We start from the raw sequence: 55,075 nt of genomic DNA on the forward strand, positions 1-55,075 counted from the left end.
TAAATCTCAGATACAAAAAAGCGCCTTAGGCGCTTTCTTATATTTCAACGGTGTTGCTTATCTCAATGTCGCTTGGGAGAGTTTTGCTCTCATTTCCATTTCACCAATATTGAACTGGCGAACATCAATGGTGGCCATATCATTGCACTCTTGACATGCATGATGACACTTACCATCTAGGTAGTCGTGCTTTTTAACTAGGCTTGGCTTTTTGCACCAATCACAAACGCCTTCTATTGTGAACATATTCTCTCCTCACCTGTTTAAGTCAGGTGTATTTTCGGCGCGAATTATGACACAAGTAAGACTCATTAGTTAATAGTTTGTTACCTGTTTTTGAGAGGGGGATCGATTGCAGTACTAATAAAATCGATATCTTTGCGACTTTGGAAATCGAGTTTACTTGGCTGTTTACGTTTTTGTAACACTCTTAAGGATGGTTTTTAGCGAATTGTTCAAACGTTTCATCTCTTCGTCACATCCGTAACCATCAGGGTGGTATATTTTGGATAGCTGTTTATATCGAATTTTAATGCTTTTTTGATTCGGAATTGAGCTAGGTGTATACCCAAATAGAGCGCAGGCTACTTGTAAATTGTTCAGGCTGTTGTCATTTTTCTGTTTTTTTAACTCATGGAACATCGTGTGCAGCTGACGTTTCTGCTGCTTAATAGTGAAGTCTTTCGAGCTAAGCTGTGCTTCAAGTGTCTGCTTTTGTTGCCCCAATTCACCCGATTTTAGAGCGTGTCTTCTTTTTGATATCACCAGAGTCATGATAATGCTGACAATTGAAATCAACACGGCTAAGGCTGTGCCAATTAGATAGTCTGAATACGTTAGGTTAGAACGTGTTACCAGCTCTCTAGAGGGCAGATAAGAAGGGGAGCTACTTGCTCGCTCTGGATTAGATAGCCTCTGATTCGTGCTGCTTTCAGCAATGACGTTGTCATTGAGCTTCTCAATCGAAGAGATCTGCTTGGCACGTTGCTGGTTGAATTGCGCTTCCAGAATACGGTTATAGCCATCTTCGGCTGTTGGATTGTTTTTTAAGGCCGCTTCATACCATAGCTGTGCTTCATCTAATGGTTTTAGGAGTTCTTCCTCAAGTGAGGATTCGTAGAGCTTTGCGACTTCGATAGGCGCGCGTTGGTTACCTTGTAAGGCTGATTTAATAAACCATTCTAAAGCTAGCTTGTTGCTTTGCTCTACACCTGAACCTGCCAAGTACCATTCACCTAGCCTAAATTGCGCATCTGCATTGCCGTTTTCTGCGGATTGCGAGTACCAATAAAATGCATCGTTGGTGCTCAAAGGGATATCATTACCTGATTCATAAGCTTGAGCTAGTTGGTATTGAGAAACTGGATCTTGAGGTTGAGATTCTATCGAGAATGCAACGTTGCTTTCTGCATGAACGATGTGTGCAGTAGAGAACTGTATTGTAGAAAAGATGAGGGTGAAAAATAGAGTTCTAAGAAGTGATGATGACAGAAAGTTGGATAGGATAAACAATAGATAAGTCTCGTAAAAAAGCCCAGAGTCGGTATATCAGTATGAATATGGCTAGTCGTGTGACTTTGAACAAGCAACACGACGATAAGCAACTATATAGAGGTTAATTCAATAGATAAAGACGAACTGGGCTTTAATCGTGCTACTTAAGCGGCAAGATTTGAATTTCTACGCGACGGTTACAAGCGCGACCTTGAGAGGTGTTGTTGTCACATAGAGGGTAACGCTCACCGTTACCTCGAGCAATGGCACGGCCTGCAGCAACGTCTTGAGAGATCAAGAATGCACGAACCGATTCAGCACGACGCTCAGAAAGAACTTGGTTAGAAGACTCGCTGCCTGTGCTGTCAGTGTGACCTTCGATCACTAGGCTAGTGTCTGGGTATTCAACTAAGATGCGCGCAACGCCGCGAAGTGTTTTGTGGATGCTTGATTCTAAAGCGTAAGAACCAGAATCGAAGCCAATGCCGTTCTCTAGGCGAAGTAGAAGTTGGTTCTCACCAACACGCTCTACTTGAACGCCTGAGTTCATGAGTTCTTCACGAAGTGCAGCTTCTTGCTGGTCAAAGTAGTAACCGATACCACCGCCGACAGCGGCGCCACCTGCCGCACCGATGAGTGCACGTTTGCGGCGGTCTTTAGAGTCGTCACCCGTAGCAGCACCAGCAACAGCACCTGCGATTGCACCAATTAAAGCACCTTGAGTTGCGGAATTAGTCTCAGATTCGCCAGTTGTAGCGTTTTGGCGTTGTGTCGCTTGACAGCCCGTTAGAGCAACAGTGAGTGCCAGGGCTAGTGTGATTTTTTTCAACGTATTTCTCCATCATGTACTTCTGTCAAACGCATGAATTACGAAAGACAACAATAAGTCCTATTGGTGGTTTTTATCAATACGCTGAAGCAATGTAAAGTGGCTTTATGATTTAGTTATTTTTTTAACGGCTTGAGTTCCGCCAACAGGTCGATTTACAGACAGTTTTCGACCTTTCTTCAAACCAACTTCATAGTCTGCGGTGAGGTTTTTCATCGCTTCTCTGAGTTGTTGTTTGAACGTTTCGCGGTCGATGTTTTGGAATTCTTTATCAATGTAGTTATTGATCTTGTTGTTTGACTCGTCGTCTGGGGTGATAACAGGCAGTTTTTCAAGCGCACCTTCTACCCAACCCGAAACGTAAGAGTTTACGCGACGTGTTACTTCTAGTGTCCCTGTTCCCGAGCCCGCAAAACTGTTTCTGAATTGGCCAGTGTGCTCATTCAGTTCGCGATAAATAATATCGAACGCAAAAGCCGCGAAGATAGCGCGATCGGCTTCACCAATGAATTCAACGCGTTTAAGGCCTTTGTGATTCAGTAACACGGCTTCTACGCCAAACTTGGTGTTAATACCACGAATAACACGCAGCAGTGTAGAGCTGATATTTGCAGGTAACAGGTGACTGGATTGAGTTTTTCCCATCTTGATAAATTCAATATCGTCCTTTTCGAGACCATATTTCAGCATCAAGTTATGCGCCATTTTTATCGCATTGGCAGCTTCATTGACGTTCGCAGAGTTTCCAAGCTCAAGACACTTGGCAATTTTCTTTAGGGCTTTTTTCTTATCCATCGACAACTTAATCATTACCGCAAATTTTTAAAAGTCCAACATTTTACATGTTTTGGCGAGTAACAGCAAAGTCAAAAGTCATTTGTAGGAATGTGGTGAACGATTATGGAAGATAAGGATATATGAAGGAAGTAGCGACTCCCGGACAAAACAAAACGCCATCAAGAGGATTGATGGCGTTAGTGACACGATTTTTAGGAAGTGCTAGAGCTTTCGCAAACTAGATTCCAAGTTCATCGAGTAAATCAGCTGCAGAATCGTTGCCTGAACTTTGCTCTGGCTGCTTTGGTTCTTGCATTTTTTTCTGAGTCGCTTCAAGAATACTGTCTGGGCATTCGTCTTCAGCGATTTCAAATTCCTCCAATTGGATGAATTCTGTTTTGTCCATTGCAAGCTCAAGGTAGAAAATGTTGTTGTCGGCAGTAGAGAAAGTAACACGACGAGCTTGCGGGCGATCTAAGTTAGTATCAACAGAAAGGTTCACTTGCTTGTTCAATGCCAGCATTTTCGGTTGGTTTTGTGTGATGTTAGTTTGCAGTTCTTTACGGATTTTGTTGGTAAAGTCGCCAACCAACTGGTTCATCAACTCACCTAATACATCACCTACTTCGTCTGAAGTATGAAGTACAGCGAGTTCGTCTTCAGGCATGCCCATATTACGCATGTAATTTGTGTAGATCTCTAGCGCTGCTTTCGACGTAAAATTGATAACAACAAGACCTGAAAACCCGCCGTCGAACAAGACGAAACAACCAAAATCTGGCTTAAGACTTGTCTTGTTGATCTTTTGAACCATGGCTGAGTAGGACACCTGTGAAGCCGTCGCTGAAGTAAGTACGTTTGAGACTGATTGGCATAGCTTAAGAAGAATATCTTCAGTTGTGACTGTTTTGCTTTTTTTCATTGTTATTTGCTCATGGAGATGTCGTAAAAAAGTTATCTACTATCTTACTACTGAATTAAGACGAAAGTGACTATTTCTCCATTCTTGCACCGAGATTCTTATTTGATCACCTTTTTATATGATCTTAATAGTAGTAAAGTGACGAAATTCAAAGAAAAATATTAAAAATCTCAGATAACCCAATGCTGATAGGATCAGCGAAGTAGGGGCAGGAAGCAAATGTTACCAAGACTTCAACTCAATGCTGATGTCGATCCAGTTGTCGTACGCTTTTTAGATGAACTAAAAACAGCGGGCTTTACTGGCGACATTGAATCTCAATATTCTAGCCGTTTGGCTGTGGCGACTGATAACAGTGTCTATCAGCAATTGCCGCAGGCAGTCATTCTCCCTAAAACAACTCAAGACGTTGTGTTGATCGGTAAAGTGGGTGCAAAATCTGCTTACGAACGCGTGACCTTTTCCCCTCGTGGCGGTGGCACCGGTACCAACGGACAGTCTTTAACAAAAGGCGTTGTGGTTGACCTGTCTCGTTATATGAACAAGGTTCTTGAGATTAACGAGCAAGAAGGCTGGGTAAGAGTTCAGTCAGGTATCGTTAAAGACCAATTGAACGATGCTGTGCGTCCGTATGGTTACTTTTTCTCTCCAGACCTTTCTACCAGTAACCGAGCAACCTTAGGTGGAATGATCAATACCGATGCTTCGGGCCAAGGGTCATTGAAGTACGGTAAAACGTCTGACCATGTGTTGTCGCTGCAAGCGGTCTTCGCAGATGGTTCATGTCTCGAATCCGATTTATCACACGGCTTACCTGCTGAAGGTGAATTTGCTCACCATGCCCTTGCAGTAACTGAAGCCGTTTGTCGAGATAAGCGCGCTCAAATTCTTAATAAATTCCCACCATTGAACCGCTTCTTAACTGGTTACGATTTAAAGAACGCAATCAACGAAGAAGACGATAGCTTTGACCTGACTCGTGTTCTATGTGGTGCAGAAGGTTCATTAGCATTCATCACTGAAGCAAAGCTGAACCTCACGCCGATTCCAAAAGCACGAACGTTGGTTAACGTGAAATACAACACGTTCGATTCTGCACTGCGTAATGCGCCGTTCATGGTAGAAGCGAAAGCGCTGTCTGTTGAAACCGTTGACTCAAGAGTATTGAACCTAGCGAAACAAGACATTGTTTGGCACACCGTGAGCGATTTGCTTATGGATGTTCCAAATAAAGAGATGCTTGGTATCAACATGGTTGAGTTTGCAGGCCAAGATGAAGCGGAAGTTGAACAACAAGTTCAAGCGCTGACCGCACAGCTTGAAAGCATGGTAGAAACTGAAGACGCGGGTGTGATTGGCTTCCAAGTGTGCAGTGATTTAGCGAGCATTGGCCGAATCTACAACATGCGTAAGAAAGCGGTAGGTCTATTAGGTGCGGCGAAAGGCCGAGCTAAGCCAGTCGCTTTTGCTGAAGATACCTGTGTACCACCAGAAAACTTGGCCGACTTCATCTCTGAATTTAGAGTATTACTCGATTCAAAAGAGTTGAACTACGGCATGTTTGGTCACGTGGATGCGGGCGTACTGCACGTTCGTCCTGCTTTAGATTTGTGTGATCCGATGCAAGAAGCATTGATGCATGAAGTCTCTGATGAAGTGGTTAAGCTGGTGGCTAAATACGGCGGCTTGATGTGGGGTGAACACGGTAAAGGCTTCCGTTCTGAGTATGGTCCTGACTTCTTTGGTGAAGAGCTGTTTACCGAATTAAGACGAGTTAAAGCGGCATTTGACCCGCATAACAAGATGAACCCAGGCAAGATCTGTACGCCGTTAGAAAGCGATGCTGAGTTGGTGAAAGTCACTGATACCAAGCGTGGTTTCTACGATCGTCAGATCGACGTACAAGTCCGTGATAGCTTCAAGCAAGCGATGGAATGTAATGGTAACGGCTTGTGTTTCAACTACGATACGAGTTCGCCAATGTGTCCTTCGATGAAAGTCACGGCTGACCGTCGTCATTCACCAAAGGGCCGTGCAGGCTTGGTTCGTGAATGGTTACGTCAGTTAACGGAACAAGGCGTCGATATTCTCGATTTAGAGCAAGAAGCGCTGAAGGACAATACTCCGATTAAAACCATGGTGGAACGTGTTCGTAACACGATGAACAAACGCCATGAGTACGATTTCTCGCATGAAGTTCATGAAGCGATGAACGGTTGTTTGGCGTGTAAAGCGTGTGCGAGCCAGTGTCCTATTAAAGTTGATGTTCCGAGCTTCCGTTCTCGATTCTTAAACATTTATTACTCACGCTACCAACGCCCTGCAAAAGACTATTTAGTCGCCAACATTGAAACCATGCTGCCGCTAATGGCGAAAGCGCCAAAGGTTGTTAACGCTGCCTTGGGTCAAAAATGGATACAAACCGCAACGGCGAAAACGGTCGGTTATGTTGATGCACCACTGATGTCGGTACCTACACTTAAAAATCGTCTGGCGAGCAAAGAGCTGCAACTGTTCGATCTACAGTATCTAGAAGGGCTCTCTTCTGATCAGAAGAAACAGCACGTGTTGATCGTTCAAGACCCGTTTACTAGCTTTTATGATGCCGAGGTGGTTGAAGACTTCGTTACCTTGGCTCAGAAGCTTGGCAAAACACCGGTGTTATTGCCGTTTAAACCAAATGGTAAAGCACTGCACATTAAAGGCTTCTTAAGCCGTTTTGCGCGTGAAGCGAAATCAACATCGGATTTCTTGTCAATGGTTGCTGATATCGGTATTCCTTTGGTGGGTGTTGATCCTGCTCTTGTGCTTTGTTACCGCGATGAATACGTTGAGATCTTGGCTGACAAACGTGGCGACTTTGATGTACTGACTGTGCATGAATGGTTAATGCCATCGTTGGGTGAGTTTGAAGCGCGCTCTGCAAATGAAGAGATGTGGTACTTGTTCGCTCACTGTACTGAGAAGACCAAAATGCCGAACGCTGAAAAAGAGTGGGGCGCTATCTTCAAACACTTTGGTGCTGCGTTAACCAGCGTTCCTGTCGGCTGTTGCGGCATGGCGGGCACCTTCGGGCATGAAGTCGATAAGCTACAAATGTCGAAAGATATATACGGTTTAAGCTGGAAGCCTCAAATGCAGGACTTACCAAAAGATCGTTGTTTGGTGACGGGTTATTCTTGCCGTAGCCAAGTGAAGCGTTTTGAAGGTGAGAAGCTTGCCCACCCATTACAAGCGCTAGCAAAAATTCTTTAATACATTTAGCCCAGCAATTGCTGGGCTTTTTTCTAAACTAACAAAGGAATGTTAATAAGGAAAAGTATGAAATTTCTAGAATTAAAAGTACCACCCGTTGCACTGTTCATTATTGTATTCGTAGCATCATACTTCTGCGCTCAGCAGTTGAGCCAAGGAACATTGGCACTGCCTTATCGAATGGTTGTGCTCGGTATCGGGATTGTCTTGAGTGGTGTTATTGGAATATCAGGCATATGGGAGTTTCGCAAACAGAAAACCACCGTTAATCCGATCAAAGTCGACACCGCTTCTGCAGTTGTGGACAGTGGAATCTTTGGCTACACGCGAAACCCAATGTATCTAGGGCTATTTATCCTACTGTTTTGTTTTGGCTACTTCTTCCAAAACCTGTTCAGTGTCTTACTCAGTTTTGTATTCGTAATCTACATGAATCAGTTCCAAATTAAGCCAGAAGAACGCGCTCTAGAGCAATTGTTCGGTGCGGAATATGTTGATTACAAACAAAAGGTTAGGCGCTGGATTTAGTTCTGACTTGAATACAGGCTTGAGTGACTTGATGTCATTAGTCATCGAAATGAAAAAGCCCAGCTTGTGATACCAAGCTGGGCTTTATTGATCTTGTCTCTAGCTATTTACATCAAGTGATGTAAATAAGAGTGCTGATTAAGCGGCAGCTGCGAACTGAGCTAGAAACATCTCTTTACGTTCGTTGAAGCGGTTTACTAGGTCGTCTACAGAAGCTTGGTCGTATGGCTTAAGACCACTTGCTACCATGCGCTTTACGCCTTTACCGACTACTTCACCGTCTTCTTTGAAATCAAAGTTCAGTGTCACGATGCCACGCTTGCCTTCAACATCAAAAGTCGCACCTGAGAATTCAACTTCTGGGTGAGATAGGTCTAGACGAGTAAATTCAACTTCCATGCTCTCGTAAATCACAAGAGGACGTTGGCAGTTGATCATCATTTGCTGTTCTTCCATAAGAGGAACCATGATATGTGGGAAGTTCATACCTGAAAACTTAACGTAATTTGTTACTACGTGCTCGATGAATGCTTGGTCGTGGCTCTTTTCACCTTCACAAGACATGTGTAGGTACTCTTTGCCTTTCTCGTCAACCAGTGAGCTTTCTTTCTCACACTTGTTGTCAACGCTTAGCGCAATACCGTTACCTACCATACCTGAAAAATCAAAACGCATTTTTTGGCTGATGCCTTCTTTTTGCAGAAGTACTGCAAACAAAAGATCGCCAGGCACGCAGAAGCGTTTGTTGTCTTCATCGTGAATTGGGTTGAAGTCAGCAGCTACTTTTTTAGCAAAGTGGCTAGCCTGTTCACGAGTGAATTGAAATTGATTGTCTTCAGTAGAAAAGTAAGGTGTCAGAAACATAGTATCGCTATTAGTCATCAAATCTGGCGGGGATTATAGCTAACTAACTTGGTTTTAATGGTCTATCCAGTTTACGAGGGCCGAAAAAGGAGGGAGATTGGTGAGCGGGACTTTTGGTGCCGTAAAAATAATAAAGGTCTAGAAAATCTAGACCTTTATTTATATAAGCTTATTTTTTATTAGGGAAGAACCACTTATCTAAGTAATCACTCATCGGTGCAAAAGCAAGGTTTGCGTAGTTAAATGGGTAATTAGCGGTTGTTGTTTCACCACTTGCGATTTTACCGACCGCAGTAAAGCCTTTTGGCTGGTTTGCGTCTTTCAGCTCATTCGGGAACTTACCGTTAGCAGGGTTCACTTTGTATTCGTAAACCAATCCTAAAAATGCGCCGGGGTTGAGGTTCTTTTTGATAGTATGGACTGAGTCTAATTTGCCATTCGAAATGTCATCACCATCGTCATTAATACTTGTACCATTACTTGAGAGACATTTGCTTGGAGTACCATCAATACGATCTGCACCTAACTGCCCGTTGCCGTAGTTACATTCATCGTATTTTAGATAACCTAAAGCTTGTGTACCTGTTCCTATTTTCTTATTGATGAGAGTTTTGAAGCCATCGTAGCTTTTGGCCAATTCAGCACCAATGGCTGTATTGTTGTCACCATCAACGTAGTAATCGAAAACTTGCAGTAGTTTTTGATATGTCGTGGTGCTTTTTGTTTCATCTACGCCTGACAGGTCAGTATAAATAAGCTCTAAACCATTGATGTTAGCGGTGCTCGCATACATATTTTGCGCAAGTGCAAGCACGAACTTACCATGAGCTGTAGAAGGATCTGGTTCTCCTTCTGTTATGCCAATGAGTATTTTTTCTGGCTAAACTGTTTTCTCACATCATCATGAGCCCATTTAAGCAAATTTTCGACTTGCAGTTTTACGGTATCTTGCTGAACTTGAGTAATGTTTGGACCAATCGGCAGAATGTAAATACCTTTTTCAAAAGCACAGTTTGGCACTTCAGCAGCAGTTGAACAGTTTTTAATGCTGGTATAGGTCGCGACTTTCGTTAACGTAGGAGTCGTAGGAGTCGTTGGAGTCGTAGGAGTCGTTGGAGTCGTTGGAGTCGTTGGAGTCGTTGGAGTTGTTGGTTTTGCTGGTGCTTTATTGCTTGAGTCTGATCCACAGCCGGCTAAGAATAAGGTGCTGATAAGGGCTGTTGTAAGCAGGATTGGGGATTTTTTTGTTATCATTGGTAATGAACTTTCCGACGGTGAGTGATGATTTTTCGGATAGTATCACTCCTATCAATAAGTGTATTCATTTTTTATGGACAAGTGGGCTGTAACGAGAGTACAGCCCAGTATACGGAAAGTACTAAAAACTTGACAGTGTTCCTTCTGGCATTAGGTGGTTATGAACGGATAACTTGAGTAACAGGTTAGCTTGTTCAATATCTGGAGCAAAATATCTGTCTTTATCGTAGAAGCTCACTTTCTCACGCAAAATCTGCTTCGCTTCTTCCACACGAGGGGAAGATAGATTCGGAGCGCGGAAGTCTAGCCCTTGTGCCGCGGCTAAATATTCTACTGCCAATATCCCACGGGTGTTTTCAGCCATGTATCTAAGCCTACGAGCGGCAAAGGTGGCCATTGATACGTGGTCTTCTTGGTTGGCAGAAGTAGGTAGGCTGTCTATTGACGCCGGATGAGCCAAGGTTTTGTTCTCACTTGCCAATGCTGCAGAGGTAACCTGAGCAATCATAAAGCCAGAGTTCACGCCGCCGTTATCGACCAAGAAAGGTGGAAGTTTGCTTAGTGCGCTATCGATTAGCAGTGCCATTCTTCGTTCTGACAAGCTACCTATCTCAGCGATTGCTAGTGCCAGGTTATCGGCTGCCATTGCGACGGGCTCTGCGTGGAAGTTACCACCTGAAATGATGTCGCCATCGTCAGCGAAAACAAGCGGGTTGTCGGATACGGCATTTGCTTCAATCGTTAAGGTCTCTGCTGAGTTACGAATCTGCTGTAAACAAGCACCCATCACTTGAGGCTGACAACGCAGTGAGTAAGGATCTTGAACCTTTTCACAACAAGTATGTGATTCACCAATCTCGCTCTTTTGATCAAGCATATGGCGGTAAGCAAGTGCTGCATCCATTTGGCCACGATGACCACGAACGCGATGAATACGCGGATCAAACGGACGACGGCTACCCAGCGCGGCTTCTACAGACATTGCACCACACACGGTTGCAGACGCGAATAAGTCTTCAGCTGCGAACAGACCTTCTAGTGCAAAGGCTGTCGATGCTTGTGTGCCGTTTAACAGCGCCAGACCTTCTTTAGGTGCTAGCGTTATAGGCTCCAAGCCTGCGATCTGCATTGCTTCTAAGCCAGTGATGATCTTGCCGTTGTGGCGTGCTTGGCCTTCACCTAGCAGTACCGTACTCATGTGGGCGAGGGGAGCAAGATCTCCTGAAGCACCCACAGATCCTTTTTGTGGAACACATGGGTAAACCTGTGCGTTCACAAGATCGATAAGGGCATTAATCACTTTGAGGCGGATACCAGAGTAACCGCGAGACAAGCTGTTAATCTTTAACACCATCATCAAGCGAACAGTTTCATCAGACATGAATTTACCAATGCCCGCCGCGTGAGAAAGCACGATACTTTTCTGTAGTACTTCTAAATCCTCAGGGGCGATTTTGGTATTTGCTAACAAGCCAAAACCCGTGTTGATGCCATACACAGTGCGATCTTCAGCAATCACTTGTTCGACAACGTGCATGCTCGCTTCTATATCAGGAATCGCTGCAGGATCGAGAGATAAATTCACAGGGCTACGGCTAATCTTACGCAGTTCAGGCAGGCCTAGAAGTCCTGGCTTAAGTAATAAATTCAACATGTTTTCTCCAGACATTAAAGGCGACGAAGTTCTTCGTTTAGCATAGGTAAATCAAGCTTCTGCTCTTTAGCACACTGCTTGGCAATATCGTAACCCGCATCAGCATGACGCATAACGCCAGTAGCCGGATCATTGTGAAGTACACGAGCAATACGTTGTGATGCATCTTCGCTACCGTCACAACAAATCACCATACCTGAGTGTTGTGAGAAGCCCATGCCAACGCCGCCGCCATGGTGCAGAGAAACCCATGTTGCGCCACCAGCTGTGTTCAGAAGGGCATTCAAAAGAGGCCAATCAGAAACTGCATCAGAGCCATCCATCATGCCTTCTGTTTCGCGGTTCGGGCTTGCTACTGAGCCCGAATCTAGGTGGTCACGACCGATAACAACTGGTGCTTTCAGTTCGCCATTTTTCACCATTTCATTGAATGCTTGTCCTAAACGTTCACGATCTTTCAATCCAACCCAACAGATACGAGCTGGTAGGCCTTGGAACTGAATGCGTTCACGCGCCATATCTAGCCAGTTATGTAGATGTGGGTTGTCAGGAATCAGTTCTTTTACTTTTTGGTCTGTTTTGTAGATGTCTTCTGGGTCGCCAGAAAGGGCAGCCCAACGGAACGGACCGATGCCTTCACAGAATAAAGGACGAATATAAGCAGGAACGAAACCTGGGAAATCAAATGCGTTTTCTACGCCTTCTTCCAGTGCCATTTGGCGAATGTTGTTGCCGTAATCTACGGTCGCAGCGCCACGGTACTGAAGATCTAGCATAGCTTGTACTTGAATCGCCATTGATTGCTTAGCGGCTTTCACTACTTTCGCTTCATCAACTAAACGTTCTTGTGCTGCTTTCTCCATCGTCCAACCTTGAGGCAAGTAGCCGTTCAACGGATCGTGGGCAGAGGTTTGGTCTGTCACGACGTCAGGCGTGATATTGCGTTCAACTAACTCTGGGAATACATCTGCTGCGTTACCAAGCAAGCCAACAGAGATTGGTGTGTCTGACTCTTTAATCATCTCCATCGCTTCATCTATGCTAGTGGCTTTTTTGTCTACATAGCCTGTACGCAAGCGGTAATCGATTCGTGATTCATCACATTCAACCGCGATCATTGAGAAGCCAGCCATAGTTGCAGCAAGAGGTTGAGCACCACCCATGCCGCCAAGACCACCCGTTAAAACCCACTTGCCGTTTGCTTCGCCTTGAAAGTGCTTCTTCGCGATAGCAACAAACGTTTCATAAGTGCCTTGGACGATGCCTTGTGAGCCAATGTAAATCCAGCTGCCGGCAGTCATTTGGCCATACATCATCAAGCCTTCTTTATCGAGCTCGTTGAAGTGCTCCCAGTTAGCCCAGTGTGGAACAAGGTTAGAGTTCGCGATCAGTACGCGAGGTGCGTTTTTATGAGTCGGGAACACGCCCACAGGTTTACCTGATTGAACAAGTAACGTTTGGTCGTCTTCTAAACGCTCTAATACTTCAACAATCTTGTCATAACATTTCCAATCACGCGCCGCGCGACCGATACCGCCATACACAACCAGTGCATGTGGGTGTTCTGCCACATCAGGGTCTAGGTTGTTCATCAGCATACGCAGTGGTGCTTCTGTTAACCAAGATTTAGCGCGCAAAGTGGTGCCATGAGGTGCGCGAATTTCGCGAGTCGTGTCGAGACGAGGGTCACTGTTGTGGTGTTCCGTCATTTTGGAATTCCTTCTGTTTCACGTTATATCGTTGTAGTTGTAGTTGTAGTTGTAGTTGTAGTTATCGGTATAGCTGGATTAGTTGCTGGCCATTGCACTGGCTATATCCCAACACAAACGTGCCGCCAATCGAGCCGTTTGGCCATCGACGTCGTAGTCTGGGTTGTATTCCGCAATGTCCGCGATAATGAGTTTTTCACTGTGTTGGAAAATCTGTTCTAGAAAAGGAGCGAGTGCTTCATAGCTCACGCCTCTTGCCGCTGGTGCACTTACGCCCGGCGCAGTCGCTGCGGGGAATACATCGAGATCAATGGTGAGATAGAGGTAATCACACTCAGCGATGAATTTTTGCAACTTAACCAGTTGGGCAACTTGGTTCACTTGGGTCATGTTGCGGTCGTGTTCATACCAAACGCCCAGTTGGTCGGCTTTGTTAAACAGCGCTTTGGTATTGCTGGCAGCACTCACACCAAGACAAGCGTAATGAAACGGCCACTGATGCTTGTGGCAGTAATCGCTGATCTGGTTAAAAGGCGTGCCTGAGCTCGGTTTAACGTCAGCGATGTTGCTTTCAAATTCACGAAGATCAAAATGAGCATCAAAGTTAACGATGCCTATTTTAGGTTTGTGTACTGGCTGATCTTTATCAAGGAGTTCCGTTTGTTGTAAATGCTCAGCGAGACCTTGGAAAGATGCCCAAGCCACTTCATGACCGCCGCCAAGGGTAATCACTTTGTTGGTTGATAAAGCACAGGCAATAACCGAAGCACACTGTTTTTGACTGACTTCAAGTTGACCATCATGGCACTCGATATCACCAAGATCCGCGATGTGCGCGTCACTGTGCCAAGCCATATTAGCCAACGCTTGACGAATCAGGTTAGGTGCTTGCTTCGCGCCCACTCGACCTTTGTTTCTTGACACGCCTGCATCGCTGGCAAAGCCTACCAAAGCGATAGCGCCATCAGTAAGCTCGTTACTTAAATTACTATGTTGTACTTGTTTGGTAATGTGATGTACGCGTGTGCCGAGTGCGCCATCTTCAAGATCATTACGTCCCGTCCACACGAAGTTATGTACGGCTTCTGAGTTCTTTTGAATGCCGTTGGAATTAGATTGAGTCATGACACACCGCGCCATTAACGATGCGTTTATGAAGATGAGGAACACCGACTTGATAGCTTAGATCGGCAGGGTGCTCGATATTCCAGATAGCTAAATCAGCGGCATAACCAACTTCAATTTTGCCTTTAGTTTGTGAGTCGTCAATGGCAGCCGCAGCATGACAAGTCACACCGCGCAGCGCCTCTTCAGGCGTCGTGCCAAATAAGGTGCAGCTCATGTTCATCATCAGCGTTAAATCAGCAAAGGGAGACGTGCCGGGGTTTAAGTCGGTCGCGATCGCCATTGGAATGTTGTGTTCACGAAGTAGGGCGACTGGCGGTTGTTGAGTCTCTTTCAAGAAATAGAAAGCACCGGGTAGCAAAGTCGCAACTGTGCCTGATTCCGCCAGTGCCTTTACACCAGCTTCATCAAGGTACTCAACATGGTCGACAGAGAGTGCACCGTATTTCGCTGCAAGTGCACTGCCACCCATATTAGAAAGTTGTTCTGTGTGGCCTTTAATTGCCAGCCCATGTGCTTTGGCAGTTGCAAATACACGTTCGGTTTGTTCAAGGTTGAAGCCGATAGATTCACAGAACACGTCAACCGCATCGGCGAGCCCTTTCTCTGCAGCTTTAGGAATGATCTCTTGGCAAACCAGATCGATATAGCTGTCCGGTTGTTCTTTATATTCAGGTGGCACAGCATGCGCTGCAAGGAGAGTGGTGGTGATCTTAATTCGGCGATGATTCTCTAACGCTTTAGCTGCGCGTAACATCTTGAGCTCATCTTCAAGTGTTAAACCATAGCCAGATTTTACTTCGATGCTGGTTACGCCACTTCTTAGTAGGCCATCAAGTCTCGGTAATGCCATTTCAACCAGTTCGGATTCTTGTGCTGCGCGGGTCGCGGTTACTGTCGCTAGAATGCCGCCGCCTTGCTTTGCGATGTCGGTGTAAGAGACACCATTCAAACGCTGCTCAAATTCGTTGGCGCGATTACCTGCAAATACAAGGTGAGTGTGGCAATCAATCAGCCCAGGGGTGACTAACTTGTTTTTGCAATCATAGGTGATGTAATCCAAAGAACCATCAATACTTACTTGTTCTAACTCAGAAGCAAGTACGCCTTGGTTTGAACAAGAGATGGACACGATTTTACCGCTTTCGATAACGATATCTTGAGGGGAAGAGGGCTGATAGCCATCGGCTCCCGAACTCATGGAGACCACTCGTGCGTTTTTGAGGATCAAATTCATAATCACCTAGATCTTTGCTAAATATTAAATGTATATACAAATAAATAGGCTAAACGCTGACCCGAATCAAGTTGATGTTGCAAAAATGTGATCGGCGATCAGGATGATGTTCTTTAATCTAGAAGTATCTTGGAGCTTAATTTGTACTTAGAGCCAGGATGGTAGAGCAATGCAAAGCTGATTAGGCGCTCTTTGCTCCATGTTCTTCTATTCAAAAGTAGGCAAGGCTCTGATTCAGAAAGCTTTAGTGACGTTCTGATCTGTAAGTCTGGAATAATGGCTTCAACCGTATGCTCGATAGCACTCAACGGGCAGCTTTTTGAAAGGTATTCGTTGGGTGTCGAGGTTGAAAAGTCTTGCTCTAGATATTTTGGAGCGGCTTGAGAATTCACCCAGCGTGCTTCCAATTGAATCGGTGTGTTGTCAGCAAAGTGGATGATTTCACTATAGAATACTTCGGCATTGATCATGACACCTAACCGTGTGGCGGTGCTTTCATCAGCCTTGATGCTCTTGTGCTTGATAACTTGACTAGCATACGTTTGGCCTCGGTCTTTGATCTCTTGCGCGATGTTGTTGATATCAAGCAGAGGAGATTGCGCTTTTTCGTCAGGCTCACAAACAAAAGTACCTAGCCTTGGCTTCCTGATGAGTTTGCCTTCAGACACCAGATCTCGAATTGCTTTATTCACTGTCATTCGACTCACATTGAACTGCTCGGTGAGTTCAAGCTCTGTGGTTATCTGGTAACCCACTGGCCAGTGACCACTGGTGATATTGTCGTCTATGAACTGTTTTATCTGAAGGTAGAGCGGCGCTTTCGACATAATGAAACCTTATTTGACTATACAAATAGAGTAGCGGAATTTTTCACGATTTCAACATTTCCTCAGGCAATGTGACTTTATTCAACATAGATGGGGCAAATTGCTTGATTCTGTGAGGTAAGTGTCGCAAATTGTCACGCAATAACTATTCGCAAATCAGATAATTAGAAAGGGAAATAATATGTTTAAGAAATTAAAGGCCTCGTTGGGCATCGGTGCAGCAAAGGTTGATACCGTCTTAGATAATATTGAAGTTTTCCAAGGTGGAGAGTTGTCTGGCAATGTACACATTGTTGGCGGCGACGTTGAGCAACAAATTGACCTGATCAACTTAGTTCTCAACACAGAAGTAAAAGTCGAAACGGAAGATAGCACCAGCTACGAAACCTTTTCATTAGGTCGTATTCAAGCCGTAGAGCCTTTCGTGATCCAACCGGGTGAAACCAAATTGGTGCCATTCCGTCTTAAGTTAAATGATGAAACGCCAGTCACCGCGTTGAACGCGCAAATGAATCAATGTCACGTGTGGGTTGAAACCAACCTAGATATCGGCTTTGCGATTGATCCTAAAGACCGCGACTTCATCTCCGTACACCCATTGCCAACAGTTGCTAAAATCATCCAAGGCGTAGAAGCATCGGGAATGGCAATGGTGAAAGCTGATGTAGAGAAGGGCTTCTTGAAAGGCAACAGCTTTGCTTCTCGCTCTGGTTGTTACCAAGAGATTGAATTTCGTAGCGGCGGCTTTATGAATAATAAAGAGATCGAGCTGTCATTCATCGTTGAAGGCTCAATGGTTCACTGCCTAGCAGAAATCGACCGCTCAATGAGCTTCCGTGGCGACCAATATATCTCATTCAGCTTGCCAGCTAACGCAGCCGACTCAGACATTCGCAACGCTGTATCAAGAATCATGAGTACGTAGTTAACTCTCTGTTAGTAGTCGCTCTGTCGATTAATAGAGATAAGACAATACAACTTCTAAAGCCGAGCTTAACCGTTCGGCTTTTTTGTTTGTAAATAAAGACAAAGAATCAATCATTGAACGTTAGCTTAGGGTGTTAGAAGGCCCTGTATAGAAGAGACATTTAAGTTATGTAGTTTTTGTGGCGCTATGGGACTAACATTGTCATTTCATATAATTTCGTTACAATGTTCGGCTACTCACAAATGGGGCATCTGTATTTGCTTCTATGTGGGTATCTTTATTATGCATATATCTCCGATCAACATACTTGTTGGTTGAAAAACATATATTAAACATTTTCATGTGTTGCTTGGTGTGCCTCAACCCCCGAAATTCTTTCCTTATAGCTACTTTCATTATTTATTCATATATTTCCAAAGAACATTTTCAATACAGTAACTTAAGCCTGATTTCGTTCTTTAAGAGGTTTGTTAGGCTTCATCATAAATTACTATAATACATTTGAATTCATATTCTTTTTGTACCAAATTTGTACCAAATATTCTCGATATACTTGGTATAAATAAATGGCAATTACGGATGCTTGGCTAAGATCAAAACAAGGTAAGTCTTATCAAGGACCACCGGAAGTCACCCATAGGAATGGGTTAGGTGTGCGTGTGAGTCCGAAAGGTAAAGTGACTTGGATTTACCGAGTTATTTATCTCGGTAAATCCATTAAAATGAAGCTAGGTGAATACCCAGCAATGAAAATGCGTGAGGCAATATGTGAGCGTGAAAAGAAAGCTGAGTTAGTTTTATTAGGTATTGATCCAAGAACAGGCATAAACCCTTCAAATGAAGCTCTACCAAGTACAGTGGACGATGTTGTTGACTATTGGATTAAAAACCACGCTAAAGATAACGTCAAGCAGTGGAAAGCGCTAGAGAAGATGTTTAGAAGCGATATCAGCCCATACTTAGGTCAGCGACAAGCAAAGCACTTAGAGCTTTTTGACTTCATGCCCGTCTTTCAAAAAGCGAAAAAGCGTGTCAGTGCAAAGCATTCAGCGAATTTAATGTCGCGCTTCAAACAAGTTTTATCTTATTCTGTTCGTCATGGCTTGCTCAAATACAATGTGCTTTCGGAAGTAAAGAAAGCGGATGTCGGTGTACCTACAGACACAAAAAAGAGTAAACAGACAGAAGCTGGCGTTAAAGCCTTGTGGAAAGCAGTTGACGATATCTACATTCATGAAAGTAACAAAAATTTCTTACGTCTAATGATGATATTTGCCAACCGAAGTAATGAGCTACGTTTAGCGAAGAAACAAGATTTTGATTTAGAAGAACTTGTCTGGACAGTTCCGGCAGAAAACAATAAAATCCGCAAAAAGCAGGGTGGGGCTATTCGACGCGCAATTTCACCCTTGGCAGAAGAAGTGATTCGCAATCAATTTGCTATTTATCCTGATCTTGAAATTATGTTTCCTCCCGTAAAAGTGGAAGCTGATAGGCCAATGTCTGACAACCAGCCTGTAGAGTTTGGTCGTAAATTGGCTGATGCGATAGAGGCAGCAGGTTTTCCTAGAACAACCAATCACGATATGCGTCGAACCGCACGTAACATGTGGGAAGCTATAGGCGTGCCATTTCATGTTGCTGAAACCATGTTAGGCCATAAAGTACATAATGGTGTGCAGAGTCATTATTTAGATTATGACTACTTAGAAGAGCAAAGAGATGCCTATAAAACTTGGAGTGCTGTTTTAATCGGCCGAGGGAAATAGTTTGTATCACCAATTATAATAGACATAGAGTCAAGCGATTAGTCTACACTTGAATTAATACCTTGATTACTAATTGTTGCGAATGTAACTATCAACATAAATTGAGTTGAGCAGATAGAAACATCATCAGCTTAATTTGTGGTACTCACACCCTTCTAGATAATTCATTATAAGAAAGGAGTCAGAAGACTTTGAGTGATTTTAAATGAAAAAAGAAATAAATAAGTTTGAACTTTCAACCAACAGAACCATTACTGAAATTCATCAGCACTTTATCAAGGCAAATAATGACCAAAGTCTCAATACAATGTTCGATGGCCTTCAAAAAAAACTAGGTAAAATTGACTGCTCGGAAAAAGAGAGGGTATTCCTTTTTAATAATATTTACATTGCATACGGTAGGAGGCAAGAGGACTTTGACGGTAGAGGGAAGACTTTTGAATCCCATTCCTCAAGTAGAATCGAAAGTATAATGAAGAACCAATCTAATCTTTCACCTGAAGACTTGTTAGGTGAGGCTCTACGAGCTTTGGAATAAATGAGGCTCTTGCATCCGACAATTGAAATTATGCACAAGGTACTATGCTATCATTCGACCCTATTAAATTAGCTAAAGTTAAAATTTGTCCAGAGGCTTGTCTGCATGAGTGTGATTGGTTCAGTTAGATGAGAAACTTATTTTTAGGTCGAAAGCTCTAATCAATCCATAGAACTAGCATTTAGCTCTCCTTTTATTTTTATCCCAAGGCCAGATTGTATCGCCACATCGGCTCTTGGAGCTATTAATCTATGATTAGTTACTGTGAAATTCGAAAACCAGCCTCTTCTCCTAGCTTTTAAATTTACTTAAAGGAGAGATTATCCCCTAGTCTCCGTCGCCATAAAAGACCATTTAACTTCATGGATCAAAATCGCAGTTAAAATGCAGCTCCCACCGAGCATCTGCATCGAGGTTACCAGTTGCCCAAGAAATATAAAGCCAAAAATTAAAGCGAAGATTGGCTCTGATAACTCGACCAACTGTACGGTCTGACTTTTCAGAAGAGTTAAAGACTTGGTGGTGCACCAAAAACCACCAATGGTCGGGAGTAAGGCCAAAAGCGTTAATGTGAGCCACGCGCCAGCATCAATGCCCACAAGACCAGAAAGACCAGAGATGGAAAATGGAATAAACAGATATATCAAACCAAACAGCAACAATCCGCCTACAGGAATGAGACCACCACCAATGTTTAGTTTTTTATTCAAGACCAAAAAACAACCGTAACCAACACCAGCCAGTACCGCGTAAATAAAGCCGATGTCCACAGATGCTTTAGTGTGTTCGTTCTCCATAAAAATCAGATACAAGCCTAAAACGGCAAACAGAATTGAAACCCATTCTTTCTGTGTCAGATTTCTATGTTCAAATATTGCATTGGCAACAAAAGTTACTAGAGTTGAAACGCCAAATAGCAGAAATACAACCACAGCAACATTCAGGGTTTCATACGCAGCAGTTTCAAAGCAATACAACATGAAAAAACCAAAGAAGCTGCAGATGAGGAGTGCTTTCCATTTTTCTTTCAGATAAGCCAGCAATGTGTTAAATTTTCGTGTCGCGATTAGGACGGTGATAATAATAAAAAATGCGACAACGCATTTATAAAACGCAACTGCTTCGGGTGGAATTCCCGATTGAAATAAATTGACACTTAAAATACCAACCAGCCCATTAAAAAATGCAGCTAATAGTGCCAGCATGACACCGAACCAATGTTTCTTATCCATTAAATTTTCTTTCCTTGTTAGTGGGGTTATTGTAAAGCTTACCAAAGACATAGAGAGATCAAAGGCGTCCCGACTTTTAAGAGGCCGACACATTTAGCCACTGAACCCGCCATAAAATCCTATTAATCTCATTTCGATGGCTTTCAAAGATTATTTATGTGAGTCCTTAATTCTAGCGAAACATAAGTTAGAACACAGAACAATTTTTAAATCTTATGATTTTCAATAATATATCTAAAGAAAGTTTTATTCTCCTTTTTAGATGATGAAAAAATACCCCCAAATGAATCATTTAAAATTTTATATTCAAGGTTTTTCATCATCACATCATGGGCTTTGTTAACATTCCAGTAAGGAATATCAGCTCTTAAATGATGTGTTAAGTGGTAATTTTCATTATGTATCCCAGTTAGGTAGTTTTCTATATCCCCCCCAAACCTATTCCTAGTTTTATATAGTTCATTTTTATTTCCAATTATTGGATAATGCTCTGATAATTCAATGAACCACCCAATTAAAGGGAAGGTTGTTAGTAGTGGTATGATCCAATAAAAAATAACGATATCAATAAAGGAAAAATAATATGAAAAGCTTATAATTAACACCCAATATAAAAGAATACGCTTTGATTCTTTATCATTGATTTTACCAAGTCTATATTTTAATAGGTAAGATAGAAATAGAGGGGACTTACTTAAAAAAAACGGAAGAAAAAAATGCTTAACTATTAACTCTCTTTTGCTATTTGCATCAAAGATACCAGAGTTTCTATACATCTCATAGTCGGGGTCCCTTTCTTTATCTCCAAGGAAGTTATGGTGATTAATAACATGACTTCTAACATACGTAGAAAAAGATTGAAATATTAGATATCCAGAGAAATATTTACCCAGTAAGTCATTTAATTTTTTATTCTTACATAAAACTCTATGAGCTGAATCATGTAAAATTGTTGCTAAGGCTCTTTGTCTTGTTCCAATAAACAGTATTGCTAGTATATATATGACTAAGTTTTCCATGGATAGAGAAATTAATATCGCCGACGAGATTTCAAGGTAATCTTTACTTAAACCAAGTAAGCCTCGATAATTGTTTGAATTAGATAAATAACTTAGTTCCTTATTGATTTCCTCAGAGAACATTTAAAACTTCCTCACACTTATATTCGATTTAGCTCTACCTTGACAAAGTAATCTGTACTTCCCGTTTTTTTCTAGGCCTAGAAGTTCCAAGAACTCAAACTCTGCAGTGCTCAGCCTACCTAGATCGCCATCAATTATTTCTACTAGACATCTTCCACACTTCCCTTTCAAGCAAGAAAAATCCCCCCCTTTAAGGGCTTGAGCGTGTTCAGCGAGCAGTTCATTCTTTCCTATTATATTCACCTGTTGATTGATCGTTATTTCAACAGTCATATGTTTTCCGCCTTGTTTATAAATAGCTCCAATCTTTTCAATTTCTGGCAGATAGGACCCTTGTTTATTGCTTTGACAGTAGATGATTTTTCATCAAATTGACGTTGGTAATTTATCAGGCGTTGACCAACGATTCTCTTTGTTAAGCTTTTAAAGTTACCCTGTAAAGAGGGGTGTATGAACTAAATAAATCATTATTTATAATCATAACTGAATGCATAACGCTATATCTCAATGAAACTTATATGCCTTTTAAGTTTACGTAAGCGAATAAGAAACTATGGATTTATCCAACGCCAGTTCAGATTGTGTTATAAATATTCTTATTTTTTCGGTTCAGAGCCACAAAAACCTCTGTGACTCTGAAGAGAGAATCAAACCATTCCTCTATCTTTGGCCCATTTCATGAATTCTTTGTACGGGCGTTTTCCTCTCATGCCTTTCAAACTTTTTGGAAAACCAAGTTCTTGAGTCCATCTCCAAAGGGTAGGTTGGCTAATACCAAGAACTTCTCGAATTTCTTTATCGCTTATAAACATACGAGGTAGATCTGTCTTGTTAGATTGAGTCATCATTAAACATCCTTTTTAACTGAATTTTTCATATAGAAAACATAAAACACGATACAAATTGCTGTATAAACTGCGAAGCAGGTCATTGGGTAACTCCTTTTGCTGGTGGCAGAAGACGTACTCTATTAATGGTGTGCCAACACATAGCATCACCTTTAAATAGTCCGCCTTTACGCAACTTGGCGCAGCCTTGTGGTAGCTGTTCACCACATTTACCGCAGCAGCCCAAGTCGCTTTCAATCTTTGGTATCTCTTCATGAACACGGTGAATAAGCGACTGCAAAGCTTCAACTTGGGTGTAAGGTTCCCTTGGGTAAGCGAAGAACTGGCAAATTTCATTAAGCTTTGCGATTTCATCGGGTGATAACGTCACTCTGATATCGTTATTGCCACTGGTTTTACGCTTATCCCTTAGGCGCTTGGCGCGAACTGCTGCTTGTTTGCGTTTACGTTCCTTAGTCATTTTGCAGCTTTTCGCTTTCGAGCGGTGGCCTTCTTTTTTACTGGGGCAAGCAACTGGCGAGCTTTTGCTAAACAAAAGTCGAAACATTTGCCGCCACGGCCTCCGAACGAAGCGGTGGTTCGGTAGATTTTAATCGCGAAGTTACAAGCCCGAGTTGCTTCGTCACGCTTGTAGCCTTCACCAAGTAAGATTTGATGAATCTTTTTATGGATAAACTCTTCCTGAGAGTTTCGAAGTAGGGGAGTCGTCATTACACAAAGTTCCTTTGGTTTCTGGGTGAAACCTGGCAATCAGTCTAAGTACTTGAAATTGGTGGTCAGCCAGTTATATACTGATTGCGAGGTTTAGGTTTGGTTATCTAAGTCTCATTGCACAAAGTAAGCCCTTATTGGTTTGGTCACCGATAGGGGTTTTCTCTTTTTCAGCCTTTCAAAATCTCATTTCATTCAATTTAGTGCTCAATTGGTCAGAAAGAGCGTTGAACTGATGGATAGTTTGGGCGTCTTCTTTTCCTACGCTTACTTCTAAATTTTCACACTTATCGCTTAGCTTAATGAGCTGCTCTAGCTCGTCATAAAACGGATCGCTTTTTGGTATCTTCGCTAGGTAATGCTTAAAACTCACTTTATGAAGTTGAATAGCTTTAGCGCCTTCTAGAGTTTTGTTGATGTCTGTAAGAGATAAATACGTCATAGGTTTTCCTTTTTACTTTAGGTACATTGCCACTTGCTATAATGTACCTACAAGGTACTAATTATATTTGACCTTGTAAAGTACATTTTTTGGGCTTTATTTGAATTTCACGAATTTAAGGTACAAAAAAAGCCGCTATTGTGAGCGGCTTTCCTTGAGTGATCTTTTGCTACAAGTTCATAATGACTTGTTTTACATAGCCTACTATTCGGCAATTCCCACTGATTGGGATAGGGTCATATTTGGGGTTCAGCGGGACCAAAAACTTATGTGGACCGTCAATCTCTAGCTTTTTAATCGTTGCCTCTGGAGCATCATTAAGTGTAGCTACGACAATCTTTCCATTATCAGGGCAGTTGCATGGTTCAACTACTACAATGGAACCTGCTGGTATAGACGGGGAACCGTGTGGATTGGTCATAGAGTTGCCCGTAACACGCATGGCAAAGGCTTCCTCACTGATATTGCTTGAGGTGGTTTGCCAGTCTAGCTCCTCGTAAATAATATCTTTAGAGTCGATTTTACCCCAAGAACCTGCTTGCACATGACTAAGAATAGGTACTCGTCTAGTTTGTGTCGAAGTGAATAGCATCGAAGCTTCTTTTAGATCCTCTTCAGTATGATCTGTATCTAACCAACCTTCTGGCATGTTGAAAGATTTCTCTATGTGTCGAGCAATTTTTGGCCCAATAGCGCGTGTGGCGCCTTTTCCCATAAATCGACTGGCTTGAGTTGTAGAACGGTCAATTTTGTCTGCAAATGCCGTAGTACCACCAACTTTTTGAGCGAGAGATCGTGCATTGTCTCTTCTAATATCTTCTGCAGTTTTCATTACATCTACCTGAGCATTTTTAACTACTTAGAACATGTTGTTACTTTAAGATTTTGTCCCTAAAAGGTACATGTCCTTGAAGGTACGTTTTGTTTGTGTATTATGTATCTAAGAGGTGCTTAATATGTATAAAAAATATTGGTGTCAGCTATCTGATACGCAAAGAAAATCTATGGCTAAGAAGCTAAAAACAAGTACAGGGTACTTACGTTTGGTGATTACTGGACACAAAATCCCAGGGGCTGCATTAGCAAAAAACTTACATGACATAACTAATGGAGAGGTCGATAAACATCAACTGAGGCCAGATATTTTCTAACATCATATTAAATTTTTTTAGGTCAAGGCTGACGGTCAATATTCTGGATAAACAACCAGTAAGGAAGAACCATGCAACCCAGTTTAAAAAGCGTTATGCATAACGCGGTAGTCGCTTGGCGAAGTGACGCGACGAAAGAACAAATTGCGGAATACATTTCTCGTTTCTATCACAAGATGAAAATCTACGAGGAGGAAGACTGCCAAAGGGAACATCTTCTCAAAGTGCCGTCGGCTTTCAACAATCCAAACAACACTCAAAATTTATTTCGTTATGTCAGTAGAACAAGCACTGAGGCCAAAGCTAACGTGATGGATTTGTTGCCTGCAATTATTGCAGCTATGCCTAAAGCTAGGGCAACGGCTGCACTGAATCAGTTCTTAAACCCGCTTGGGTATTCAGTTGCGGCTATTGGCTCCAGTCAAACCATGGCGAACCGTGACCAACTACTCGCCGATTTTAGCAAAGAGTCATCTGAAGCACTCCGCTCGATACTCTTACTTGGTGAACATGCCACGTCTGACCAACTTCGTGATGCTTACCGAGAGCTACAAGAGAGCGCCGGCTCTCACGACCCGTTACTTAAATACTTAGAAACATTGATGGCGCAAAAAGGCTGACCACCTGAATGCATTTAATAACCACGCGAATTAACAAAACAAGAGAACTTTGTGCAATGAGTCTTTCTTATCAAAATTACCACGGCCAAATGCTGTGGATAGCAAACAACGGCAATTGTCGTTATGTGGTGTCGCGCAATAAAGCGAAGCAAATCCTGCAAACCATGAAGGCGAGGGTGCAGTTATGAAAAACAAGTTAGCTGATCTTAATAATCACCTTTTTGCTCAAATGGAACGTCTGTCTGATGAGGGTATAACCGACGATAAATTGAATGAAGAAATTAATCGTTCAAAGGCTCTGACCACAGTGTCAAAGCAAATCATCGATAACGCTCGTCTTGCTCTGGATGCTCAGAAGTTTCGTACAGAGTACGCGGGTCGAATTGAATTACCCGAAATGATTGAGGGTAATAAACATGTCTAAAGGTCAATCACATCGTTACACAGAAGCGCAGTGCGCATTCTTGAAAGAAAATAGCACCATGGTACGGCGTAAATTGACGGAGGCCTTTAATCATCGCTTTGGAACAAATTTGACGCTTGCTGCAATTAACAGTTTCTGTAAACGCAAAGGTTGGTTTACTGGCCGCGACGGGAAGATAGAAAAAGGGAACAAGCCGTGGAATAGCGGTACCAAGGGCCTGATTAAGGCAAACGCCGGAAGTTTTAAGCCAGGCCAAAAACCAATAAATAGTAAGCCATTAGGACATGAGCGTATTTGCTCTAAAGATGGGTTTATTCTCGTCAAAGTAGCAGAGCGTGATCCATACACCAAAGCCAAAACGCGTTATAGGGCAAAGCATCAAGCTGTCTGGGAACGTGAACATGGTGAGATACCAGATAACCATGTGATTCGTTTTAAAGATGGCGACAAGCTGAACTGTGCTATCGACAACCTCATTTGCGTTTCATTGGCTGTCAATCTACGTATGAATCGGAATCGAGTTCAGGACCTGCCAATAGAGCTTAAAGCAACGGGGCATGCCATCGCAGAGCTCGAAGTTGCCGCATTCAACGCAGGGAGGAAAGTCAGATGAGTATGCTTCTTACCGCTCAAGCCATGCAGTTAAAAGTTGGCAATGCGACTCGTAAACTCGTGTTACTTAAGCTAGCTGACAACGCCAACGACAGTGGGGTGTGCTGGCCATCTTATGAGTACATTGCAGATATGTGCGAGGTCGACCGCCGAACAGTAATGCGTCATATCAAAACGTTAGAAGAAATGGGGTTTGTTTTAGTTCGCACCCGAAAGGGAGAAAAGGGCAATTCGAGTAATGTATACCAGTTAAATTTAGGGGGTGACAAATTGTCACCCCCTAGTGACACACGATCACTAGGGGTAGTGTCAGAGGATCACCCCCCTAGTGATCCTATGTCACCCGGAATCAGTCATAGAACCAGTCAATTAGAACCAGTAAAAAATAAACAAAAAAATTCGAGTGAACTTGAATCTTGTTTTGCTCGGCTTTGGGCCGCATACCCAACCAAGAAATCGAAGAAGAACTCGTTAGCAAAATTCAAAAGTATCGTGACAGCGCAAAGTGAACCTCCGGAAGTGTTCACCGAGATGCTCTGTCGAGATGTAGAAACTCGTGTGGCCAATCGACAGTTTGGTTTCGATAAGCTGCACCTAACGACTTACTTGAATCAAGAACGATGGAACGACGACCATGAAAAGACTCGAACAAGCCAGGCTGCACCAAAAAATCGAGTCGAGCAATACAACGCAGAGTTGCTCGAACGATACGGACACACTGCCACATCGATTGGGCGACAAAGTGATTCTTTTGAACCTGGAAGATTGGATTCAAGTGAAGTTTGTGGAGGCATACGGGACGAAATGGCCGCATCAGGCACTACCATCGACTTGGACTCAAGCGATTACAACGATGTCGGTCAGTGAGATTCGTCGTGCAGTCAATCAGGCTTTGCTGGAAGGGGGGGGATGGCCACCAAGCTTGCCAGAGTTTGTGTCTATGGGACGTGAAGAGTTGGTTGATATTGACGAGGCATTTACTCGAATGCTGCGTTGTGAACCCAAGGGGGATATCGAGTACTGGACATCGCAAGAGGTGGGTTTTGTTTGTAGAGGCCTGCTAAGCGAACGTGAGGCTAGAGTGAAGTTCCGAAAAACGTTGAAGAAGTACGCAGATAAAGCCAAGGATGGCTCGCTCCCCTCAAGAAATGCGATGCGTTTGACCGATAAATCTAAGGTCACACCACTCAGTGAGATTGAGCGCCCCAATCCTAAGAAGTTTCGAAAGAACTCGGTATTTGCAAGGGTCGCAGCTCTGGGAGCGAGGGCGTAATGCAAATTGAAAAGCTATTGGCAAAGTTCAATGTAAAAGGGATTAACTACGACCTCTGTTCTGGCGGTAAGGGGGGGCTTTCTCTGGATGAGCAGCTGGCAATTGTTGGTCTAGCCTGGAAGGAAGCACCAGTAGGTTTCTTGGTGTTATTCGTTGAATATTTGCAAGATAGACCTGCACTCAAAAAGCTTTACCAAATCACCTTGCAGGAAGCCAAGACGCTGATGGATACATGGCGCGGTCCATATTCCGATAAAGCATTGGAAGCGTTAGTCAGGACAGCGATTGCAGAAGCGACCCAGCAGTTTGGCCAAGTCTGCCCTGAGTGTAATGGTAGCGGTAAGTATATCGCGAAGAATCGAGTAAGAAGAACTTGCCCATGCTGCGATGGTGGCCGGATAGGCTGGACGCAAGAAACTCGCTTCGCTTACTTCTGCCAAACTTTACCCGTTACCTTCTCACGATTTAAGAAGTACGAGTCGATTCTAGAAACATTGGTTAAAGGCCTGGTAGATAAGCGCAGTGCAGCCGTTTTGGCGTTGCAGGGTAGGTGTGAGGAAGAGTTGAAGTAGAATACTTCTAGGCTTAATAATTCACGTTCCTTTACTGTTACCAAAGGACGACATTAGGTGCATATGGCATGTGAAATGTATTTGCAATAGAAATCATAAGAAATTTATTGAGTTCATTGAGGTGTATCAATTTTTAAGTTAAATCACATTTACATTTAAGTTGATGCTAGACTCTAGAAAGTGAGGTCTGTAGACTTCTTACCTTGTCCATGTATATCTGTGATTAATATGAGTGTTTATGTTTAACATAAAAAATGAGATTTATCGCACGGAATGTGAGTTCGATAGTGAATTTGATAGTGCTCTTGAACATGAATTAAAGTGTGATGAATTCTATAAAAAAATCATTGAATCTCAAGCGTTTACTCGTCTTTTGCGAGTATCATTCCTTGGGGCGATAGATTATGTCTATAAAGATAATAAACAAAATCGTTATAAGCACTCATTGGATGTGGCAAAGCTAGCCTTATATGTTTGTAAAGAAAGAGGCTATAACAAAGAAACTCAAGATCATATAGTGGCTGCTGCTCTTTTACACGATATTGGCCATGCTCCTTTTTCACATAGCATGGAACCATCTTTTGCTGAAGAATTTGGTGTCGACCATCATATTGCAGGTCACAGTATTGTTAATGGAAAAGAAGATATAGGGAAAAGTTTAAAAAAAATACTGGATTCAAAAGTAAACTCTTATGATGTATTGAATTTGATGGAGCAAAATTCTAATGAAGAATTTAGTGATATATTTAATTCACCTATAAATGTAGATACTATTGATGGGATTCATAAAAGCTTAGGATATTTGCCTGAGATACTATCATATAACAAATATTCAATAGCAAAAGCATCTTTTTGTAGTAATGAAAAAAATGACGTAAAGATATTGGATCAATTTTGGCATGGGAAAAACACTGCATATAAGCTATTAATAAATAGCGGGGTGGGAGCTGTTGCTGATCATATGTCAAGAGAATATTTTCATGATAACAAAAAGAGAATTGATGAATCTAGTTTTTATAAAAATGAATTATCTTTATTAACCGGAATAAGGCCTATTTTTAAAGACTTCTCTACTAATCTTCATCGTATTAAGCCGAAAGTTATAAACTCAAATTCTTCTTTGAAATCAAAAGAGTTTGATGTTGTTGAAAGGGATTATTATATAAATCTCAATGTTGATTTTGATGAATTTAAATCTGTTGGCGAATATGTAAATAACAGGTTTTTATGTAATAGAAAAAAAGTCAGAAAGAATATAAAGTACTTTGACGATGTTATATCGCCAAATGAACAATTTAAATTAATATAAGTAGGCAAGGTAAAGGCTTTATGGAACAAAGAAAAAAACATACAGACGATATTATTTTTAAAATAAAAGAAGAATTCAAGAAATGTAGTATTCTTGATTCAAATATGTGTCTTGTAGTTACCGGATCATTTGGCCGAGAAGAAGCATCGGATCAGTCTGATATGGACTGGTATTTAATATCATCAGCTAAACTTGATTCAAGTGTAGTTAAACAAGTAGAACAAACTATAGATGAAATCATCAGTAAGTATGTTGAGAAGAATGTTGGTGGTACAGGTACATTTGGAGCTGTTATTGAGAGTTCAGATTTACTGAATAATTTCGGTGGTGAATTGGATAGTAATAAGGCATTTACAAGAAGGATGCTTTATTTACTGGAAAGTAAATGGCTTTACAACGAAGATATGTATATTTCTTTGAAAAGAGAAATACTAGATAAATATATCAAATCATCAGTTCCAAATGAGAGCATAAACAAATTCATGTTGAATGATGTCATTCGCTATTACAGAACTATATGTACTGACTATCAATACAAAGTCTCCGAACAGGGTAAAAGTTGGGGCGTCCGTAAAATAAAACTACGTTTTTCTAGGAAATTGTTATATTTTTCAGGGTTGATTACCGTTGCTGAAACTCACGGTCTTTCACGCGAAGAAAAATTGAATAAAACATATGATCTTCTAGAGTTATCACCGATTGCAAGAATCGCACATATTTTTGGTGATGACTTTCATGTGTTGAAAGAACAGTATTCTTATTTCTTGACGGAAATTTCCAAAGAGTCTGTTAGACAGTCGTTGGACTCAGTAGTTGAAAGTAAAAGAAAAGAAAATAATAAATACGTAGAGTTATCGGAACTGTCTAAAGAGTTTGAAAATGAGTTAAATAAGATGTTTAACTCAAAATATGAAAAAAATCATCCAATTCATGCATCTTTAGTTTTTTAATGAAAGTTGTTTATATCCGACATGGAATAACTTCATATAGCACTGATAACCTATTTGCAGGAAGACGAAATATTGCTGTAGAATATTTTAACGAGGAGTTACTCTTCAATGCTTTGGATTTGATTCGTAAAAACAAACCGGAGATTGTCTTGGTTAGCCCTTTGTTAAGAGCGCAACAGACAGCTAATTGGTTTGCTTTACGGTATGATGATTGCGAGTATATTGAAGAGCCACTTCTTATTGAAAGAGACTTTGGGTTTTTTGAAGGTCACGTGAAATCTAAAAAAAATCGAGAGGAAATGGAGTTGTGTAGTTCCGTTGAGACAATTGAATCTTTCAGTGAGAGAATAATATCGTTTTATGATAAATATTCAAAAAAAATGAATGTAAAAAGCTGCGTTGTTATCGGACATTCAGCTTTTTATAGACAAAGCGTTCAGTTGCTAGGAATCGAGCGACTGAATGAACTTGAGTGTTGTGGGTCAGCGGAATTTTCAGTTGTTCTTCCCACAACCAGTTGACCTTCTTATTAGACTTACTTGTATTTGTTACTACTAACATTGACAGGTGATTAAGAACGATGCATTATTGTCACATTAGGAAACCTCGCCCATTCGGCGGGGTTTTTTCGTTTCTACCGTTTATAACTGACAAAGCACCCCTTTCTATTGTGAAAGTCGGGTGCTTTTTTGTGAGCGCAATATGCAAGAGAAAATCAGTTCTTTCGTTTCATACGTGAGTGCTCTGGCCTATGCAGGCTTTGGTGCATTGACTTTGCAAGATTGGGTCAGCGTCATAGGTTTGATTTTTGTGATAGTGACTTATTTTACTAACCGGTATTACAAAAAAAAGATCGTAGAGATAATCAAAGCGAATCCAGAAAAAGCGGTGAAAGTTTATGCGAAGCGCGATCTCTAAGGGTGTGTGTTCAGTCGCTGTCGTGCTCGCGCTTGCTTTTAACTTAATTTCGGATTTGCGAACGAGCCAACAAGGCTTAAGGCATATTGCCAATTTCGAAGGGTGTCGAACTCAAGCTTACCGATGCAGCGCTAAAGTCTGGACTCATGGCCTTGGCCATACTCAAGGTGTCAGGCAAGGCGATACTGTGACCCAAGAGCAAATCGCCCGTAATTTCATCGCTGATGTGAAAAGTGCCGAAAATTCAGTAAACAAGTATCTAACGGGCGACGTGACACAAGCCCAATTTGATGTGCTAGTGAGCTTTGTGTTCAACCTTGGCGTTGGCAACTTTAAACGCTCCACCATGCTTAAGTTATTTAACCAAAACCAACCCTTAAAAGCGTGCCTCGAATTTTCACGTTGGGTCTATGTTAACGGCAAAAACTGCAGGGACCCTGAGAGTCAATGCTCAGGGATCGTGAAACGTCGCGAATTAGAACAACAAGCTTGTTTGAATGGCTGGTTATAAGGGGGCTTTATGAACTTCTCTATCAAAAATGCTTTGTTGATAGGTTTGGTTATTTTGCTGCTTGGTAGCTTCGCGTTCTCTGCGTATCTACTTGAGTTAACCAAGGTGCAAGCAAAGCGCTACGGTGAGCTTCAGGGGCAGTTTCAAGACTCACTTAACAAAAATAAATCACTTTCTATCACCGTTAAAACCTTAAGTGATGAAGTTCGGCAAGCGCAACGGGCCGCTGATGTTTTATTGCTAGCTAAGGCCGAGCGGAATACTGAAACGATTCGCACAGTGACCCAAATAAAAGAGGTACTGGTTCATGAAGAATGTGCAGATGTGCCTATTCCTGATGCTTTTGAGTGGTTGTACTACCACTGAGGTCATCACTGAATACCAAGACCGATTAGTTCTTCCTCCAGCGGTTTATCTGACGTCTTGCCCCCAGCCTTTTACTTCTCCGCCTAAAACTTACGGTGAAGCGGTCGAGCGCGACCCGGTGTGGTTAGAAGCTTGGCGCAATTGTGCTGACCAAATCGAGTATTTACGTACTTTTTATGGCTACGAGAGTGCGATAACAAATATGGGCGAATAACACTGACTACTTGGTTGGTCGTCATCCGTTGTTGTCAGCAATTCATTCCTTACGAGGGTGTGCAAGCGTGGGTTCCTCGCTGTCTTGCTTGTTAGCCATGATCATATTCAGCTCACTGCTGAAACTCCTTATATGTAAGCGCAAATACAGATTCAAAAAGGAACAAGCAGAGTTTGAAAGAACTTCATTAATCAGCAACGTCAGCTTAATGCGAATAAGGGCGTGACACTCGGAGAGACGAGACTCATTCAGAGGGCTTTCAATGAATAATGAAAAACGACTTTGGAATTTAACCGAGTTGGAAGCGTTCGATTATCACCGCTCTACGATCCGAAAAAAGCTTAAGTCTGCAGGCATTGAGCCAATCGCCTATAAAGGCAATATCCCCCTTTACGATGTGGTTCAAGTTGCCCCGTATTTATGTAAAGCAATGATTAAAGAAAGTGATGCTCCGGATTTGATGGGTTTTAAAACGGCCGCAGAGCTTAGGGCTTATATCCAGTCGGAACGTGAAAAATTGGCGCTTTTGAACGAGACCGGTGAATGTGTGGATAAAGCTGACTATGAGCTTGAAATTGGTACTTGCCTTGCCAGTGTGAAGAGTTTTAAAGAGAAAGTGATTACTCGTGTTGAGTCTGCGATAACCAGTGCCACACCGCAAGAGCTTGAATATTTGGATAAATTATTGAATTTCGATTTGAAGGCAATTGCAAATGAGCTTGAAAACGTTTGATCCCCGTTTAGGTGTTCAGTTTGCGGATGCCGCAGAAATAAGAAGAAAGTTGGCTTATTTGTGTCGACCTGCCAATAAAAGTCCTGTTCTTGCCGCTGATGAAGGTTTGTGGATTTCTGATGGGACGGATGTGACGAAGTTCTTATCGAGTCAAGTTCCTTACATTCGAGAGCCGATGAGGTGTTTATCGCGCCGTATTTACGAAGCGGTGATTTTAATGGGGCCAGCGCGTTCAGGTAAAACTAAGGGGCTGGTTGAAGGGTGGATTAATTATACGGTGACGCAAGACCCTGGCGATATGTTGCTGATCTATTCTACAAAAAAGAAAGCAGAGAGTATGTCTAAAAAGGATCTTGCTCGTTGCTTTGCTGCGACGGAAGAGATCAACAAGCTACGAACCGGTCGGAAATCCGACGATACGCTCACGTTTAAGCACTTTCTTAATGGGATGAATTTGAGTTTGGACTCTGCGACCGAAAGCAGTTTATCTGCCGAAACGTTCCGTTACGCCGGTTGTTCGGATTACGATCGGGCCGATGATGGCGTAGGGCAAGAAGGGAGCAAATTTCAGCTGATGCTTAAGCGGATTCAGAATGCAAAGTCTTCTGGGATGGCGATGGCAGAAAGTTCACCAGGGCGTCTCGTTCGCCAACCTAAGTCACCGGCAGAGCTCGGCCCTCATGAAGCCCAGCCGTGTGGGGGAATTGCTCAGCTCTACAATCAAGGTGATCGTCGGCGTTTCTATTGGCAGTGTGATGATTGTGGTTTTTGGTTCCTTCCTGATTTTGAAACTTTGCATTGGGAAGACAAGTATTCAGATCCTCAAGATGTGGCCAAGTCTACTTATTGCCAATGTCCACGTTGTTTGCACCGTATTGATGAGCACCAAAAACAAGAAAAAAGTTTAGCGGCCCGTTGGTTTCGTGAAGGGGCGGTGGACTCGTTTGGTGAAGAGGTCACGGATGAAGACAAAATACGCCAGTCTAAATGGGCGTCGTTTGGGTTTGAAGGTGTCGTAGCGGCCTACCAGAGTTGGGAGAACTTAGTTTATCGTTATCTCACGGCTCAAACCTTGTATGAAGATAGCGGTGATGAAGATTCTTTGATGTCTTTTTATAACATTGATGTTGGCCGTCCTTATATCTTACAAATCGAAGGAAAAGACATTGGTGTTCATGAGCTGATGGAAAAAGCCAAAGGCAATCCTTATTTGCGTGGGGTTGTGCCTGTTGGTGGCCGTTTCTTGATCATGAGTATTGATGTTCAAGGTGGTAAATCCAATGCTCGGTTTGTGGTTCAAGCTCAAGTGTTTGGCGAAGGTCTGCAACGTTGGGTGATCGACCGCTTTGAAATTTTAACGACACCACATCGAAATGGTGATCGTATTAACCCTGCCATTTACGCGGAAGATTGGGACCTACTCATCGACCAGGTGATCAAGAAAACTTACCCCGTTGCCGATGGCAGTGGGCGAGTCATGAAACCGATATTAACACTGTGTGATTCTGGTGGTTCGGCTTCTGAAAAAGACGGTAAGAAAACCTCAGTGACCGATTTTGCTTATCAGTTTTATAACCGCCTTAAAGCGAAAGGGTTGGCCCATTTGTTTCGACTTGTGAAAGGGGCCAGCAACAAAGATATGGATTCACTGATTAAAGAATCTTATCCAGATAAGCGCAGCAAACTGGCGCATGGTGAGATCCCTTTATTACTGCTGCACACCAATCGACTAAAAAACCGTGTGGTGGCCAGCTATTCCCGTGAAGAATTTGGCTCTCGGTATTTCCATTTGCCCGCCTGGGCGGAAAGAGAGTGGTTTGATGAACTGACGGCGGAATTCATCGATGAAAAAGGCCAATGGATTTGCCCTGATAAGACGCGTAATGAAAGTTTTGATTTATGCGCGTATGCCGAAGCGGGGATGCACTTTCTTGGTGGTGATGACATCCATTGGGAAAGCGCACCCCCTTGGGCGTCTGAATGGCAGATTAACCCGAATGTGATTGATGCTGACTTACAGCCTGTTTTCGAGCGCAAGCCTAAGAAACGTTATAACCACTCAAGAGGTATTTTCGGATGAGTTTAGTGATACCGACCAATCAAGAACGTTTGCAGTGGTACCTCGAAGCCGAACAGAAAATCTTACAGCAACAGTCGGTTAAGACGGCAGAAGATGAAGAGTTGACCTTGGCGAGTTTAGCGACGGTGCGTAAAGAGATAGAGCGTTTGCAGCGCATTATCGCTCTGCAAGTTCAAGGGGGACGACGCTCTATGATACGGAGAAATTATCTTGAGTAGCCAAAACTTGCTCGACAAGCTCGTGGCCATATTCAGTCCTAGGAAAGGGTTGGAACGTGCCTATGACAGACGGCTTTTGAATAAATACAATGCAGCACTTCCCCGTAATCCGCACACCAAAAAGACAAATAAACAATCAAAAGGCGATGCCAATTCGTTGAACAAAGGCGCGAAAGCGGTGTATCAACGTGCCCGACATATGGATGAAAATAACCCGTTTGTTACGGCCATTTTGGATGAGCTTTGTGCCAATGTGATTGGTCCGAATGGCATCATGGTGGAGCCTCAGCCTCTAAACCACAAAGGGGAAGTGCATGTCGAATGCGCTCAGGCGATCATGACCTGGTGGGAGAACTTTTCTCTAAATCAAAACATCGATGCTGAACATTCTCGCGCGGAAACGGAGTGGCTTGCGGGTCGAACATGGTTTCGTGATGGCGAGGTGTTTTGTCGAATGTTCATGGGTAAGCACAGTGATTTGAATTACCCAACAGAGACGCCCTTTGCGGTGCAACCCTTTGAGCCTGATTTTATTCCTTCCCACATAACGGAAGCTGAAGGAGGGCTGTTTGAAGGTATCAAGCGAAACAAGCTCGGGCAGGCTGTGAGCTATTTGATTCAGAGAGACTCAAGAGGGTTTGAGTTCGTTGATGTCGATGCGCAGTTTGTCTGCCATTTAAAGTTTACTCGGCGTTTTCATCAAAACCGTGGCATTTCCCTTTTGCATTCCATTTTGGATTTGGTCGATGACATCGAAGATTACGACCAATCTGAGCGTATTAGTGCCCAGATAGCGAGTCGTTTTGCTTATTACATAAAACGAGATCCGACATTGAATTCAAATACAACGGACGCGTTCGATCGCGGCGGCGATTTGTTTTTAGGGATGGGAAATTCGTTTGAACTGGCACCCGGTGAAGATGCAGGGGTGGTGGAGAACAACCGAAAAGAAACCATGAGCAGCCCTTTTCGAAATGCCCAGCTTCGATTAGCCAGTGGCGGTGCAGGAGTGAACAACTCTAGCGTCACCCGAGACTATAGCAACGGCAGTTATTCCGCTCAGCGCCAAGAGTTAATCGATTCGTTCAGTCGTTATCGAGTGCTGCAGCGAAAGTTCGTTTTAGGTTGGACTCGTCCACAGTATCGGCATGCTTTGCAGATGGCGATGTTAGCCGGTGAAGTCAACATCCCCGCAGGGGTTAAGCGAGACTCTATTTTTAATGCAATCTATCAGGCACCAGTGATGCCATGGATTGACCCTAGCAAAGAAATGGTAGGCGTCGAAAAAGGAACCCGTTTAGGTTTGCATTCCTTAAGTCATGCACAACGTGAACGTAATATTAACCCGTTGTCGACTCGTCGCGAAATTCAATCTGAACGTCAACAAATGAACGATATGCACATCGTGAGTACGTCGGACCCTGCTCATGCGGTGAAGCTCAACAATCAAAAAGAAGAGACAAACAATGCCAAAACCAAAGAATAGCTGGTACACGCTTAAGAACGAAGCCGATGTGATTAAGATTTGGGTGCATGGAGATATCAGTGCTTGGGATATTGATGCAATGGAAATCATTGCGGCGTTGCAAGTGGCCAACAATAAAGAGGTTGAATTGCGAATGCTCAGTGGTGGGGGCAGCGTTTACCAAGGTCTTGCAATGTATAACGCACTGAAGGCGCATAAAGGAAAGGTGATGGGCATTGTCGATGGCATGGCCGCAAGCATTGCGACTTATGTCCTGCTTGCCTGTGACTCTATCCGTATGCCTGAAAATGCCATGTTGATGATCCATAACCCTACTATCGGAGCGTGGGGCGGTGAGAAGGAAATCAACTCAGCGTTTCAACAGTTGCAAGCGGCGACCAAGACCATTTCTGAAGCGTACGCTGAAAAGTCGGGTCAACCTCTTGAAGAGGTACTGACTGCCATGGACAAAGAAACGTGGTTCACGGCGCAAGCCGCTAAAGAGTGGGGGATTGTTGATGAGGTGGTTGAAGCGGTCGACCTTAGTAACGCATTACAAAACCTCGATGAATCTGATTTTAAGAATTTCAAACAAGCGCCAGCCGAGTTGATGAATTCGCTAACGCAACAGGTGAATGAATCGACACCTTTAGCAGCGTCTGCTCGGCCAAATGAACCTCAAATAGACAAACCTAAGCAGGTAAGCGACATGCCGAAACCAAATGAAGAATTACAAAACGCTGTAAAAGCAGAGAACCAACGCCAAGCAGATATTCGTGCGTTGTGTGCTCAACATAAAGTCAGCGAGGCACTCACCAATGAAATGCTGGCTGACTTATCGTGCTCAGTGGGACAGGCATCCACTAAGATTTTAGAAAGTATTGGCAGCCAATCAGCGGCAGGTCAGCAAGAGCCTGAAGCGAATTTGACGGCCATACACATGAGACTTAGTAACGGTAACCATGTCAAAGACGAACTGCAAAATGCATTGAATGCACGTTGTGGTGTTGAGAATTTAGAAAAAGACAACGCGTTCGGTCATGAGTCATTATTGAATATGGCGCGCGCTTGCCTCGATGTGAATGCTCGAAGCGCTATTACCAAGAGTGAATTGGTGAACCGAGCGTTTAACTCCGGTGATTTTGGCGACATCATCACCGAAGGTATCCGAACCGTGATGCGCGATGAAGCGCAAGCAAGATCCCCGATGTGGCGTGAACTGGCTAACGTAGAGAACCTGACGGATTTTCGTGAAACGGAGCTAGTGATGGTTAATGACGCGCCGGACTTGATGAAAATAGCGGAAGATGGCGAATACAAAGCGGCGATCTTAAAAGGCAGCGGTGAGCGCATTCAGCTTGCGACCTTTGGGCGTGAAATCCAGTTCACTCGTCATGCCATCATTAATGATGAAATTGGCTTAGTGGCGAAGGTGCCTCGTAAATTCATGCAGTCCGGTTATCGTCTGTCAGACAAGCTGATGTTTAACGCTATCCTCGCAGGCAAGATGGCCGATGGTGGCAATGTATTTAAAGCGGGCAAAGACAAAGGCTGGGGTAATTTCATCAATGACATTCCAGCAGGCGATTACGCGGCGATGATTATGGCTTTGCATAAGGTCTTTGCGACGGCAACCACCATCCCACTGGATGGTGAAGCGGGTCAAGGCGATGCGTTAGATCTTCGTGGTGAGCTCCTGATTGCGAGTCCGGATCATGCTTCAATGTTTGAAGCGGTTTTGAACACCGCGAGCAAACCGGATGCCTTTAACCCAGCCTATAAAAAATTCGGCAAGGTGATTGAAACTGCGCGTTTAAGCGAGGTGAATGGCTCACTGGCGCTGACAGGTAAAGATTTTGATACCGTAGTGATGGGCTTCTTAGATGGCCAGCAAGACCCATGGTTAGAAACGGGCGACGGTTGGAGCAGCGATGGTGCCAAGTTCCGTATTACTTACGACTTGATGTCGAAGGTATTAGATCGCCGTGGTATTGCCCAAGCGATCTTTAAGTAAAGCTTGGAAGAACAGTTTGATTTGATTGATAGGGTGAGCATGGCTTGCCCTTTTTTAATGGTGACAATATGCGTTTAAGCGATGGGAAAAAGATTGTGGCGACCGTGCCAACGGGTGGTTTTAAGAAAGATGTCCCTTGTCTACTTGGAGCTTTATTAGTGGTGCCCAACTTTACGGCGAAAGCCGGCGAGACGGTGGTGTGTTACACACAAGGTCATTTTGATGGCCCGATTAAAGCCGGTGATAGCGTGAGCTTTGCCTCCGAAGCGGCTTACTTTAAAAACGGTGAGTTTACCAAGACAAAGCCCGCGGAATCGGGGGACGTGTCTCAACCGGTTGGGGTGTTCATTGATGGTGGGGTGCTTCTGACTGGCGGTGTACTCACTGAGTTTGTGACTTAACGAGTCGTGATGAGTGAGTTTGAATCGGCTCGGCGTCTTATTCGTCAATCTATCCAACGCTGTTTTGGTCGTCCTCTTTTTGTGATGACCCCACAAGGGAAGCAGATTGAAGTAATCGGATACATCCGAAGTCACGAGAAGGGCGTGAATCAAGTGCATTTACTGGCTACGGATTCTGAGCTCCCTGAAAGCTGTATTTTGCTTTATCGCGATAAACGGTACCGGTTAGTGTTTGATACAGCGGCTAAAAGTCCCAACGGGACGAGTCAGCTTATGAGGGAATACGTCCTGGTATTCGATCCCCAAGGTGCGCAGCATGAGTGGTCTGAATTTTAGTCGTTCCCAATTGCTTTTAGATACTGAGTTTATTCGTCGTTATGAAGCGTTTTCAGAAGAAATTCCGAAAGCAGTACTTCGCGCGGCTTCGCTCACCTCTCGATGGTTACGAGGGGTATCGATGGCAGAGCTTGGCTATGAGCTCAGTATTGATAACAAAGCGCTGCGTTCGCGATTTCGAGTGTACAAAAACGGTCGCGTGTCGAAGCTGTGGATTGGTGTGCGTGATATTGGTGTTCACCGACTGGGTAAGCCCGTTCAAAACCGCTTAGGTGTCCGAGTGGGTGAGCATTTTTTTGCTGGCGCGTTTATTTCTCCGATGGATAGCGATGAACTCTTGGTATGGCGAAGGCGCGGTAAGTCGAGATCTCCCATAGAAAGAGTCGAAATCGATATTGCGGATGATGTGGATTCGATTGTTGAGAACTACTTACCCGATATTAATCGTAAATTTGAGGCGTTTTTTCATCGTGAATTCAAACACGTTCTTTCGCTCGCCGCGTGAGTGGGTCTTATTGGTGGTCAATCACTTAGAGCAGCGGCTTACGCTTAAGGTCGATACTGTTTATCGACGCCAAGCGGTGGAGTTGGCCAACACCACCATCAGTTATCACATTGGCGAGGCCGAGCCGGTGAATGAATATGCCAACGACGGGCGTCACCTTCATGACATTGAATTGAGGTTCTTGGTTGAAGTACCTATATCCATGGATGGGTTTGATTTGGAAGCGTTGGACGCTTCAACGCGTGTAGAGCGAGAATTGCTGAATCAACAATTTGGTGCGTCGAGCGATTTAGACGGTGCGGCAGTGGTGTCTAATCTTCCTAGCAAATTTGATCCAAAAAATGGGGTGTTTGCACGAACCGTGACGATGAAGCAGCGTATTCGATTAGGCCCAGTAGAAGAGAGCTGGCATTACATTGATGGGGGCTCCCACCATGCTAACCAAGCTGATGAAACATGTGAGCGCATTAGAGAAGAAGGTTCTTGAATTACATGAAGAGTTAGAAGAGAACAATCGCGCTTCGGCCAATCTACTGCGCCTAGGTGTTGTTGTGAAAGCAGAGGCAAACACCGTCGATATTCAGACAGGGGATAATCTTGTAAAGAGGATCCCTTTTTTTGTGCTTGCGGCAGGAAGGGTCAGCCATTATCGGCGCCCTTCAGTTAACGAGCAGTGTTTGCTGATGAATTTGGGAAGCGGTGACAACTTAAACAATGCCGTGGCGTTAATGGGATTACCTTCTACTCACTTTCAAAGCCCAACAGTCAAAGAGAACGAGGTGATGACCGATTACGGTAACGGCATGTCAGAGCTTTATAACCTCGATGACGGCTCTCTTATTTGCCGGTATCCAGGGGGCATGAAGATCTATGGTGATACTTGGCAGGATGGGGATTATCAAGCTACTGGAGAGGTCACCGATCATACTCGTTCGATGCAAGCTGACCGAGAGATTTATAACGAACACGATCATCCAGGCATACTTCCTGGTCCTGCGAAAACCAAGCCAACGGAGCAACAACAATGATTGGTATTGATCCCAAAACAGGACACACCGTAACCGGTGCCAGTGCCTTGAGCTGTCGTTTTGCAAAGGTACTAACGACAGAAGTCAGTTCACGAGTAAAACGCCGAGGCGTTGGCAATCGAGCGGTTTCGCGTTTGGGAAAGCAGCAGACACCCACCGAAGCCATGATAGTTCAAAATCTAACGCTAGAGGCTTTATCCAACCCATTGAATGGGTTAACGGATTATCAAGGTATTCAGTGCCAAGCAATCCCACACTTGAATGGATTTAGAGTGAAAGTCTCGGGAACATGGCGCGGGGAACCTCTGCAATTGAGTGGTGCATTATGAGTAATAAACCTCAAGCTTTCAGTGAGCCTAACTTTGAATCTTTGCTGAATGAATACATCAATTTTGCGGTGAAATATTGCGCTCAGCGAGATGAAGATAAAGCGAAGCACTTACGTGAAGCTTTTAATAATCAAGGTGAGCTTCTCGCACAGGTGACACAAGCGTTTGTCTTAAAACGAACCGCTGAAATACGAGAGCAGAATCATCAAGCTTTGCAGATGTTTCGTAAGTACGTGACCGATACCGAAATGGTGGATCTGTTGGCGTTGCAATACAGTTTGAAGCGTCAAGTTATTGAAGCCGGTGATGATACCGTTTTCCCCGCAAAACCAGCGGTGATGGAGTCTAATGAAAGTTTGCTTCAGCGTTTTGATTTGGCGCCTTTCCAGTTTCATACCACCGGTACTCGGCTTGGTTATCGTTTTCATGCCATGACTTTAGAAGAGCGGCCAACCATTACGGTGAACTCTGAAAAAGATGCTCTGGTAATGCGTTATGAGTTTCCTGAAACATCCTTACCTAACCCTATCAAAGATGCGCAAGCCAGGATGCTTGAACCTAATTCAGGAAAAGTTTGTGTGGCGTTATTAAGCCACACATCACCCAATGGTGTTCCAAGTTCGACCTTGCTTGAAAGAGCAAGACAATACTTAAATCGCGATGATATCGCGCAAGAGTCGGATGAGGTCACGGTAAAAGCGGCAACGCCTAAACCTTATCAAATTGAAGTGACGCTTTTTACAGGAGCGGATCCCAACAATGAGGTCGAAAAAGAGTCGGCGGTCGTTGTGGCTTGGCAGTTTGCCGAAAAAGCACAAAGGCTTGGCGGCATCATTGACCGGGAAGAAGTGGCCCATATCTTTTATGAGCTGGGTGCGAAACGGGCCAAGGTTCAAGCACCGGCAGTTGATGTGTTGTGCGCTTGGGATGAAGCGCCACATTGTACGGAGGTGATGGTGAATGTCCGCTCTGAATAAGGCGTTTCTATCGGTCCAGCCCAATAATGCTTCTCTTATTGAAGAGGCTTTGGAGTTTGCTTGGACAGAACTTATTCAATCCACTTTTTGTCCGTATCCCAACATCAAACAACCCCTATTGACGGATAAAACCTTTGTGGCTTTGCTTGCGGGTGAGCGAGGTGTAACGGATTGGCAGCCAAAAGACACGCTAGAAAGTCAACGTAAAACGGTGGATAAAGCGTTTGATATTCATCGAAAAGCAGGAACGCGATTTGGTTTGTCTATTGCATTGGATGCGATTGATTGTGATGTGGAAGTGACACCTTGGCATCAAATGCAACCAAGACACGCGCCGTATCATATTGAATGTATCGCATGGCAACGAAACCAGCCGCTTGATAAGGCGGCGACAACCCGAGTCTTAAGTCGTATTGAGAGCACTAAGTCTGAGCGAGACACGGTTGATTTCATTATGGCCCTTGGCGCTGAATTTGGGTTTGAATTTTCAGCGGTGAAGCAACATAGCGTTATTGCGAAAGACGATCACTGCAGCGGTAACATTAAAGCATCATCAGGCTTTGCTCCTCTGTATTGGTGCGCAGCCACACGCCTAATTTTTACAACTGATTTTGAATTTGGAGCAGTAGGATGAGTTATATCGTGCAATACACCGATGCGGGGCTCGCTGAGCTTATTAGCGCTCGTCACCAAGGGCTAAAAGGGGCAATTAAATACATTGCCGTTGGTGATCGTAGTTATACACCGACGACAGATCAGAAGGCGTTGAAAAACGAACTTCAACGCGAAGTCATTTTAGATTGGGAGGAGCTCAGCCCAACACAATTGAGAATGGGCGCCGTATTCAAAGGCAGCCAAGAATATGAAGTTCGTGAAGTGGGGTTCTTTTTAGAATCCGGTACTTTGTTGGCGGTGTATTCCGCCCCGAATACATTACTGACATACAAATCGGCGAATTCGAGTTGGTTACAGAAGTTCACACTGGATGTGTCGCCACTGCCGAGCAGCAGCGTGACAATCGAGGTCGGGACCGAGAATGTGAATTTACTGATGTCTGAAGAGGTCCTGACCGCTGCTATCGCAACGATCTCTTTAGGAACAACACAAATTAAAATAGCTCACCAGCATTTGTTGCTGAGTGAGCGGCTAAGAACGGAGCTGGGTTAATGAGTATTGAACAAAAGATTACAGATTTACAGCGAACTTCGGCAGAGCAGACAGCAGCTTCACAAGCGTTGTCGCAAGAAGTGGCAGGTAAAATGGGGGAGATTGATCAAACATTTGTTGAAGCCAAAGATAGCTTTGAGCGTTGGCGTGGCGAAGTTCAAGCAAAAGATATTAATGGTCAAAGTGTCTATGAGTCGGTGATTGATTTGACGGGGTTGAGTACCGACTATTTTTATCCAGTCTGGTGGAAAATGCCAGGTAATGAAGAGGGAGGATCAAGAATCACTATTTCAAGAAGGTACTTGGAAGACCGAAATCTAGATCCTTTCGGAACAAGGAATGTTTTTATTGCAGGGTTAAATCTGCAAATAGAAGGCGCGGGATACCCATTAAGTGGGGATGCAAATTATCTGACCATCAAACGACTTTTTCAAACCTACCGAAAAACTGTCCGAGCCGTTCAGTTTGGCATGAAATGTATTGCTCGCCCCATTGACGGTACTAAGCCTTTATATTCAGGGTTTATCTCTGGACAGGTCGTAAACCATGGTCTGAGAAGTGGGTGTTACCTCAGAGGCGGGCTGACTTATCACGTAAGAAAAAGTTTCAATAATCAGTTGTGGTATAGCCGAGAAGAGGGGGAGGTGTCAGCAGGAATATCTTCGCCGGCAAATTATGAAATTGACTGGAAAGTTAAGGCGTATCATATAGATGACCCATTTCTTGGCCCTGACTATGAAGAGCGTTGTCTAGCTTATACGTTAGATAACGATAAACGTTATGTAACAAAAGACTGAGGGCGACATGAGTTACTATATCAAAGAGTTGACTTATTCTAATGGAGAGACACTTTACAATGTGCCCGCAGAACTAGGCATTTTGATCGAAATGGGCTTTAGTGAAGATCGAGCTTCAGAGATTTGCCTAGAGGCTGAACATGAGGCTCTATGGGAACTTATTCGAGCAGAGCGTCATTCAAAGCTTATGGAGACGGATTTTACTCAAGTGGGTGATGCTCCAATTACAGATGAAAAGAAGCTTGCGTTTGCAGCGTACCGTCAAGCGCTTCGCGATTTACCCCAAAACTTTTCCAATCCAAATGACGTCATTTGGCCAGAAAAGCCAACCCAATAAACCGCTTCTCATAAGGCGGTTTTTTTGTATCTAGACAAAGCCCTTTGCAGCAATGTGAAGGGCTTTTTTATTGGAGCGTTTCTCTGTGCAGAACTCAAAAGTAAAAACATTGGAATACCCGATCATCAAAGAGTTTCGATTGAATGGTCGTTGGGTGTCTCCAAATGAAAAAACTATCCATCTTTTGCCTCAACAAACGGTCTTCCTTATCCAAAACGGGAAATTAGGGCCAGCGATTGAAGTCAAGGTGTCGTCTAAATCCACGGAAAAAGAGGGCAAGTAATGCTCACGTCAATCCAAGATTTTGAACTCAATGGGGTAGAAGTTAATACCATTGAGCCTCAACCAAGCATGGGACCACTTGCATTGCAGGTGGTTCATTTAATTGGTACCGCCCCAAACAAGAATACGGGCTTGAGTTATAACGAGCCAACGCGTTTATGGAATTACAGTCATGCGATGTTATCGCTTGATAGCGTTGGGACCAGGCAAGGCACATTGCCTAATGTGGTTCGCTACTTACTTGAATACGTTAAGTGCATTGTGTACGTCACTATTGTAGAAGCCAATGCGGACGCATCCGTGACTGAAGCAAATATCATCGGCGGGGTAAACAGTTCTACAGGGGCGATCACCGGCCTTGAAACCGTTAAGGCGTGCGCTGAAACGCCAACCATTATTGCGGCGCCAGGCTTTAACTCGAAAGCCGTGGGTCAAAAGCTGGCGCTTATTGGTCGTGATGTTCGTTGTCGTCCGGTTCTTGATGGCCCAAATACCAATGATATGGCAGCTGCAGAGTTTGCCGCTGAATTTGGCTCGGAAGGGACGGGACAAGATAAATTGTCGATTATCGACCCATGGTTTTTGAAAACCTATGATGGCGTACAATCTCTTATGCCTGCTTCTATTGCTTTGGTGGCAGCGATGGCCTCAGTTGAAGGCTGGGAGAGTCCGCAAAATCGAGGGGTGCTTTGTGATGAAACTGCTCGTAATGTTTCATACAAAATCAACGATAAAACCACTCAAGCCAATTTCCTGAATAAGCATGGTGTGGTGACGATTGCTCGCACAAGAATGGGGGGAATGTCTATCATTGGCAACCGCTCTAATACCGGGCGCTTTCTCTCTTATGTCGGTTTGGAAGATTTGATGGCGCGTAAGCTGGAAGAAACCAGCCAACCGCTGATGGGTAAGCAGCTTACCGAAGAGTTCATGGATCAAGTTGTTGACCGTTTAACGAACTGGGGCCAAAACTTGGTGGCTCAGGGCGTTATCCCAGTATTTAAAGCATTCCTGCACCCAAGCAAAAACAACCTAGAGAATTATACCTCTGGGCGTTGGTACTTGTGTGTTAACTATGGTCGCTATGCTCCAAATGAGCACATGGTCTATGAAATGAGTGTAGACAACGGCCTTATCGAAGCGTGGCTAGAGGAGGTCATCAATGGCTGATCGTATTCGCATGCGGCTCTCGGCGCAGATTGAATCTGTGCCACTGATGAACGAAATCGTGGAGTTCACTCCGGTTGATATTAAAACCAAGACGGTGTCCAACGAGGGCTCGTTTGTCGAGTCTGAAGATGTCGTGGGCTTTGAGCCGCTTAAGTGGACGCTTAAAGTACGTGGTGATCACCAAAAAATCCAAAATGCCCTTGGCCGCTTCTTTATGGATAACGCTCAAATTAACGTGACGGAAAAAGGAAAAGACACCGATCAGGCGAAGTACCAAGAGGTTTACTCGATGTACGGGCCAATCACCAACATCAAAAAAGATGCAGTGAAGATGGGAGAAAAGCCAACCGTAACCATTGAAGGTACCTGTAAAGCATACAAACTCACCGATACGGGTACTGTCATTCACGACATTAATGTCGATACGGGTAAGACCGTCGTTGGCGGTGTGGATTTGATGGGGACGGCGGGTATTAGTTAGGAGAGGTGTTGATACACCTCGACCAGTGGCATGGGAAATGGTCGTTTGTTTTGCTCGACAGCTTTGAGTTTGTTAATGCGAATAACTATTGGTTATCTTTGCGCAAAAGAGTTTATTCCCAAGCTATCGTAAAGCCACCCACATCCCAGTCGTACGGGAGCGTGTAACCGGAATCTACCAATGATGAGATTATGGGTTTTATGACGGTTTCTACGACAGGCTCTTCACCAGCTCAATGGTTAAGGGCTCAGCAAGCGAAAGAGATCGTTCGAGAAGTGAGCGATATGCAGATCTGCACATCGCCTTCTCACTAACCTTACCCAATCAAAACCTAAGCCACCCAAATCGGGTGGCTTTTTTTATGGGAAAAATTCATGAAAAATCAAAGCAAACTGACTTTTTTCTCGCGTGAAAGCGTGACCCTTAAAACGATCCCTGTTGCGCAGTTCCGTAAGCTGCCGCACATCGAAGCCGAACAAGAACTCACGGCTAAACAGCTCTTCGAACAACGTAAAGCCGTGATTATGGCGTGCAGTGATGTGACTAAAGACGAGTTCGAAACCTTAGCGGTGCCTGACTTTAATCAGCTTTATGACGACATCTGTGATTTGATTCTAAAACCATCAGATGAACTGCAGGGTGAACAGCTTAATGGTAAGTCGGTAGAGTTTGCCTTGCTGCATCCTTTCGAAAATGAAGTAGGTGACAAGATTAATAAGGTGAAGTTTTCCATTCCTAAAGTCGCGCATTCCGAAGCGTTGGCGGACATCACCGAAGAGCGAGCGCGTGAAGATTTCATGTTTGAGGTGATCACGGGCTTGCAAAGGTCCGATCTTGATTTTCTCTCAATCAATGATTATCTGGCGCTAAAACCGCAGGTGGGCGCTTTTTTTCAACAATCGGCGGCGTACTTTCGCCCGATGACGTTGAGAGCCTAATCGACCTCGTTCCAATGCACCGAAATACATCTGAGTCTGAACTAAGGCGATGGCCACAAGATGTCGCGGTGCGTCGTTATGAGCTTATTCTCGCCAAACTTGGGGTGAAATAATGTCCGAGAAAATTAACCTCGTTCTGAATACCACCGTCAATGGTCTTGAGGACATTGTTTCAACGACCACAGCCACAGAGCGGTTAACCGCGGCACTTGAAAGCCAGCGTGGAGAGGTGATCTCACTTAATGGCAAGCTCAAGCAATTAAATGGTTTTGAGTCTGCCAGCAAGCGAGCAGCTAAGTTAGCCGGTCAGCTTGATGATGCTAAAGCAAAGGTGACTCGCCTTAGTCAAGAACTGGAAGACAACAAACATCGAACTTCGGGTCTTCGGGTTGAATACAGTAAGACACAAGCGGAGATAAAAGGCCTCAATTCTCAACTGAAAAAGGCCTCGGGCGAAGGGACCATTGATTTAAAGAATCGGTTATACGAAGCGCAAAAACGGCTAGATTCATTTAACGATGAGATTCACCAGGGCAAGGTGAAAACCAATGAGTTGAATGCGGCCTATAAAGCGGCAGGTAAACGGGTTACCCAGCTAACCGATAGCCAAAATAAGCAGCGCGAAAAACTCAGAGGGCTGGGCTCCGCGTTAAAAGAGTCTGGGATCAATACTGGCCGTATGAGTGATGAGCAAAGAAAGCTCGAAGCTCAGGCAGAAAAGGCCACAGCGGCTATCGCCAAACAAAACCGTCACTTGAAAGAGATGAAATCAATTCAATCACGAATTGATACTCGCGATGCAAAATTGAGTGAGATTGGCGGTCAAGCGACGTCGCTTGCCATGGCTGCTGCACCAATAGCGGCGACGGTGTGGTCGGCAGTAAAGAACGAAAGCTCGTTTGCTGATGTGAAAAAGGTGGTCGATATGACCCCTGAAGAAGCAGATGCCATGCGTAATTGGTCGCTAAGAACCTCCACTGAAATACCGATGAGCGCCAATGACATCAACGCTATGTTGGCAGCTGGTGGGCAAAGCGGCATCAAAGACAAAGCCGAGTTAAAACAGTTCGTGCTCGATTCTGCACAAATGGGTGTCGCTTTCGATATGGAAGCTGGCCAAGCGGGTGAAACCCTCGCGGTATTTAAAGCAGCATTAGGGTTAGATCAAAATGGTGCGATGGGCCTTGCTGGCCTTGCCAACCATTTATCGAACAACTCGAATGCGAAAGCTAACGACATTGCAGGCGTAATGGCTAGGCAAGGCGCGTCTGCCAAAATGGCGGGGTTCTCCGCTAATGAAGCCGCGGCGCTTTCGGCGTCGATGTTGTCTGCAGGTATGGGGGAAGAACGCTCTGCAACCGCACTTAAGAATATTTCAGGTCGCCTCACTCTTGGCGGCGCAGCAACCAAAGCGCAGCAAACCGCGTTATCAACCGTAGGTTTCGATTCAGTAGAACTCGCCACATCAATGCAAAACGATGCTTCGGGGACGTTATTGCTAGTGCTTGAAGCCATAAGAGATGCGCCATTAGAAGAGCAAAGTGCATTAATCACTCAAATCTTTGGTGAGGAAGCGAAAGGGGCTGTGGCTTCACTGGCGGGTAACACGGATCTATTTCGTAAAACGCTCAAGTTAGCTAAGCAAGGGCAAGACGTTCATATTCAGTCATTACAAGACGAATATGAGGCACGAATAAACACCAGTGAAAACGGCATTTCTCAGTTCATCAACAAGGTGAACCGTTTAAGCGTGCTCGTTGGTACCGCTCTTTTACCTGCGCTCAATTGGGTACTTGAGCCATTAGGTGATGGCATCAATCTATTGGCGGATTTTGCCGAAGCTAACCAGGGCGTTACGGCTGCGGTTGGAATTGGTGTTGCTGGCTTATTGGCGTTCAAAGGCGCGATGTTAGCAGGCAAAGCTGCCTCCCTTATCTTTGGTAATACCCTCGATAAAGGGCGCTTGTTTCGAAAGGGCTTAAACCGAGAAACCCAACAAAGTGGCCGAGCAGCGGCTTTTGCAACGAAACAACTTAGCCGGTTAAACCGAGCCATGATGAGTATGGGCTCTGGTCGTGGCGGGAGAGGAAGTGGCGGTGGTTTGGGTGCCAGTGGTCGTCGGTCAAAAAGCCGAATGCCTCCACGTAAGTTACGTTCACGAAACCCACTTGCTCGAGCTTACAACATGGCGAGCACAATGATGACGGCCAACCGTGGCGCTTTGCCATTATCGTTAGGCGGTGGCGCATTAGCGATGATGCCAAGCGTTGCGATGGCGCAAGATGGCATCGCGCTAGCTGGTGATGTGGCTCAAGGTGCGGGTAAAGCAGGCTTAGGCAAATTACTTAGGCCGCTTGATATGGCGATCAGTGCCGGCAATATCGCAACGGCCGTCACCGAAGGCGATACCAAAACCGCCTTGGCCGAAGGTGGTGGGCTACTTGGCAGCATCGGAGGGGCCAGTCTTGGCGCGACTATCGGAACTATGGTCTTCCCTGGTGTCGGTACTGTGATAGGCGGTTTAGCCGGTTCGTTATTAGGCGATCTTGGTGGTGAGTTTTTAGGGGGATGGTTTGGCGATAAGCTGGATTCGCCCGACGATAAACTCATGGCTTCGGAAACGGTATCTGAAAAGTTAGTCGAGAAAGAAAAAAACGAATCTCTCATCCGTCAAACCCCCAATGTCATCTTTAAAACTGACGTCGCTATTCAGGCCGCACCAGGTATGGATGAACAGAAAATTGCAGCCCAGGTTACCGCTCAAATTGACCAACAAATGAAGTCCCAATATGACTCTTTAACGGGGCTTACCATCGACGATTCCATTAACGTGTCAGCCATTGATAGAGGATAACCATGCATCATTTAGTGATTGGGGAGTTCGTGTTTTCGGTTGGAGATAAAACGCCCATAACGAAGTTTGATAGAACAACGGCAGGCGCTTACTCCGAAGTGGGCCTCATTGATAATGCGCGTTCAGAGCGAACGGGCAGACCACTTGAAACGATAGATGTTACAGCAAAGTGGCTTCAATACAGCGCCGCTAAGTCCGTGGACGTGATTCGTGCCTTGATTGATGAGCCTCAACAAGTGAGTGACGGTCAAGGTTTTAACCTGGGCCGTTGGACGATCAAACAGATTAAAGAGGGGCGCAGTGAGCTTATTCATGATGGGCGCGCCATGGTGACGGATATGTCTTTGCAGCTCTTGGAGTACCGTGGATGAAAATATTTGCGCGTAAAGGGGAACTAATCACTGATTTACTCTTTAAACAAACAGGTCAAGACAGTGATCAGTTAGAGATCGCGTTTTATCGCCTTAATCCGCATGTCCGTGGTGATGCCTTCACTGTAGATACCCATGTCCATATTCCTGAAATATCTACGGTGAAACCCACTCAATCTGTTACGAGGTCTTGGGACTAATGTTCAAACTAGTCGGCAAAAATAGCGAACTGTTATTGGCTCGCCTTAAATCGTGGCGTCTATCTGATGGCAACGGGATTGAGGGTGATAGCCTTTCTTTAACGATCAACTCTGATGACATTGACGGCATTCCCCCGAAGGGAGAAAAGTACTCAGTCTATTTGGGTGAAGTGCTGCGTGATGAATTTCAAATATCGAAACGTTCCATCAGCTTACATCCCCGAGAAGTGACTTTGGTGTTGTCTGTCGCCCCTTTCAGTATTAAAGATGAAACCGGTTATCGAGAGCGTAAATCGATGAGCTGGGACAAGACAACACTGGCTCAAGTTGTTGCGGATAATGTGACCCCTCATGGCTTTCAAACTTTTGTGCATCCGAGATTACAAAAAATTGAAATCGCGCATGTCGATCGCACTGATGAAAGTACGCCTTCGTTTTTGTACCGGCTTGCTAAGCAATATGATGCTGTCGCTAAACCTATCGATGGTCGCTTTATTTTTGCTCCCAAGGGGGAAGCCAGAAGCGCCAGTGGCAAAGACATTGAAACCATCACGTTATCGCAGCCCAGTGGTAATCAGCCACAACTTCCGAATTTCATCAACGTGAGTATCGACCTCGATGGACGAACGGATGTCGCCGGTGTTAAGGCATTTTATCTTTCGACTGAGGACGGCACTCGACAGGAAGTGAGAAAAGGTAAGGCGCCATTTAAATCGATAGGTAAAGACAGAAACAGTCAACAAGAAGCAGAGCAGGCATGCGCGAGCGAACTCAGACGAATGCAGCGAGAGGGACGAAAGCTCAGTATCGAAGCGCCGCCAAACCCAGCGGTATTTGCGGAGGGGCTATTGATTCTCGATAGTTCTTTCCCTGATGCATTCCAAGGAACGTGCTCAATAGACAGCGTTTCGTTTTCAGGCCAAGGCTTACAACCAAGGCGCATGAGTATTAAAGCCACCTTAACAGGAGAATAGAATGATTAAGTTGAATGCCGGTGTTCATCATACCGCTACTGTTCGCTGTAAGATTTCCGAAGCGCAAATTAGAAAATACTCGAAAGACCCAAGAGTGACGCAGTTGAAAGATGAGCGTTATTCGCTTTACTTGCGTTTTCGTAAGAATCGAGATCAGGGTTCGTGGGTTTATATGGAATATAAAGACGGTGCTCAGAGGCCTCATACGCTAGGGAAGTACCCGAACCTTTCAGCCCCTCATGTGTTTAATGTACTCAATTATTACGTCTTAGATCTCGCTCAGGGCAAAAGAGCGATATTTAATGAGTTTGAAACTGTTGATGAGTTGTTGGTTTGGCATCTAGACAGAGAGAATCGGTCACAGCACTTATCTGCAGAGCGGATCATCTCGCTCAAATGTATGGTTGACCTTCACCTCGTGCCCAGACTGCATGGGGAAAGAATTGCTGAGCTGACTCATCGGAAAATTGAGAAGTTGTTGATGAAACCGCTAAGGGAGAACAACTACTCAATCAGTTATATTCGATCTATCTTTCAGGCTTTAAAGGTTGCCTTCAAAAAGGCGAAGAAGTTAAAGATGATAGGGCATAACCCATTAATCGATATGGTGTTTACAGATTTCATCACGGCCAAAATTGAAGCAAAGGGATGCAGCCTTAAACCAGGCGATGTTCAAGAGTTATTGGAAGGGCTTTGCACATCAGATCCTTTTGCCCGAGTTCTAGGTCTACTGATGCTTAGCCATGGTTCACGTATTGGTGAAACGCGTAAGGCCAAATGGTGCAACGTCTGTTTCAAAACTAAGCGATGGAAAATCCCTAAGCATGATACGAAGACAAAACGAGAGGTCATTTACCCATTAACAGACGAGATGGTCGAACTGTTAAAGGCGTTTAAAGCATGGCAGTTAGCTAACTATTACAAGGGTAACCATGTCTTTCCACAAACCAAACGAGATAAAGCACCAATATCTCGCGTCAGCGCTACGGAGTTAGTTAAAACGGTATCAAAGGGTAAATGGTGTGCTCATGACCTAAGGAAGCTAGCGAGAACTATCTGGGCTGATATAGGTATAGATTACCTAGTTGGTGAAACGCTGCTCAACCATGCCAAAGGAAAGCTAGACCAGGCATACATCCATACTCACATTGAACTGCAAAAATTTGAAGCACTAAGATCCTATCATCAATGGCTAAAAAATTGCTGGCGGTCATGTTATTTGCCTACATTTGAATAATTTTGTCATGGTAAAAAGATCATCTAGATCAATCATTAAAAGACATTTAAATATGAATAGCTCAGGACAGTATTAGTATGGGTAATTTTGAAGAAAAGTGTGAGGTTAGTCACACTTTGGTGGCAGCTGCGCGACATGCCCCACATCAGGTGAAATGGGTGAAGTTAAGCAAGACACAATTAAAGGTGTTGGATTCGATAAAGCAGGGTGAAGAAGTGACAGCGCAACTTATCGCTAAGCGATGTGATTTGTCACCAAGTTGGGCCAGTTCTCTTTTGAAAAGTTTATATCTGAGATGCTATCTAACAAGAGTAAATGTTGGATTAGACTTTGGGGGGATGGAGTTTCGATATAGGCGCTTGGACCATTAATTGTAATGATCCATAAGAACGCGTAGTTGGTCATCTTAAATGTCTACATGTGCCTAGCTGTGTAGTTTTTTATAATATCCCTTCGGCTTGATCATACTTTGGAGGTCACCATTAAACTGTTTTAGTGCCTCTTGCTCAAGATCTGCATAAGGTTTTTCTAGCTCACGTTCATAAGATTCAGAAAATGCTTTACTCGCGAGTTGATTATGTCGAGCTAAAGGCCAAAAATCTCGCCATACTAGGCAGTGTGTTGTTGAGACCATTTCCCATACAAGGCTAGAATCATATAAACCTAGTCGAACCCCTAGAGCAAGATTGTCATAATAGTCGACTTGTTGAATGATTGTCTCAGCGTCCTTTCTATCCAACATTTCCATAGCAGTTTTCATCATATCGTAGTTGTCGTAATGGTTATAAAGCTCGAGTTGAATGATGATTTGGTTCATTTCAACTCGAGCATTAAACAAAGAGTCATCGACTTTTGGTTTTTTTGAGAGTTGGTCTAATGTCCTTTTTAATATTTCATGTTGACGAGATTGTTGAAGATTTTGAATAGCAATCGTAGTTGCAAAAAGAACCGAAATGCTGGCAACTAAAGGGGTTAAAAACTGTTGCCAATGACCACTTTTAGCGCCTAAGAAACCAATGCAAAGACCAACTAAACCCATTAGGAGAAGTGGTATAAGTCTTACGAATTTCATGATTTTTTCCTATCTATACGTAACGCCGAGGGTTGTGCACTTGTTTTAACACGATTTGCATCCTTTAGCTCAAAGCTTTGAATCCAAGCAATATATGTGTT

At 43.9% G+C, this 55,075-nt stretch carries 67 protein-coding genes; 45 read left to right on the forward strand and 22 right to left on the reverse strand.

What is annotated here, in order from left to right; genetic code table 11:
- Window positions 1-57 precede the first annotated feature (57 nt).
- The 5 genes from ACED28_RS12215 to ACED28_RS12235 all read right to left on the reverse strand — a co-directional run bounded on the left by ACED28_RS12215 (window position 58) and on the right by ACED28_RS12235 (window position 4,022).
- The gene (locus ACED28_RS12215) at window positions 58-246 is read right to left on the reverse strand and encodes a hypothetical protein (protein ID WP_048659540.1); all 189 of its coding nucleotides are present in this window, start codon (window positions 244-246) and stop codon (window positions 58-60) included.
- Window positions 247-411: 165 nt separating this feature from the next.
- Window positions 412-1,512, reverse strand: coding sequence for a hypothetical protein (locus tag ACED28_RS12220; protein ID WP_371709957.1), 1,101 nt, complete (start codon window positions 1,510-1,512; stop codon window positions 412-414).
- 142 nt (window positions 1,513-1,654) lie between these two features.
- Window positions 1,655-2,323, reverse strand: a complete 669-nt coding sequence (locus tag ACED28_RS12225) for an OmpA family protein (protein WP_009846483.1) — start codon at window positions 2,321-2,323, stop codon at window positions 1,655-1,657.
- 105 nt (window positions 2,324-2,428) lie between these two features.
- Window positions 2,429-3,118, reverse strand: a complete 690-nt coding sequence (locus tag ACED28_RS12230) for a DUF2786 domain-containing protein (protein ID WP_009846484.1) — start codon at window positions 3,116-3,118, stop codon at window positions 2,429-2,431.
- 220 nt (window positions 3,119-3,338) lie between these two features.
- Window positions 3,339-4,022 carry a DUF3334 family protein gene (locus ACED28_RS12235; protein WP_009846485.1) on the reverse strand — a complete coding sequence of 228 codons (684 nt, stop codon included), beginning with the start codon at window positions 4,020-4,022 and terminating at the stop codon, window positions 3,339-3,341.
- Between the two features lie 219 nt (window positions 4,023-4,241).
- Here ACED28_RS12235 and ACED28_RS12240 point away from each other — a divergent pair, with 219 nt between their 5' ends.
- Together ACED28_RS12240 and ACED28_RS12245 are read left to right on the forward strand one after the other, a co-directional pair.
- Window positions 4,242-7,277, forward strand: a complete 3,036-nt coding sequence (locus ACED28_RS12240; RefSeq protein ID WP_371709958.1) for an FAD-binding and (Fe-S)-binding domain-containing protein — start codon at window positions 4,242-4,244, stop codon at window positions 7,275-7,277.
- A gap of 66 nt (window positions 7,278-7,343) precedes the next feature.
- Window positions 7,344-7,805 (forward strand): isoprenylcysteine carboxylmethyltransferase family protein, encoded by a 462-nt coding sequence (locus tag ACED28_RS12245; protein ID WP_012603712.1) that lies wholly within the window; start codon window positions 7,344-7,346, stop codon window positions 7,803-7,805.
- Between the two features lie 138 nt (window positions 7,806-7,943).
- Here the strand turns inward: ACED28_RS12245 and ACED28_RS12250 are convergent, their stop codons facing one another.
- The 8 genes from ACED28_RS12250 to hutC all read right to left on the reverse strand — a co-directional run bounded on the left by ACED28_RS12250 (window position 7,944) and on the right by hutC (window position 16,478).
- Window positions 7,944-8,669 (reverse strand): DUF3581 domain-containing protein, encoded by a 726-nt coding sequence (locus tag ACED28_RS12250; protein WP_010438254.1) that lies wholly within the window; start codon window positions 8,667-8,669, stop codon window positions 7,944-7,946.
- Between the two features lie 169 nt (window positions 8,670-8,838).
- Window positions 8,839-9,483, reverse strand: coding sequence for a hypothetical protein (locus tag ACED28_RS12255; protein WP_371709959.1), 645 nt, complete (start codon window positions 9,481-9,483; stop codon window positions 8,839-8,841).
- Between the two features lie 41 nt (window positions 9,484-9,524).
- Window positions 9,525-9,923: a hypothetical protein gene (locus ACED28_RS12260; RefSeq protein ID WP_371709960.1), complete on the reverse strand. Its 399-nt coding sequence runs from the start codon at window positions 9,921-9,923 to the stop codon at window positions 9,525-9,527.
- Between the two features lie 124 nt (window positions 9,924-10,047).
- On the reverse strand, window positions 10,048-11,580 hold the full coding sequence (gene hutH, locus ACED28_RS12265; RefSeq protein WP_032555189.1) for a histidine ammonia-lyase: 1,533 nt from the start codon (window positions 11,578-11,580) through the stop codon (window positions 10,048-10,050).
- A 14-nt stretch (window positions 11,581-11,594) separates the two neighbouring features.
- The gene (hutU, locus tag ACED28_RS12270) at window positions 11,595-13,289 is read right to left on the reverse strand and encodes a urocanate hydratase (protein WP_371709961.1); all 1,695 of its coding nucleotides are present in this window, start codon (window positions 13,287-13,289) and stop codon (window positions 11,595-11,597) included.
- 78 nt (window positions 13,290-13,367) lie between these two features.
- Window positions 13,368-14,414, reverse strand: a complete 1,047-nt coding sequence (hutG, locus tag ACED28_RS12275; RefSeq protein ID WP_371709962.1) for a formimidoylglutamase — start codon at window positions 14,412-14,414, stop codon at window positions 13,368-13,370.
- The gene (hutI, locus tag ACED28_RS12280; protein WP_371709963.1) at window positions 14,401-15,651 is read right to left on the reverse strand and encodes an imidazolonepropionase; all 1,251 of its coding nucleotides are present in this window, start codon (window positions 15,649-15,651) and stop codon (window positions 14,401-14,403) included. The genes hutG and hutI overlap by 14 nt, the downstream gene beginning before the upstream one ends.
- Window positions 15,652-15,764: 113 nt before the next feature.
- A complete protein-coding gene (hutC, locus tag ACED28_RS12285; protein WP_016795117.1) occupies window positions 15,765-16,478 on the reverse strand; it encodes a histidine utilization repressor in 714 nt (237 codons plus the stop codon).
- Between the two features lie 181 nt (window positions 16,479-16,659).
- Between hutC and ACED28_RS12290 the strand changes: the two genes are divergently transcribed.
- The 3 genes from ACED28_RS12290 (at window position 16,660) to ACED28_RS12300 (ending at window position 19,713) form a co-directional block, all read left to right on the forward strand.
- Window positions 16,660-17,403, forward strand: a complete 744-nt coding sequence (locus tag ACED28_RS12290) for a sporulation protein (RefSeq protein ID WP_371709964.1) — start codon at window positions 16,660-16,662, stop codon at window positions 17,401-17,403.
- Window positions 17,404-17,972: 569 nt separating this feature from the next.
- Window positions 17,973-19,175, forward strand: a complete 1,203-nt coding sequence (locus ACED28_RS12295; RefSeq protein WP_017099840.1) for a site-specific integrase — start codon at window positions 17,973-17,975, stop codon at window positions 19,173-19,175.
- Window positions 19,176-19,380: 205 nt separating this feature from the next.
- On the forward strand, window positions 19,381-19,713 hold the full coding sequence (locus ACED28_RS12300; RefSeq protein WP_017099841.1) for a hypothetical protein: 333 nt from the start codon (window positions 19,381-19,383) through the stop codon (window positions 19,711-19,713).
- Between the two features lie 320 nt (window positions 19,714-20,033).
- On the opposite strand, the gene ACED28_RS12305 is transcribed toward ACED28_RS12300, so the two are convergent.
- From ACED28_RS12305 to ACED28_RS12340, 8 genes are all read right to left on the reverse strand, one after another.
- The gene (locus ACED28_RS12305) at window positions 20,034-20,945 is read right to left on the reverse strand and encodes a DMT family transporter (protein ID WP_048663585.1); all 912 of its coding nucleotides are present in this window, start codon (window positions 20,943-20,945) and stop codon (window positions 20,034-20,036) included.
- Window positions 20,946-21,151: 206 nt separating this feature from the next.
- The gene (locus tag ACED28_RS12310) at window positions 21,152-22,087 is read right to left on the reverse strand and encodes a fatty acid desaturase family protein (RefSeq protein ID WP_048617918.1); all 936 of its coding nucleotides are present in this window, start codon (window positions 22,085-22,087) and stop codon (window positions 21,152-21,154) included.
- Window positions 22,088-22,360, reverse strand: coding sequence for a 2Fe-2S iron-sulfur cluster-binding protein (locus ACED28_RS12315; protein WP_017100351.1), 273 nt, complete (start codon window positions 22,358-22,360; stop codon window positions 22,088-22,090). It abuts the gene before it with no gap.
- A gap of 374 nt (window positions 22,361-22,734) precedes the next feature.
- Complete coding sequence (locus ACED28_RS12320) at window positions 22,735-22,935, reverse strand: AlpA family transcriptional regulator (protein WP_017100352.1); 201 nt, start codon at window positions 22,933-22,935, stop codon at window positions 22,735-22,737.
- A gap of 79 nt (window positions 22,936-23,014) precedes the next feature.
- Window positions 23,015-23,395, reverse strand: a complete 381-nt coding sequence (locus ACED28_RS12325) for a hypothetical protein (protein WP_048617916.1) — start codon at window positions 23,393-23,395, stop codon at window positions 23,015-23,017.
- Complete coding sequence (locus ACED28_RS12330) at window positions 23,392-23,646, reverse strand: hypothetical protein (RefSeq protein ID WP_048663584.1); 255 nt, start codon at window positions 23,644-23,646, stop codon at window positions 23,392-23,394. The genes ACED28_RS12325 and ACED28_RS12330 overlap by 4 nt, the downstream gene beginning before the upstream one ends.
- 178 nt (window positions 23,647-23,824) lie before the next feature.
- On the reverse strand, window positions 23,825-24,088 hold the full coding sequence (locus ACED28_RS12335; RefSeq protein ID WP_017100355.1) for a hypothetical protein: 264 nt from the start codon (window positions 24,086-24,088) through the stop codon (window positions 23,825-23,827).
- A gap of 169 nt (window positions 24,089-24,257) precedes the next feature.
- Window positions 24,258-24,920: a LexA family transcriptional regulator gene (locus ACED28_RS12340; RefSeq protein WP_017100356.1), complete on the reverse strand. Its 663-nt coding sequence runs from the start codon at window positions 24,918-24,920 to the stop codon at window positions 24,258-24,260.
- Window positions 24,921-25,044: 124 nt separating this feature from the next.
- On the opposite strand from ACED28_RS12340, the gene ACED28_RS12345 reads away from it, so the two are divergent.
- The 40 genes from ACED28_RS12345 (at window position 25,045) to ACED28_RS12540 (ending at window position 54,273) form a co-directional block, all read left to right on the forward strand.
- Window positions 25,045-25,239: a hypothetical protein gene (locus ACED28_RS12345; protein ID WP_017100357.1), complete on the forward strand. Its 195-nt coding sequence runs from the start codon at window positions 25,045-25,047 to the stop codon at window positions 25,237-25,239.
- Window positions 25,240-25,310: 71 nt separating this feature from the next.
- Complete coding sequence (locus ACED28_RS12350) at window positions 25,311-25,859, forward strand: toxin YdaT family protein (RefSeq protein WP_017100358.1); 549 nt, start codon at window positions 25,311-25,313, stop codon at window positions 25,857-25,859.
- 184 nt (window positions 25,860-26,043) lie between these two features.
- Window positions 26,044-26,283 carry a hypothetical protein gene (locus ACED28_RS12355; RefSeq protein WP_048663583.1) on the forward strand — a complete coding sequence of 80 codons (240 nt, stop codon included), beginning with the start codon at window positions 26,044-26,046 and terminating at the stop codon, window positions 26,281-26,283.
- Entirely contained in the window at window positions 26,276-26,896 is a 621-nt protein-coding gene (locus ACED28_RS12360) for an HNH endonuclease signature motif containing protein (protein WP_371709965.1), read from the forward strand. The genes ACED28_RS12355 and ACED28_RS12360 overlap by 8 nt, the downstream gene beginning before the upstream one ends.
- Entirely contained in the window at window positions 26,893-27,762 is an 870-nt protein-coding gene (locus ACED28_RS12365; RefSeq protein WP_048663581.1) for a helix-turn-helix domain-containing protein, read from the forward strand. Before ACED28_RS12360 ends, ACED28_RS12365 begins: the two co-directional genes overlap by 4 nt.
- Window positions 27,749-28,168, forward strand: a complete 420-nt coding sequence (locus tag ACED28_RS12370) for a hypothetical protein (protein ID WP_371709966.1) — start codon at window positions 27,749-27,751, stop codon at window positions 28,166-28,168. Before ACED28_RS12365 ends, ACED28_RS12370 begins: the two co-directional genes overlap by 14 nt.
- Complete coding sequence (locus tag ACED28_RS12375) at window positions 28,168-28,740, forward strand: hypothetical protein (RefSeq protein WP_048663579.1); 573 nt, start codon at window positions 28,168-28,170, stop codon at window positions 28,738-28,740. The genes ACED28_RS12370 and ACED28_RS12375 overlap by 1 nt, the downstream gene beginning before the upstream one ends.
- A 238-nt stretch (window positions 28,741-28,978) precedes the next feature.
- Complete coding sequence (locus ACED28_RS12380) at window positions 28,979-30,049, forward strand: HD domain-containing protein (RefSeq protein ID WP_048663577.1); 1,071 nt, start codon at window positions 28,979-28,981, stop codon at window positions 30,047-30,049.
- 20 nt (window positions 30,050-30,069) lie between these two features.
- Window positions 30,070-30,999 (forward strand): hypothetical protein, encoded by a 930-nt coding sequence (locus ACED28_RS12385; protein ID WP_048663576.1) that lies wholly within the window; start codon window positions 30,070-30,072, stop codon window positions 30,997-30,999.
- Window positions 30,999-31,520: a histidine phosphatase family protein gene (locus ACED28_RS12390; protein ID WP_048663575.1), complete on the forward strand. Its 522-nt coding sequence runs from the start codon at window positions 30,999-31,001 to the stop codon at window positions 31,518-31,520. The genes ACED28_RS12385 and ACED28_RS12390 overlap by 1 nt, the downstream gene beginning before the upstream one ends.
- Before the next feature lie 181 nt (window positions 31,521-31,701).
- Window positions 31,702-31,917 (forward strand): HP1 family phage holin, encoded by a 216-nt coding sequence (locus ACED28_RS12395; protein WP_048663574.1) that lies wholly within the window; start codon window positions 31,702-31,704, stop codon window positions 31,915-31,917.
- Window positions 31,898-32,428, forward strand: coding sequence for a lysozyme (locus ACED28_RS12400; protein WP_048663573.1), 531 nt, complete (start codon window positions 31,898-31,900; stop codon window positions 32,426-32,428). The genes ACED28_RS12395 and ACED28_RS12400 overlap by 20 nt, the downstream gene beginning before the upstream one ends.
- A 9-nt stretch (window positions 32,429-32,437) precedes the next feature.
- On the forward strand, window positions 32,438-32,794 hold the full coding sequence (locus tag ACED28_RS12405) for a hypothetical protein (RefSeq protein ID WP_048663572.1): 357 nt from the start codon (window positions 32,438-32,440) through the stop codon (window positions 32,792-32,794).
- Window positions 32,766-33,008, forward strand: a complete 243-nt coding sequence (locus tag ACED28_RS12410) for a hypothetical protein (RefSeq protein ID WP_230682700.1) — start codon at window positions 32,766-32,768, stop codon at window positions 33,006-33,008. Before ACED28_RS12405 ends, ACED28_RS12410 begins: the two co-directional genes overlap by 29 nt.
- 262 nt (window positions 33,009-33,270) lie before the next feature.
- Window positions 33,271-33,741 (forward strand): hypothetical protein, encoded by a 471-nt coding sequence (locus ACED28_RS12415; RefSeq protein WP_048663571.1) that lies wholly within the window; start codon window positions 33,271-33,273, stop codon window positions 33,739-33,741.
- Window positions 33,722-35,821 (forward strand): terminase gpA endonuclease subunit, encoded by a 2,100-nt coding sequence (locus ACED28_RS12420; RefSeq protein WP_132815122.1) that lies wholly within the window; start codon window positions 33,722-33,724, stop codon window positions 35,819-35,821. Before ACED28_RS12415 ends, ACED28_RS12420 begins: the two co-directional genes overlap by 20 nt.
- Window positions 35,818-36,039, forward strand: coding sequence for a hypothetical protein (locus ACED28_RS12425; RefSeq protein WP_048663569.1), 222 nt, complete (start codon window positions 35,818-35,820; stop codon window positions 36,037-36,039). Before ACED28_RS12420 ends, ACED28_RS12425 begins: the two co-directional genes overlap by 4 nt.
- Window positions 36,032-37,525: a phage portal protein gene (locus tag ACED28_RS12430; RefSeq protein WP_207907914.1), complete on the forward strand. Its 1,494-nt coding sequence runs from the start codon at window positions 36,032-36,034 to the stop codon at window positions 37,523-37,525. Before ACED28_RS12425 ends, ACED28_RS12430 begins: the two co-directional genes overlap by 8 nt.
- Window positions 37,506-39,518 carry a ClpP-like prohead protease/major capsid protein fusion protein gene (locus tag ACED28_RS12435; RefSeq protein ID WP_305368148.1) on the forward strand — a complete coding sequence of 671 codons (2,013 nt, stop codon included), beginning with the start codon at window positions 37,506-37,508 and terminating at the stop codon, window positions 39,516-39,518. Before ACED28_RS12430 ends, ACED28_RS12435 begins: the two co-directional genes overlap by 20 nt.
- A gap of 68 nt (window positions 39,519-39,586) precedes the next feature.
- A complete protein-coding gene (locus ACED28_RS12440; protein WP_132815117.1) occupies window positions 39,587-39,919 on the forward strand; it encodes a DUF2190 family protein in 333 nt (110 codons plus the stop codon).
- A 316-nt stretch (window positions 39,920-40,235) separates the two neighbouring features.
- Complete coding sequence (locus ACED28_RS12445; RefSeq protein WP_132815114.1) at window positions 40,236-40,760, forward strand: phage tail protein; 525 nt, start codon at window positions 40,236-40,238, stop codon at window positions 40,758-40,760.
- Between the two features lie 10 nt (window positions 40,761-40,770).
- Window positions 40,771-41,247, forward strand: coding sequence for a hypothetical protein (locus ACED28_RS12450; RefSeq protein WP_132815296.1), 477 nt, complete (start codon window positions 40,771-40,773; stop codon window positions 41,245-41,247).
- Window positions 41,195-41,788, forward strand: a complete 594-nt coding sequence (locus tag ACED28_RS12455; RefSeq protein WP_132815113.1) for a phage baseplate assembly protein V — start codon at window positions 41,195-41,197, stop codon at window positions 41,786-41,788. The genes ACED28_RS12450 and ACED28_RS12455 overlap by 53 nt, the downstream gene beginning before the upstream one ends.
- On the forward strand, window positions 41,785-42,117 hold the full coding sequence (locus tag ACED28_RS12460; RefSeq protein WP_048616555.1) for a hypothetical protein: 333 nt from the start codon (window positions 41,785-41,787) through the stop codon (window positions 42,115-42,117). The genes ACED28_RS12455 and ACED28_RS12460 overlap by 4 nt, the downstream gene beginning before the upstream one ends.
- On the forward strand, window positions 42,114-43,094 hold the full coding sequence (locus ACED28_RS12465) for a baseplate J/gp47 family protein (protein WP_048616553.1): 981 nt from the start codon (window positions 42,114-42,116) through the stop codon (window positions 43,092-43,094). The genes ACED28_RS12460 and ACED28_RS12465 overlap by 4 nt, the downstream gene beginning before the upstream one ends.
- The gene (locus tag ACED28_RS12470) at window positions 43,078-43,728 is read left to right on the forward strand and encodes a phage tail protein I (RefSeq protein ID WP_017100932.1); all 651 of its coding nucleotides are present in this window, start codon (window positions 43,078-43,080) and stop codon (window positions 43,726-43,728) included. The genes ACED28_RS12465 and ACED28_RS12470 overlap by 17 nt, the downstream gene beginning before the upstream one ends.
- Window positions 43,725-44,261 (forward strand): phage tail protein, encoded by a 537-nt coding sequence (locus ACED28_RS12475; RefSeq protein WP_017100933.1) that lies wholly within the window; start codon window positions 43,725-43,727, stop codon window positions 44,259-44,261. Before ACED28_RS12470 ends, ACED28_RS12475 begins: the two co-directional genes overlap by 4 nt.
- Entirely contained in the window at window positions 44,261-45,058 is a 798-nt protein-coding gene (locus tag ACED28_RS12480) for a hypothetical protein (RefSeq protein ID WP_017100934.1), read from the forward strand. The genes ACED28_RS12475 and ACED28_RS12480 overlap by 1 nt, the downstream gene beginning before the upstream one ends.
- Before the next feature lie 7 nt (window positions 45,059-45,065).
- Entirely contained in the window at window positions 45,066-45,395 is a 330-nt protein-coding gene (locus tag ACED28_RS12485) for a tail fiber assembly protein (RefSeq protein WP_048616551.1), read from the forward strand.
- Between the two features lie 85 nt (window positions 45,396-45,480).
- Window positions 45,481-45,678, forward strand: coding sequence for a hypothetical protein (locus ACED28_RS12490; protein ID WP_132815112.1), 198 nt, complete (start codon window positions 45,481-45,483; stop codon window positions 45,676-45,678).
- Window positions 45,678-46,847 carry a phage tail protein gene (locus ACED28_RS12495; RefSeq protein WP_132815111.1) on the forward strand — a complete coding sequence of 390 codons (1,170 nt, stop codon included), beginning with the start codon at window positions 45,678-45,680 and terminating at the stop codon, window positions 46,845-46,847. The genes ACED28_RS12490 and ACED28_RS12495 overlap by 1 nt, the downstream gene beginning before the upstream one ends.
- Window positions 46,840-47,328, forward strand: coding sequence for a phage major tail tube protein (locus tag ACED28_RS12500; protein WP_048669342.1), 489 nt, complete (start codon window positions 46,840-46,842; stop codon window positions 47,326-47,328). Before ACED28_RS12495 ends, ACED28_RS12500 begins: the two co-directional genes overlap by 8 nt.
- A 191-nt stretch (window positions 47,329-47,519) precedes the next feature.
- Window positions 47,520-47,642: a hypothetical protein gene (locus ACED28_RS12505; RefSeq protein ID WP_279387738.1), complete on the forward strand. Its 123-nt coding sequence runs from the start codon at window positions 47,520-47,522 to the stop codon at window positions 47,640-47,642.
- Window positions 47,643-47,702: 60 nt separating this feature from the next.
- Window positions 47,703-48,266 carry a hypothetical protein gene (locus ACED28_RS12510; protein ID WP_048669344.1) on the forward strand — a complete coding sequence of 188 codons (564 nt, stop codon included), beginning with the start codon at window positions 47,703-47,705 and terminating at the stop codon, window positions 48,264-48,266.
- Between the two features lie 112 nt (window positions 48,267-48,378).
- Window positions 48,379-51,120: a phage tail tape measure protein gene (locus ACED28_RS12515; RefSeq protein WP_132815109.1), complete on the forward strand. Its 2,742-nt coding sequence runs from the start codon at window positions 48,379-48,381 to the stop codon at window positions 51,118-51,120.
- A 29-nt stretch (window positions 51,121-51,149) separates the two neighbouring features.
- Window positions 51,150-51,491: a phage tail protein gene (locus ACED28_RS12520; RefSeq protein WP_243701178.1), complete on the forward strand. Its 342-nt coding sequence runs from the start codon at window positions 51,150-51,152 to the stop codon at window positions 51,489-51,491.
- On the forward strand, window positions 51,488-51,691 hold the full coding sequence (locus ACED28_RS12525; RefSeq protein ID WP_017101207.1) for a hypothetical protein: 204 nt from the start codon (window positions 51,488-51,490) through the stop codon (window positions 51,689-51,691). Before ACED28_RS12520 ends, ACED28_RS12525 begins: the two co-directional genes overlap by 4 nt.
- Window positions 51,691-52,665 (forward strand): hypothetical protein, encoded by a 975-nt coding sequence (locus ACED28_RS12530; protein WP_132815108.1) that lies wholly within the window; start codon window positions 51,691-51,693, stop codon window positions 52,663-52,665. The genes ACED28_RS12525 and ACED28_RS12530 overlap by 1 nt, the downstream gene beginning before the upstream one ends.
- A gap of 1 nt (window position 52,666) precedes the next feature.
- Window positions 52,667-53,902 carry a tyrosine-type recombinase/integrase gene (locus ACED28_RS12535; protein ID WP_371709967.1) on the forward strand — a complete coding sequence of 412 codons (1,236 nt, stop codon included), beginning with the start codon at window positions 52,667-52,669 and terminating at the stop codon, window positions 53,900-53,902.
- Window positions 53,903-53,979: 77 nt separating this feature from the next.
- The gene (locus ACED28_RS12540) at window positions 53,980-54,273 is read left to right on the forward strand and encodes a MarR family winged helix-turn-helix transcriptional regulator (protein ID WP_305368150.1); all 294 of its coding nucleotides are present in this window, start codon (window positions 53,980-53,982) and stop codon (window positions 54,271-54,273) included.
- Window positions 54,274-54,326: 53 nt separating this feature from the next.
- On the opposite strand, the gene ACED28_RS12545 is transcribed toward ACED28_RS12540, so the two are convergent.
- Complete coding sequence (locus tag ACED28_RS12545; RefSeq protein ID WP_132813630.1) at window positions 54,327-54,974, reverse strand: hypothetical protein; 648 nt, start codon at window positions 54,972-54,974, stop codon at window positions 54,327-54,329.
- Window positions 54,975-55,075: the final 101 nt, after the last annotated feature.

Source organism: Vibrio sp. 1F253 (assembly GCF_041439295.1).
Classification (GTDB): domain Bacteria; phylum Pseudomonadota; class Gammaproteobacteria; order Enterobacterales; family Vibrionaceae; genus Vibrio; species Vibrio tasmaniensis_A.

Bases quoted from the DNA above. Each gene is read 5' to 3' on its own strand.
- ACED28_RS12315 (WP_017100351.1), bottom strand. From the start codon at position 22,360: ATGACTGTTGAAATAACGATCAATCAACAGGTGAATATAATAGGAAAG.
- ACED28_RS12420 (WP_132815122.1), top strand. From the start codon at position 33,722: ATGAGCTTGAAAACGTTTGATCCCCGTTTAGGTGTTCAGTTTGCGGAT.
- ACED28_RS12235 (WP_009846485.1), bottom strand. From the start codon at position 4,022: ATGAAAAAAAGCAAAACAGTCACAACTGAAGATATTCTTCTTAAGCTA.
- hutG (WP_371709962.1), bottom strand. From the start codon at position 14,414: ATGACTCAATCTAATTCCAACGGCATTCAAAAGAACTCAGAAGCCGTA.
- ACED28_RS12390 (WP_048663575.1), top strand. From the start codon at position 30,999: ATGAAAGTTGTTTATATCCGACATGGAATAACTTCATATAGCACTGAT.
- ACED28_RS12515 (WP_132815109.1), top strand. From the start codon at position 48,379: ATGTCCGAGAAAATTAACCTCGTTCTGAATACCACCGTCAATGGTCTT.
- ACED28_RS12415 (WP_048663571.1), top strand. From the start codon at position 33,271: ATGAATAATGAAAAACGACTTTGGAATTTAACCGAGTTGGAAGCGTTC.
- ACED28_RS12375 (WP_048663579.1), top strand. From the start codon at position 28,168: ATGCAAATTGAAAAGCTATTGGCAAAGTTCAATGTAAAAGGGATTAAC.
- ACED28_RS12440 (WP_132815117.1), top strand. From the start codon at position 39,587: ATGCGTTTAAGCGATGGGAAAAAGATTGTGGCGACCGTGCCAACGGGT.
- ACED28_RS12460 (WP_048616555.1), top strand. From the start codon at position 41,785: ATGATTGGTATTGATCCCAAAACAGGACACACCGTAACCGGTGCCAGT.
- ACED28_RS12350 (WP_017100358.1), top strand. From the start codon at position 25,311: ATGCAACCCAGTTTAAAAAGCGTTATGCATAACGCGGTAGTCGCTTGG.
- ACED28_RS12325 (WP_048617916.1), bottom strand. From the start codon at position 23,395: ATGACTAAGGAACGTAAACGCAAACAAGCAGCAGTTCGCGCCAAGCGC.
- ACED28_RS12435 (WP_305368148.1), top strand. From the start codon at position 37,506: ATGCCAAAACCAAAGAATAGCTGGTACACGCTTAAGAACGAAGCCGAT.
- ACED28_RS12510 (WP_048669344.1), top strand. From the start codon at position 47,703: ATGAAAAATCAAAGCAAACTGACTTTTTTCTCGCGTGAAAGCGTGACC.
- ACED28_RS12320 (WP_017100352.1), bottom strand. From the start codon at position 22,935: ATGATGACTCAATCTAACAAGACAGATCTACCTCGTATGTTTATAAGC.
- ACED28_RS12295 (WP_017099840.1), top strand. From the start codon at position 17,973: ATGGCAATTACGGATGCTTGGCTAAGATCAAAACAAGGTAAGTCTTAT.
- ACED28_RS12545 (WP_132813630.1), bottom strand. From the start codon at position 54,974: ATGAAATTCGTAAGACTTATACCACTTCTCCTAATGGGTTTAGTTGGT.
- ACED28_RS12340 (WP_017100356.1), bottom strand. From the start codon at position 24,920: ATGAAAACTGCAGAAGATATTAGAAGAGACAATGCACGATCTCTCGCT.
- ACED28_RS12425 (WP_048663569.1), top strand. From the start codon at position 35,818: ATGAGTTTAGTGATACCGACCAATCAAGAACGTTTGCAGTGGTACCTC.
- ACED28_RS12370 (WP_371709966.1), top strand. From the start codon at position 27,749: ATGTCGGTCAGTGAGATTCGTCGTGCAGTCAATCAGGCTTTGCTGGAA.
- ACED28_RS12470 (WP_017100932.1), top strand. From the start codon at position 43,078: ATGTCCGCTCTGAATAAGGCGTTTCTATCGGTCCAGCCCAATAATGCT.
- ACED28_RS12480 (WP_017100934.1), top strand. From the start codon at position 44,261: ATGAGTATTGAACAAAAGATTACAGATTTACAGCGAACTTCGGCAGAG.
- ACED28_RS12240 (WP_371709958.1), top strand. From the start codon at position 4,242: ATGTTACCAAGACTTCAACTCAATGCTGATGTCGATCCAGTTGTCGTA.
- ACED28_RS12305 (WP_048663585.1), bottom strand. From the start codon at position 20,945: ATGGATAAGAAACATTGGTTCGGTGTCATGCTGGCACTATTAGCTGCA.
- hutI (WP_371709963.1), bottom strand. From the start codon at position 15,651: ATGAATTTGATCCTCAAAAACGCACGAGTGGTCTCCATGAGTTCGGGA.
- hutH (WP_032555189.1), bottom strand. From the start codon at position 11,580: ATGTTGAATTTATTACTTAAGCCAGGACTTCTAGGCCTGCCTGAACTG.
- ACED28_RS12310 (WP_048617918.1), bottom strand. From the start codon at position 22,087: ATGTTCTCTGAGGAAATCAATAAGGAACTAAGTTATTTATCTAATTCA.
- ACED28_RS12230 (WP_009846484.1), bottom strand. From the start codon at position 3,118: ATGGATAAGAAAAAAGCCCTAAAGAAAATTGCCAAGTGTCTTGAGCTT.
- ACED28_RS12475 (WP_017100933.1), top strand. From the start codon at position 43,725: ATGAGTTATATCGTGCAATACACCGATGCGGGGCTCGCTGAGCTTATT.
- ACED28_RS12485 (WP_048616551.1), top strand. From the start codon at position 45,066: ATGAGTTACTATATCAAAGAGTTGACTTATTCTAATGGAGAGACACTT.
- ACED28_RS12540 (WP_305368150.1), top strand. From the start codon at position 53,980: ATGGGTAATTTTGAAGAAAAGTGTGAGGTTAGTCACACTTTGGTGGCA.
- ACED28_RS12330 (WP_048663584.1), bottom strand. From the start codon at position 23,646: ATGACGACTCCCCTACTTCGAAACTCTCAGGAAGAGTTTATCCATAAA.
- ACED28_RS12215 (WP_048659540.1), bottom strand. From the start codon at position 246: ATGTTCACAATAGAAGGCGTTTGTGATTGGTGCAAAAAGCCAAGCCTA.
- ACED28_RS12365 (WP_048663581.1), top strand. From the start codon at position 26,893: ATGAGTATGCTTCTTACCGCTCAAGCCATGCAGTTAAAAGTTGGCAAT.
- ACED28_RS12300 (WP_017099841.1), top strand. From the start codon at position 19,381: ATGAAAAAAGAAATAAATAAGTTTGAACTTTCAACCAACAGAACCATT.
- ACED28_RS12535 (WP_371709967.1), top strand. From the start codon at position 52,667: ATGATTAAGTTGAATGCCGGTGTTCATCATACCGCTACTGTTCGCTGT.
- ACED28_RS12335 (WP_017100355.1), bottom strand. From the start codon at position 24,088: ATGACGTATTTATCTCTTACAGACATCAACAAAACTCTAGAAGGCGCT.
- ACED28_RS12505 (WP_279387738.1), top strand. From the start codon at position 47,520: ATGGGTTTTATGACGGTTTCTACGACAGGCTCTTCACCAGCTCAATGG.
- ACED28_RS12245 (WP_012603712.1), top strand. From the start codon at position 7,344: ATGAAATTTCTAGAATTAAAAGTACCACCCGTTGCACTGTTCATTATT.
- ACED28_RS12260 (WP_371709960.1), bottom strand. From the start codon at position 9,923: ATGATAACAAAAAAATCCCCAATCCTGCTTACAACAGCCCTTATCAGC.
- hutC (WP_016795117.1), bottom strand. From the start codon at position 16,478: ATGTCGAAAGCGCCGCTCTACCTTCAGATAAAACAGTTCATAGACGAC.
- ACED28_RS12400 (WP_048663573.1), top strand. From the start codon at position 31,898: ATGCGAAGCGCGATCTCTAAGGGTGTGTGTTCAGTCGCTGTCGTGCTC.
- ACED28_RS12405 (WP_048663572.1), top strand. From the start codon at position 32,438: ATGAACTTCTCTATCAAAAATGCTTTGTTGATAGGTTTGGTTATTTTG.
- ACED28_RS12525 (WP_017101207.1), top strand. From the start codon at position 51,488: ATGAAAATATTTGCGCGTAAAGGGGAACTAATCACTGATTTACTCTTT.
- ACED28_RS12465 (WP_048616553.1), top strand. From the start codon at position 42,114: ATGAGTAATAAACCTCAAGCTTTCAGTGAGCCTAACTTTGAATCTTTG.
- ACED28_RS12395 (WP_048663574.1), top strand. From the start codon at position 31,702: ATGCAAGAGAAAATCAGTTCTTTCGTTTCATACGTGAGTGCTCTGGCC.
- ACED28_RS12445 (WP_132815114.1), top strand. From the start codon at position 40,236: ATGAGTGGTCTGAATTTTAGTCGTTCCCAATTGCTTTTAGATACTGAG.
- ACED28_RS12290 (WP_371709964.1), top strand. From the start codon at position 16,660: ATGTTTAAGAAATTAAAGGCCTCGTTGGGCATCGGTGCAGCAAAGGTT.
- ACED28_RS12495 (WP_132815111.1), top strand. From the start codon at position 45,678: ATGCTCACGTCAATCCAAGATTTTGAACTCAATGGGGTAGAAGTTAAT.
- ACED28_RS12500 (WP_048669342.1), top strand. From the start codon at position 46,840: ATGGCTGATCGTATTCGCATGCGGCTCTCGGCGCAGATTGAATCTGTG.
- ACED28_RS12410 (WP_230682700.1), top strand. From the start codon at position 32,766: ATGCTTTTGAGTGGTTGTACTACCACTGAGGTCATCACTGAATACCAA.
- hutU (WP_371709961.1), bottom strand. From the start codon at position 13,289: ATGACGGAACACCACAACAGTGACCCTCGTCTCGACACGACTCGCGAA.
- ACED28_RS12385 (WP_048663576.1), top strand. From the start codon at position 30,070: ATGGAACAAAGAAAAAAACATACAGACGATATTATTTTTAAAATAAAA.
- ACED28_RS12345 (WP_017100357.1), top strand. From the start codon at position 25,045: ATGTATAAAAAATATTGGTGTCAGCTATCTGATACGCAAAGAAAATCT.
- ACED28_RS12250 (WP_010438254.1), bottom strand. From the start codon at position 8,669: ATGTTTCTGACACCTTACTTTTCTACTGAAGACAATCAATTTCAATTC.
- ACED28_RS12355 (WP_048663583.1), top strand. From the start codon at position 26,044: ATGAAAAACAAGTTAGCTGATCTTAATAATCACCTTTTTGCTCAAATG.
- ACED28_RS12380 (WP_048663577.1), top strand. From the start codon at position 28,979: ATGTTTAACATAAAAAATGAGATTTATCGCACGGAATGTGAGTTCGAT.
- ACED28_RS12455 (WP_132815113.1), top strand. From the start codon at position 41,195: ATGCTAACCAAGCTGATGAAACATGTGAGCGCATTAGAGAAGAAGGTT.
- ACED28_RS12530 (WP_132815108.1), top strand. From the start codon at position 51,691: ATGTTCAAACTAGTCGGCAAAAATAGCGAACTGTTATTGGCTCGCCTT.
- ACED28_RS12360 (WP_371709965.1), top strand. From the start codon at position 26,276: ATGTCTAAAGGTCAATCACATCGTTACACAGAAGCGCAGTGCGCATTC.